40 protein-coding genes (1 of these 40 only partly in view) are annotated in these 57671 nt (G+C 45.1%); 12 read left to right on the top strand and 28 right to left on the bottom strand.

Annotated elements, in window-relative coordinates; genetic code table 11:
- On the bottom strand, positions 1-741 hold the beginning of the coding sequence (locus tag A4R26_RS08110) for a phosphocholine-specific phospholipase C (RefSeq protein ID WP_081163290.1). Its footprint begins 1791 nt before the window's first position; only the first 741 of its 2532 coding nucleotides appear in the window; its start codon is at positions 739-741; the stop codon falls past the left edge of the window.
- Positions 742-1048: 307 nt separating this feature from the next.
- On the opposite strand from A4R26_RS08110, the gene A4R26_RS08105 reads away from it, so the two are divergent.
- The 4 genes from A4R26_RS08105 to A4R26_RS08090 all read left to right on the top strand — a co-directional run bounded on the left by A4R26_RS08105 (position 1049) and on the right by A4R26_RS08090 (position 11427).
- Positions 1049-3055 (top strand): T9SS type B sorting domain-containing protein, encoded by a 2007-nt coding sequence (locus A4R26_RS08105; RefSeq protein ID WP_081163289.1) that lies wholly within the window; start codon positions 1049-1051, stop codon positions 3053-3055.
- A gap of 82 nt (positions 3056-3137) precedes the next feature.
- Entirely contained in the window at positions 3138-4172 is a 1035-nt protein-coding gene (locus A4R26_RS08100; RefSeq protein ID WP_081163288.1) for a PorP/SprF family type IX secretion system membrane protein, read from the top strand.
- Between the two features lie 177 nt (positions 4173-4349).
- Entirely contained in the window at positions 4350-6878 is a 2529-nt protein-coding gene (locus A4R26_RS08095; protein WP_133054589.1) for a SusC/RagA family TonB-linked outer membrane protein, read from the top strand.
- A 4-nt stretch (positions 6879-6882) separates the two neighbouring features.
- Positions 6883-11427 (top strand): TonB-dependent receptor plug domain-containing protein, encoded by a 4545-nt coding sequence (locus A4R26_RS08090; RefSeq protein ID WP_081163286.1) that lies wholly within the window; start codon positions 6883-6885, stop codon positions 11425-11427.
- A 246-nt stretch (positions 11428-11673) separates the two neighbouring features.
- On the opposite strand, the gene A4R26_RS08085 is transcribed toward A4R26_RS08090, so the two are convergent.
- The 8 genes from A4R26_RS08085 to A4R26_RS08050 form a co-directional block, all read right to left on the bottom strand.
- Positions 11674-12423, bottom strand: a complete 750-nt coding sequence (locus tag A4R26_RS08085; RefSeq protein ID WP_081163285.1) for a hypothetical protein — start codon at positions 12421-12423, stop codon at positions 11674-11676.
- A gap of 302 nt (positions 12424-12725) precedes the next feature.
- On the bottom strand, positions 12726-14744 hold the full coding sequence (locus A4R26_RS08080) for a T9SS type B sorting domain-containing protein (protein WP_242674859.1): 2019 nt from the start codon (positions 14742-14744) through the stop codon (positions 12726-12728).
- A gap of 168 nt (positions 14745-14912) precedes the next feature.
- Positions 14913-15683, bottom strand: coding sequence for a helix-turn-helix transcriptional regulator (locus A4R26_RS08075; protein WP_081163283.1), 771 nt, complete (start codon positions 15681-15683; stop codon positions 14913-14915).
- Positions 15684-16013: 330 nt separating this feature from the next.
- A complete protein-coding gene (locus A4R26_RS08070; RefSeq protein WP_081163282.1) occupies positions 16014-16763 on the bottom strand; it encodes a GNAT family N-acetyltransferase in 750 nt (249 codons plus the stop codon).
- Positions 16764-16902: 139 nt separating this feature from the next.
- A complete protein-coding gene (locus A4R26_RS08065; RefSeq protein WP_081163281.1) occupies positions 16903-19023 on the bottom strand; it encodes a PAS domain-containing sensor histidine kinase in 2121 nt (706 codons plus the stop codon).
- Positions 19024-19073: 50 nt separating this feature from the next.
- Complete coding sequence (locus A4R26_RS08060) at positions 19074-19463, bottom strand: response regulator (protein ID WP_081163280.1); 390 nt, start codon at positions 19461-19463, stop codon at positions 19074-19076.
- Positions 19464-19695: 232 nt separating this feature from the next.
- The gene (locus A4R26_RS08055) at positions 19696-20325 is read right to left on the bottom strand and encodes a response regulator (protein ID WP_081163279.1); all 630 of its coding nucleotides are present in this window, start codon (positions 20323-20325) and stop codon (positions 19696-19698) included.
- A 114-nt stretch (positions 20326-20439) separates the two neighbouring features.
- Positions 20440-22287, bottom strand: coding sequence for a sensor histidine kinase (locus A4R26_RS08050; protein WP_081163278.1), 1848 nt, complete (start codon positions 22285-22287; stop codon positions 20440-20442).
- A 440-nt stretch (positions 22288-22727) separates the two neighbouring features.
- Between A4R26_RS08050 and A4R26_RS08045 the strand changes: the two genes are divergently transcribed.
- The 3 genes from A4R26_RS08045 (at position 22728) to A4R26_RS08035 (ending at position 30275) form a co-directional block, all read left to right on the top strand.
- On the top strand, positions 22728-23120 hold the full coding sequence (locus tag A4R26_RS08045; RefSeq protein ID WP_081163277.1) for a response regulator: 393 nt from the start codon (positions 22728-22730) through the stop codon (positions 23118-23120).
- Positions 23121-23499: 379 nt separating this feature from the next.
- Entirely contained in the window at positions 23500-24750 is a 1251-nt protein-coding gene (locus A4R26_RS08040; protein WP_081163276.1) for a M48 family metalloprotease, read from the top strand.
- Positions 24751-24788: 38 nt separating this feature from the next.
- Positions 24789-30275 (top strand): AAA domain-containing protein, encoded by a 5487-nt coding sequence (locus A4R26_RS08035; protein WP_081163275.1) that lies wholly within the window; start codon positions 24789-24791, stop codon positions 30273-30275.
- Between the two features lie 323 nt (positions 30276-30598).
- Here A4R26_RS08035 and A4R26_RS08030 read toward each other — a convergent pair whose 3' ends face one another.
- The 12 genes from A4R26_RS08030 to A4R26_RS07975 form a co-directional block, all read right to left on the bottom strand.
- Positions 30599-31729: a PAS domain-containing sensor histidine kinase gene (locus tag A4R26_RS08030; RefSeq protein WP_081163274.1), complete on the bottom strand. Its 1131-nt coding sequence runs from the start codon at positions 31727-31729 to the stop codon at positions 30599-30601.
- A gap of 447 nt (positions 31730-32176) precedes the next feature.
- A complete protein-coding gene (locus A4R26_RS08025) occupies positions 32177-32674 on the bottom strand; it encodes a DUF4251 domain-containing protein (protein WP_081163273.1) in 498 nt (165 codons plus the stop codon).
- Between the two features lie 104 nt (positions 32675-32778).
- Positions 32779-33498, bottom strand: a complete 720-nt coding sequence (locus tag A4R26_RS08020) for a DUF3307 domain-containing protein (protein WP_133054588.1) — start codon at positions 33496-33498, stop codon at positions 32779-32781.
- A 226-nt stretch (positions 33499-33724) separates the two neighbouring features.
- Positions 33725-34357 (bottom strand): hypothetical protein, encoded by a 633-nt coding sequence (locus A4R26_RS08015; protein ID WP_081163271.1) that lies wholly within the window; start codon positions 34355-34357, stop codon positions 33725-33727.
- Positions 34358-34596: 239 nt separating this feature from the next.
- A complete protein-coding gene (gene ahcY / locus A4R26_RS08010; protein ID WP_081163270.1) occupies positions 34597-35922 on the bottom strand; it encodes an adenosylhomocysteinase in 1326 nt (441 codons plus the stop codon).
- A 131-nt stretch (positions 35923-36053) separates the two neighbouring features.
- Positions 36054-36470: an RrF2 family transcriptional regulator gene (locus tag A4R26_RS08005; protein ID WP_081163269.1), complete on the bottom strand. Its 417-nt coding sequence runs from the start codon at positions 36468-36470 to the stop codon at positions 36054-36056.
- A gap of 303 nt (positions 36471-36773) precedes the next feature.
- Complete coding sequence (locus tag A4R26_RS08000; RefSeq protein ID WP_165760188.1) at positions 36774-37427, bottom strand: response regulator transcription factor; 654 nt, start codon at positions 37425-37427, stop codon at positions 36774-36776.
- Between the two features lie 612 nt (positions 37428-38039).
- Positions 38040-38756: a 4-hydroxy-tetrahydrodipicolinate reductase gene (dapB, locus tag A4R26_RS07995; RefSeq protein ID WP_081163267.1), complete on the bottom strand. Its 717-nt coding sequence runs from the start codon at positions 38754-38756 to the stop codon at positions 38040-38042.
- A gap of 175 nt (positions 38757-38931) precedes the next feature.
- Entirely contained in the window at positions 38932-39573 is a 642-nt protein-coding gene (locus A4R26_RS07990) for a DUF5683 domain-containing protein (protein ID WP_133054587.1), read from the bottom strand.
- Positions 39574-39583: 10 nt separating this feature from the next.
- Entirely contained in the window at positions 39584-40507 is a 924-nt protein-coding gene (locus tag A4R26_RS07985) for a ParB/RepB/Spo0J family partition protein (protein ID WP_081163265.1), read from the bottom strand.
- Between the two features lie 20 nt (positions 40508-40527).
- Entirely contained in the window at positions 40528-41328 is an 801-nt protein-coding gene (locus A4R26_RS07980) for a ParA family protein (protein WP_081163264.1), read from the bottom strand.
- A 438-nt stretch (positions 41329-41766) separates the two neighbouring features.
- On the bottom strand, positions 41767-42450 hold the full coding sequence (locus A4R26_RS07975; protein WP_081163263.1) for a metal-dependent hydrolase: 684 nt from the start codon (positions 42448-42450) through the stop codon (positions 41767-41769).
- Positions 42451-42525: 75 nt separating this feature from the next.
- On the opposite strand from A4R26_RS07975, the gene A4R26_RS07970 reads away from it, so the two are divergent.
- Entirely contained in the window at positions 42526-43035 is a 510-nt protein-coding gene (locus tag A4R26_RS07970; RefSeq protein WP_081163262.1) for an NADPH-dependent FMN reductase, read from the top strand.
- A gap of 193 nt (positions 43036-43228) precedes the next feature.
- Positions 43229-44473 carry a metallophosphoesterase gene (locus A4R26_RS07965; protein WP_081163261.1) on the top strand — a complete coding sequence of 415 codons (1245 nt, stop codon included), beginning with the start codon at positions 43229-43231 and terminating at the stop codon, positions 44471-44473.
- 876 nt (positions 44474-45349) lie between these two features.
- On the opposite strand, the gene A4R26_RS07960 is transcribed toward A4R26_RS07965, so the two are convergent.
- Both A4R26_RS07960 and A4R26_RS07955 read right to left on the bottom strand, forming a co-directional pair.
- On the bottom strand, positions 45350-47986 hold the full coding sequence (locus A4R26_RS07960; RefSeq protein WP_081163260.1) for a hybrid sensor histidine kinase/response regulator: 2637 nt from the start codon (positions 47984-47986) through the stop codon (positions 45350-45352).
- Between the two features lie 246 nt (positions 47987-48232).
- Positions 48233-48928, bottom strand: coding sequence for a LytR/AlgR family response regulator transcription factor (locus A4R26_RS07955; RefSeq protein WP_242674858.1), 696 nt, complete (start codon positions 48926-48928; stop codon positions 48233-48235).
- Positions 48929-49072: 144 nt separating this feature from the next.
- Here A4R26_RS07955 and A4R26_RS07950 point away from each other — a divergent pair, with 144 nt between their 5' ends.
- Both A4R26_RS07950 and A4R26_RS07945 read left to right on the top strand, forming a co-directional pair.
- Positions 49073-50074: a hypothetical protein gene (locus A4R26_RS07950; RefSeq protein ID WP_081163259.1), complete on the top strand. Its 1002-nt coding sequence runs from the start codon at positions 49073-49075 to the stop codon at positions 50072-50074.
- Positions 50075-50184: 110 nt separating this feature from the next.
- Complete coding sequence (locus A4R26_RS07945) at positions 50185-50784, top strand: porin family protein (protein WP_081163258.1); 600 nt, start codon at positions 50185-50187, stop codon at positions 50782-50784.
- 171 nt (positions 50785-50955) lie between these two features.
- Here A4R26_RS07945 and A4R26_RS07940 read toward each other — a convergent pair whose 3' ends face one another.
- The 4 genes from A4R26_RS07940 to A4R26_RS07925 form a co-directional block, all read right to left on the bottom strand.
- Positions 50956-51459, bottom strand: a complete 504-nt coding sequence (locus A4R26_RS07940) for a hypothetical protein (RefSeq protein WP_081163257.1) — start codon at positions 51457-51459, stop codon at positions 50956-50958.
- A 178-nt stretch (positions 51460-51637) separates the two neighbouring features.
- Positions 51638-53296, bottom strand: coding sequence for a glucose-6-phosphate isomerase (gene pgi, locus A4R26_RS07935; RefSeq protein WP_081163256.1), 1659 nt, complete (start codon positions 53294-53296; stop codon positions 51638-51640).
- Positions 53297-53497: 201 nt separating this feature from the next.
- Positions 53498-54349 (bottom strand): phosphodiester glycosidase family protein, encoded by an 852-nt coding sequence (locus A4R26_RS07930; RefSeq protein ID WP_081163255.1) that lies wholly within the window; start codon positions 54347-54349, stop codon positions 53498-53500.
- A 110-nt stretch (positions 54350-54459) separates the two neighbouring features.
- Positions 54460-55482, bottom strand: a complete 1023-nt coding sequence (locus A4R26_RS07925) for a threonine aldolase family protein (protein ID WP_081163254.1) — start codon at positions 55480-55482, stop codon at positions 54460-54462.
- Between the two features lie 339 nt (positions 55483-55821).
- Here A4R26_RS07925 and A4R26_RS07920 point away from each other — a divergent pair, with 339 nt between their 5' ends.
- Complete coding sequence (locus A4R26_RS07920; protein ID WP_081163253.1) at positions 55822-56712, top strand: hypothetical protein; 891 nt, start codon at positions 55822-55824, stop codon at positions 56710-56712.
- A 224-nt stretch (positions 56713-56936) separates the two neighbouring features.
- Here A4R26_RS07920 and A4R26_RS35395 read toward each other — a convergent pair whose 3' ends face one another.
- The gene (locus tag A4R26_RS35395) at positions 56937-57401 is read right to left on the bottom strand and encodes a YqaE/Pmp3 family membrane protein (RefSeq protein WP_081163252.1); all 465 of its coding nucleotides are present in this window, start codon (positions 57399-57401) and stop codon (positions 56937-56939) included.
- Positions 57402-57671: the final 270 nt, after the last annotated feature.

Here is a 57671-nt window from a genome sequence, read left to right as displayed (position 1 = left end):
AAACCCAACGCCAACGCTAATTTCGTTCTGGTACACCTTCCATGAAACGCCGGCTTCTTCGAGCCGCTCGGGAAAGGTACCCCAGCTTACCATGGTATCATAATCCGCATCATTATTCCAAACGTTGGCCTGTACGTTTGCATCAGGTTTTTCGCGAATGGTACCGCTCCAGAAGTACAAACGGTTGGGGGTGGTGCCGGTAAGGGATGAACAAAAGTGCTGATCGCAAACGGTAAAGGCGTCGGCCAGTGCATAATAAAACGGGATGTCTTCGCGGTTATGAAAACCGAGGGTCAGCGGCATGGCGCGGTAATCTTTATTCCCTGAATGTTTGGCATCGAGCCATTTATCGTAATGGCCGTTGTTGCGGGCGTCAACCTGGTCGGCCCAGGAGTGGGGGAGGGAGCTCATCCAGGTAGCCTTTGTATTGTGAATATCGAGGCGGAAGGGCGCATAAGTTTCGCCTTCTTTATTTGTTTGCAGCCAAACGAGGTTGTTGTTGGGCTGGCGGATTGCCCGCGGATCATTAAAACCCCGCACACCCTGCAGGGCGCCAAAGGCATGATCGAACGACCGGTTCTCCTGCATCAGGAATACCACATGTTCAGCATCTTTCCAGGTGGTTCCGGCATCGGGGTCAATGGCCAGCGCTTTGGCAATAGCGGGTGGTAATAACTGCATTAAACCGGCGGCGCCCGAAAGCACGGTGGCTTTTTTGAGAAATTCTCTACGTGTATCCATGATGTGGTATTATATTAAAAAGTCGCGATAAAAGTAACGGATTAACCTTTCTGATCTTTTGAATGTATGAAAAATTAAACAGATGTTAATAAAGGGTAACGGTGAGAAAGAATTGTTGCACAGTATTTGTAAAATATAAACTCAGCAGTCACTTATAAGATATTTTTGAAAAACACATCCAGGAACACCAGGACTATACAATCTTTTAAAACTGCTTAACCTGCATACCCTTCTCCGCATTTATTCAGTATCGAATAATCCCCTCCCGCCGGCCTGATAGCCTGGTCTTCCGCAAATTCGTTAGCCTATGAAAGGGATTTTTACCTTATTCGTATCAGTCTTCCTATTGCCATATCCCTGGGCACAACCGGTGAATGGTCAATGGTCAATGGTGAATTCCAAAACGGGAACCACCAACCATCAGCAACAAACCACAAACTACAAACAAGCCGCAGGCTCCTGTCCCGCCAATATTGATTTTGAAGCCGGCGCATTGGATAACTGGAAATGTTATGTTGGTTCCACTTCGGTGGAGAACAACGATAATGCGATAACTGTAACTCCTTCCAGCCCGGTCACAGGCAGGCATACCCTATATGCAAAGGGTGCCGCTACCGACGTCGATCCTTACGGTTTATTCCCTGTGAACCCGCCCGATGGCAGTGGTTTTGCCATGCGGCTGGGTAATAATGTAAAAGGGGGTGAAGCGGAACGCATCACCTATCAGTTCACCGTACCGGCCGATGCGAAAAATGCGTCATTTACGTATCGGTACGCCGTGGTTTTCCAGGATCCCGGCCACAATAAGAATGAACAACCGCGCTTCATTGCCCGCATGAAAGATGTGCAAACCAGTCAATACCTTCCCTGCGCTTCCAACGAATATATTGCCACCGCGGCCTTACCGGGATTTAAGATATCTCCGGTTGATGGTTCGGTTAAGTACAAGAGCTGGTCATCGGTTTTCATTAATGTAGGGGCCTATGCCGGAAGAACCCTGGAACTGGAGTTCACGACTGCCGATTGTACCCTGGGCGGGCATTGGGGCTACGCCTACGTTGATGTGGGTGACTGCGATGTGACGGCCATGGCGCATTATGAATGTAATCCCAATATCGCCAGCTTTACAGGTCCGCCGGGTTTCCAGGAATACCGGTGGTACGATGGCAATTTCAGTACGTTGCTGGGCTCGGGTGAAAACCTGGTGCTCGATCCCGCACCAAAGATCAATACTATAAATGTGATCGTTATCCCATACAGCGGTTTTGGTTGCAGCGATACCTTACAGGCATTTATTTATCCCATTCTGCCGCTGGCCAATGCCGGTCCCGATACGGTGATCTGTCCTGAACATCCCATAACCATTGGCACGCCTGCCGCCAGCGGTTTTACCTACAAATGGTTTCCCGCCGATTTTTTGTCAGACTCCCAGGTGGCCCAGCCGGTGGGTACGCCACCCAAACCAGCTACCTATGTGGTTACGGTTACCAGCATCGAAAGCGGGTGTATTGACAAAGACACCATGAACATCACCGTTTTTCAACCGATAGATGTAACGGTTTCACCCGATCAAAGTATGTGTGAGGGACAAACTGTGAACCTGCAGGCGGGGGGAACGGCGAGGCTATATACCTGGTCGCCGGCGCAGGGGTTGAACCGCGCCAATATTGCTAACCCGGTAGCAGCACCGAAAACAACCACTACCTACCAGGTGGTGGGGTTCGACGGGCATTCATGTTTTACAGATACAGCTTTGATAAAAGTGGTGGTAAATCCCAAACCGCGGGTTGATGTAGGGCCTGATGTAACCATGGCAACCGGCAGCACCTATAATTTCGCGCCTTCCACGCAGAACGGGCCCATCGTTACATGGCAATGGTCGCCATCAAATGATCTCAGCTGCACCAATTGTTCAACGCCTGTTGCTGCAGTTACAAGGAACACAACGTATCGTGCTACGGTTACCAATGAATTTGGGTGTGTGGGCGCCGACTCCATGAACATAAAGACCTTTTGTTTGAATACGCAGGTGTTTATCCCGAATGCCTTTTCGCCCGATGCCGATGGCGTGAATGATGTTTTTATGGTTCGCGGTAAAGGCATTGCACAGGTTCGTTCGTTCAGGGTATTTTCACGCTGGGGCGAACTGGTGTTTGAGAAGAAAAACTTTCAGCCTAATGATCCTGCCTTTGGCTGGGATGGGCGCGTACGCGGTAAAACAGGACCTTCGGAAGTATATGTGTATATAGCCGATGTGATCTGTGAGAATGATCTTATAAATACCTATAAAGGAAATGTTACCCTGCTGAAATAATGCGGAACGCTCAACGCGGAACGCGGAAGGCAGTGCAGCCTGGCAAGTCGGAAAAAACCAATGAACTGAACAATTCATTTGTATGTACCCATATTTACGCCGTTGTATTTTTATATACCTGGTCTTTCATGTATCTGTAGCGAAAGGCCAGGATATTCACTTTTCGCAATTCTATGAATTCCCGTTGATGCGCAACCCGGCGCTGGCAGGCATCTTTAATGGGAATATGCGGTTTACGGGCGCCTACCGCAATCAATGGCAAAGCGTAACGGTTCCATACCGGACAATGGGCTTGAGCGCAGAATGTAAAATGCTGCGCGGGTTTTCGACAGGCGATTTTATAACCACCGGTTTACAGGTAACCAATGACGTGGCGGGTGATTCAAAACTGCAACGCACGCAGGTATTTCCCGTTGTTAATTATCATAAATTACTGAATGACGATAAAACTACCTTTCTTTCGCTGGCATTTATGGGCGGGGCCGTCAACGAACATTTTGATGTTTCGAAGTTGCGCTTCGATGATCAGTATGTGAATGGCGCCTACAGTGTTTCGAACCCTACCCGGCAGCAATTCGGCAGTACGGGTTTTACCTATTGGGATGCATCGGTTGGCGTAAGTTTCAAAACGAATGTAACCAATAATGTAAGCATGTATGTAGGCGGCGGGTTGTTTCATATTACGGAACCGCAGATCGCCTTTACAAAAGACTACGATGTTCGGCTGAACCGGAAATGGGGATTGAATGGCGGGCTGTCTGCATGGATCAACAATATGGATAAGATCGTTTTTTATACCGACCTGTTCATCCAGGGCGGCAACCAGCTGTTGCAGGGTGGGGGACTGTATACCCATTGTTTTGATGAGAATGGTGAAGAAGGAAGTTTATCTGTTGCGGTGGGCGGTGCATTCCGTTGGAAAGATGCGTTTATTCCTATAATAAAGTTGTACACCCATCAGTTGAGCATCGGGCTTAGTTATGATGTCAATATCAGCAAACTCACTACCGCATCACAGTTCAGGGGCGGTTTTGAATTATCGCTCTCCTATACAGGCTTATGGAAAAGACTGGCAGAGAGCCTCGAGAAAGTGGAGTGCCCTTTGAAGATATGGTGATCAGTTGACGAGTTGACGAGTTGACTGGTTAACAAGCTATAAGGCTTGAATGGCTAAGCTCCGGTCACCGGTAAAAACCTCTTCTGATTAATTTTTTATTCCCATTTTATGTAATCCCCGAAACGGTCGCATCCAGTTATTGAAATGCCAGAATAATTGACCATAAAATAACTGTACGTGAAACGACTGCTATTGGTACTCCTGTTCCCTGTGATCGCTTATTCGCAGGAAGTGACCCCCGTTTTATCGAAAGATTACCTGGAACTGATACAGGCAGATACCTTGCCTGTAATGAAGTTCATGCCCGATACCATGAATAATTTTTCGCAAGCGCATTTGTTATTGAATAAAGCGTATTACGGCTTCACGGTAGGCCGCATCAGAATAAAACAGGGCGTGCTCACCATTCAGCCTGAGTATCAAAAGGTGCTGTACCTGACCGGACAATTCAATACGCGGGTTGAAGTTAAACGCATCAACCGGTTGCCGGCCGTACAAAACCAATACGTACAGGGTAGGTCAGAAAATGGCGCCCTTGTATGGCGTGGCGCTGAAACAGGCGAACCGTTCAGTTATGGGCCGGCAGCGCAGTCCCTGGAATACGATGGCGGCAATTATGCTTACGATGCCAACGGAAAACTGGTGGCGGCCGGTACGGGAAATGGCCGTTCGGCTAATAATTATAACAACCCTGTTTTCAGAACGGCATCTATGTTGTTGCAATCATTACGGTTGAACGCACGAATAAGATCTGCCGGTAATGTTTTGTACAGTACAACATTCAGGCTGGGGCATTCCACAGAAAACACCTTTATCAAATACAATAAAAATACTTCACGTAATGCATCGGCTACGTTGGATGCTAACCTTAAAAAGCTGAGTATTACCGCAGGTTATAGTTTTTTGCGGGATGAATTATCTAATACTAACCGGAACGGGTTTTTGAACCGCGTTTATCAGAATGCGATGCTGACGCCGGTAAGTTTTGATAATGTTCACAACGCCCGCCAACCCAATGTGCCGCAAACTTACAGTCCGGTTGCCGATAATGCTATTTACCTGCTATTGAATAACGGCAACCGGTTTGTACAAACACATCAAACCGGTAGTTTGATAGTGGAAAAGAAAACCGACCTGTTCAAATTCAAGCTTACCCAGTCTGTTGAACACCTGTATCAACTAAGCCGCGAAGGGTATAAGCCGGGCAGCGTATATTTTCCAACCGGTATTACTGTTGACCGTAACCTAAAAGACGTTTCGTATTTGCTTGACGCCACCGCCTCTTACGATATTCACTTCGATGATTACAGACTGATCAATACGGCAGGTACGCATTATAAATTTGCAAACAACCGGTCGGTCATCAGGTACAGCCTGCCCGCTGCATGGCGTTACCAGCGTTCTGCACAGGAAGCTTCGCTTTTTTATGATATTTCGTACAAGCCATATAATTGGGACCTTGTACTGAAGCTTGCCAATAAAATGTATGTTTCCAACACCGTCAGCAACAATAATTATTTTCTTCCCCATGTAAGCGGGGCTGTACGATGGGGGAATAATTCAGGCCGCGATTATTATTTCTTCAAATTAAGCGGTTCCTGGAACCGGTTCAATAGCGAGCTTCCCGTTGGGCGGTCTTATTCGACAAACAGTTTACTACAACTTAATATCCAACAGGCTTTTCAGTTCTTTCCTGTAACCGAAGTAAAAGGCTTTGATGGGTTGAAGGCGATACAACACAATGAATGGAATGGGCGTGTTGAGCTGGGATATAAAGGGCATGTGCTGTATGGGAATATATTTAGCCGTACAACCGCCAACGATGTTTTTCCGGTAATGGAAAACAATCAACTTGTGCTCAGGAATATAGCCGCCCACCGCAATAGCGGCGTAGAGGTGGGGTTCACCGGCAGGACCAGCAACCGGTACTTCAATACGGAAAATACCATCTCTTATTTCGTTAATAGAAGTAAAGTAACAGCTGTAAATACCGGCTACGACTATACTCCCCTTGCCGGGTTCAGCAATATACATACCGCTATTGTAAAAGGCGCAGCACTGGGCAGTATCGTTGGCACCGCTTATCAACGCGATGCAAATAATAATATCCTTATTGGCAACGACGGATTCCCGCTGGTGAACAATACACCTACCGTGATCGGTAACCCTATCCCTGATTTTGTAATGAAGATGATTAATGACGCCACCTGGAAAATGTTCTCGATCGGTCTTTGCTGGGAGTGGCGTAAAGGGGGGCAGATCTGGAATGGTACGCAGGCCATGCTCGACTATTACGGCCGCTCGGCTTCTTCTGCCGAATCGAGAAATACAACAGGTTATATTTTCGCCGGTGTATTGCAGGATAAACAACCCAATACCCAACCGGTAAGTTTTTATGATGTAAACAAACCGGTTGAGCAAAGCCGCTGGACGCGCTACGGTCACAGTGGCATAGGGGAAGAATATATACAGGAAGCCAATGTGCTGCGGTTGAACAATATCAATGTAGGTTATAAACTAAAGCTTGGAAAGTATGAGCGGCAACTGGTAATAAACCTGTACGCACAAAACCTTGTTCTTTACTCTTCCTACAAAGGCGCCGATCCCAATCAACTGCTGTATGATCTGCCGGGCGCCGCCGGTCTCGACTTTTTCAATCTTCCTTCTGTAAAATCATTTGGTTGTAGCATCTCCATTCAATTCTAACGTTATGAAAAAAACGATAAATATTTGTTTGCTGTTACTGAGCATGGCCTCTTTACATCCGGTATTGTGTATGGCGCAAAAGATACAGTATGCCGACACGAAGGAAAAAGTATATGTGCAAACCAGCCATGTTTTTTTTAACCCCGGCGAAACCATGTATTTCAAAATATATGTGGTTAATGCCAACAGCCAGCGACCAACGTTCCTTAGCAATGTAGTTTATACAGAAATACTGGGTCCTTCGGGAAATGTAGTGCAGAAGATGAATTATGGAATAGAGAACGGTTACGCCGAAGGTTCTTTTGATTTTAGCGAAGAGGCGCCCGGCGGTATGTATAAAATTAAAGCCTATACCACCTGGATGCGTAATGAAAATGAAAATACCATTTTTGTAAAGGAGATCACGTTGATGAAAGTGATAGCGCCGCGGGTATTGATGAAACTCGACTTTCCCGAAAAAGGTTATGGCGCTGGTGATGAGGTAAAAGCCGATTTCTCCATGCGCAATCTCGATAACCTGCCCATACGTAATCAAGTGGCCAGCTTTAAGGTATCAATTGGTGGTGAAGTAGTACGATCAGATATTTTTCAAACCGATGACCGGGGAAAGGCCCTGCTGCGTTTTTCACTTCCAAAAACACTAAACACTACCGATGGGTTGTTGAACATCACCGTTCATTACGATGCCTATACCGAATCGGTTTCAAGAAGTATTCCCATTGTGCTTAATAAGATCGATCTGCAGTTTATGCCCGAAGGCGGAACCCTGGTACAGGGAATTACCGGTAATATGGCGTTCAGGGCAGTAAACGAACATGGAAAACCGGTTGATGTAAAAGGGGCGGTACTTGACAGCCGGGGTAATAAAGTAGCCGCTTTTGAAAGCCTGCGTTTTGGGATGGGAAAGTTTACTTTTACGCCGCAAAAGAACGAAATCTATAGCGCCGCTATTACCACGCCGGCGAATATTAAACAACCATTCCCCCTGCCGCCGGCATCGGCACATGGTATGGTCATGAAGATTACCAATGCCGATAGTAAAGAGTTGACGGTTAAAATAGCTTCTACCCAAATAAGAGAGGTGTTGCTGGTAGCGCAAACCAAGAATACCCCTTGTTATACTGAGAAGATAACCGTGCAGGCTGGTGAAAATACGATCGCCATCGATAATAATAAGTTCCCGGCCGGAATTGCGCGGTTCACATTATTTACCGATGATAATTTACCGGTAGCGGAGCGGCTGATCTTTCTGAACGGTCAAAAGAACCTGCAAGTAGGCATTAGCACGGATAAACCCAAATATTTGCCCCGCGAAAAAGTTACCCTAACATTGAAAACGTTTGATGAAATGGGGAACCCGGTGCCGGCTAATTTATCACTCGCCGTGCTGGATGACAAATTATGGACCCTCGCCGATGACCGGCAGGATAATATCCTTTCCTGGTTATTGATGAGCTCAGAATTGAAAGGGAAGATAGAAGAACCGAATTTCTATTTCAAAAAAGAAGAGCCGCTTGCGGCTGCAGCGCTTGATCTCGTTATGCTTACGCACGGTTACCGGTATTTCGATTATACTACCGCGGTGGAAGAAAACGGCGACCTGGTTTTTCAACCCGATCAGCCGCATGTGCTAAGCGGGGTTGTCGTAAATACTAAACAAAAACCGGTTAAGGCTTCCGTATTCCTCGTGCATCATGTCACTGGCGGCAGGGCCATCCTGTATAAGACCGGCGACGACGGCGTGTTCTTTTTTTCACAGCTTTACCCGAAAAGTGATTATTATGTAATTGCCCAATCATACAATAAAAGAGAAAAAATAAATATCAAAATAACGCAAAATGGCATTGGTTATAATCCCATCAAAAAAGGCGATGGCAGCCAACTCCTGTATACAAAAGGCAATGGAGATGCCGTTGTGCCACTATCGCCTACTACACGGGTAAGGCAATTAATGGCGCCGCAGGCGGCTGATAAAGAGAAACAGCCAATGACGGGTTTGTTTGATAATATAAAACCTGGCAAGCTCGATGAGGTTGTTGTTATCGCTTATGGAACTTCAACAAAAGGCCTGAGCACAGGAAATATAGGCATATTTAAGGGTGCCGGTATTGCACCCAACGTTTTAACAGCGCTGCAGGGCCGGGTGGCTGGTTTGAATATAACCCCGGTAAATGGAATTGCAGGAACAGCCGAAAATGTAAAGATCCGTGGCGTCAATTCAATAGCATCAGGCAAGGAACCCCTTATTATAATTGACGGCGTACCGGCCGCACATTATCGCCTCACCGCGCTGGAAGCAGGTGATATAGACAACATAGAAATTTTGAAAGACGCTACGGCCACAGCTATATATGGAAGCCGCGCCGCTTTTGGCGTTATTATCGTATCTACTAAAAAGACAAAATATGGCGGGTTCCGCATCGATCTGCCTGCAACGGAATATTTTGCTTCACAGGTGGTACGTACAGCCGATGGGCCTGCATTTAAAGCTGCCCGGCGGTTTTATGCACCCAAATATCTTTCTATCTATCCGCAGGCGCGCACCGATTTCAGAGAAACCATTTACTGGAACCCGGTTATACAAACTGATAAGACGGGCACAGCCCGGGTGGAGTTTTATAATTCGGATGCCAATACTACTTTCAGAGCCATTGCCGAAGGCATCGGTTATAATGGAAAGGCCGGCCGGGCAGAACATACCTATATTACAAAGAACGCATTACAGGTAGATGCCAAAATTCCGCCTTATTTATCAGTTGGCGATCATGCGCTGATACCGCTGGTCATAAAAAATAACAGTATACAGGACGCTACCGTTCGCGTGACTGTAACGTTGCCTCCGGGGTTGAAAACGGGCTCATTTCCCGGTACTATCCGGTTACCGGCCGACAGTTCGCAGCAATTGCTGATACCCATAAAAGCAATGGCTGCCGATACCGGTATTATTGAGTTTGTGGTTGAAACCGGTCAAAGAACAGAAACGGTAAAGCTGCCTGTAACGGTTGCCGAAAAAGGATTTCCGGTAATAGAAACCCTGTCGGGCAACAGAACGGGGCTGCATGAGTTTACAATCAATAATGCAATGGCCGGCAGTATACGCACCGAACTGAAGTTGTTTAAAACACTGGAAGGACAACTGCTCGATGGTATAGAGTCTATGCTGCGGGAGCCTTATGGTTGTTTTGAGCAAACATCTTCTTCCACCTATCCGAATGTTTTTATTCTGAAATACCTGCGTGAATCGAAAATAGTAAACCCCGCCGTAGAAAAAAAAGCGCTTGATTACATTGAGAAAGGCTACCGGCGATTGATTGGTTTTGAAACGGCTATGGATGGTTTTGAATGGTTTGGCAAAACGCCGCCGCATGAAGCGCTAACCGCTTATGGGTTGCTCGAGTTCACCGATATGCAGGAGTTTGTCGATGTAAATAAAAAGATGCTCGAAAGAACAAAGGCATTTCTGTTAAGGCGCCGCGATGGCAATGGTTCCTTTAAATTATCATCAGGCGGGTACGACCGTTTTGCTTCTGTGCCTGACAAGATTGCCAACATTTACATTGTATATGCATTGACGCAGGCCGGTATTGGCAAAGAGATCGTACCCGAATACGAGGCGGCTTTTAAACATGCATTGGAATGTAGCGATGGTTACAAGATGGCCATGATGGCACTGGCCGCTTCGAATATGAAAAGAACCGGTGATTACCGGCTGCTGATGGATGCGCTGCAAACGGCTTATCAAAAGAATGGCCTTGCTTCGCAAACCAGTGTGGTGAATTCGCGCGACGCCTCATTGCGGGTCGAAACCGCTGCGCTCTATGCGCTTGCATTGATGCGTGAACCCCCGGCAGAGATAGGTATAATAGCCAACCTGATAACGAAGGTACTTACCGAAAAATCTTATTATGGCTATGGATCAACACAGGCCACGGTGCTGGCGTTAAAAGCGATCGTTGAATATTCAAAGCTTATAAGTAAAGTAAGCGAGAACCCGCAAATTACATTTACAATGAACGAAACCACTGTTGGTACCGACAGTACTTTTAATGCGGTTGTTAATGAAGGTAAGAACGTATTCGGTATTCAATTCCAGGAACAGGCTTCCGCTGTGCCCTATAGTCTGCAGGTAGCGTACAACACGTTTACACCGCCAAACAGCGAAAAAGCGGAGCTTAAGCTTACGACCAGGCTGGCGGCTGCTCAAACAAAAGTGGGTGAAACCATGCGGATGGATATCGGGGTCACCAACACCAAAAACCTGTTGCAGCCAATGGCCATTGCCAAAATAGGCATACCTGCGGGTTTATCGGTACAACCCTGGCAGTTGAAAGAACTGATGGAAAAAGACCAGGTGGCCTATTATGAAATTTTCGATAATTACCTGGTGTTGTACTGGATGGGATTTGCGCCCGATGAAACAAAAACCATCCGGCTCGATCTTAAAGCGGAAATAGCGGGTACCTACAAAGCAAAAGCCAGCAATGCCTACCTGTATTATACGCCCGAATACAAATACTGGAACGATGGGGTAGAGGTAGAAATAAGGTAAATGCAGAACGTTGAACGCTAAATTCTGTAACAAGGGTGCGATTGCTGGAATGACAGGTTCAAAAGGGAATTACAACCTGCCGGCGGATATGCATACAGGATAAAGCCGTTACCCGGTGCGGAATTATCAACAGATCAAACATGGTTCTCTTGATAAGATAAAAATGACTATAAATAAAAGAAGAGAGCCATTCCGCAAACCGGAATGGCTCTTCTGATTAATTATGTTCACCGGTTTACCGGGTGCTTATAATAACTTGGTTGAGAACTTCCATTCTTCCTCGGTATACCCGCTTATCAAAATAAGATTGGTGGGACTGATCGCTTTGATATTCCAGATCCGTTGCTGATTTTCGATGGTTACGATAATGGACTTATTACCGGGACCGAAAACCCATTTGCCGTTTTCTGTAACCTTCATCGACTGGGCCTCGTAATCGCCATTCGTTTTAAAATAGGCATAGGCGCCCTTGATGAGTTTACTGGCCATTTTAAGCTGGGCCTCACTTCTGCCCGGAACTACCCGGCGGGTCAGGTACCATTTTTTGCTTATCTGGCTTTTAGAAGCTTTTACAGTTTTTATGTTTGGAAGTGGTTGCTCAATATCGTCAGATTCAGTGATGTCGGTGCGCGTCATGATGAAAGCGCCTTCCCCCATACTAAGAATGAGCTGATCCTGTTTCAGGCCTATGATCCTGGATTCGTTCGAGTGCCCTTTGTAAGAAGTAAGCCTCACCCTGCTGCAGGAATCATTGGTGCTCCAGATGCCCTCATCGATATTGTTCATCACAAAAGCCTTGTAATGATTGTTGGGCTTGAAATAAAGGGTCATAGCCCCAAAATACTCTTTGGCTATCTTCAGGGTGTTAGTATCGTATCGTTGTTTGTTGTAAACATCGTAATATTTCCATTTACCAACCAGTGAGTCAGTTTTCTGGGCATGTACGGACACGGATAAACCAATAGGAATTAGGAATAGGAATCTAAGTTTTGTCATGTTTGTGGTTTGTACGGTACCTTGCACTTCAATCCATTACATGGATATCTACCATAACGCCAGGTAGGGGCAGGTAATTGCACTTTTAGGGTAAATTTTGCAAGCGGAAGATAATAACTTTGCATCACCAGTGCAAGGGAATAGTAAAACCTTTTGCATTTCAGCCCACAGGTGCGCCGCCGGCTTTGATATTCAGCAAATAAATGCCGCGTGAATAATTTTTTTCGGGGTTTTACACAATAAATAAAAATAACTTTCTTTATACGAAGATTGTCCTTTGTACACTTATATTTACCCCCCCGCTACCGGATAAGCACGGTTGTTCCCCTTTTGAACACTTTTTCTCCCGTATCGATCAATGTGTACCTAAGCATCCAAACATATACGCCGGTTGATTGAAGCTGTCCGTTTATGCGCCCATCCCATTGCCGCGTCCAGTCGGTTGTACGAAATACAACTTGTCCGTACCGGTTATAAATGAAGAATTCGAGGTTGATGGCCTTCCATGCATTAAGCGGGTACAAAAAGTCATTCTTTCCATCGCCATTAGGCGTAAAACCATTAGGAACCGCAATGAAACAACTGTTCACCACTTTCATCTGATGGGCAACCGTATCGTGGCAGTTGAGATTGTTTTGAACGATGAGCCTGATGGTATACATTTTCGACCTTCCGGATGTAACAATCGGATAGGTTTCGGGCAACGGGTTCTGCAATGAACTGTAATTGCCGTTGCCGAAGTCCCAGTTCCACGAAACTATTTTTCCTATACTGCTATCAGTGAATACGGCTTTGTCTTCCGGGCATAGGATCTCAGGAAATTTAAAGTTTGCTTTCAGTTCATTATCGAGTAAAACGGTAGTGGCAATACTGTCTTTACAAACCCCGTTCGATACGGTGAGTTTTATCAGTTTCGGGCCAAATTTGGTGAAGATCCAGGTGGGGTTCTGCAAGGTGCTGTTGCCAATGCCATCAAAATCCCAGTTCCACTGGTTTACGCTATTGGCGCCGGGGTGAGCGAAGTGAAGCGTATCGGCTTTACAGCCATAGTGAAGTTGATAAGTGAAACCGGCATTTACGGTATCGGCGGTTGCAAAGGGCAGGGCAGCGCCGGCAGGTGTTTGCTGGCCGCATTCATCGATGATGGTATTGCCATCAGTGCCGGGTTGTAAAACGATCTGGTAATTACCTGCCGATTGTATAGGCGCCGAAAGCTGAACCACGATGGAAGTAGTTGCGCCATTTACGCAATTGCCGCTGGCGCCGGTTACGGTGATGGGGGTAGAACCGGTTACCCGGAAATCGCTGCCATTGGCGGCGATCGAATTACAGTTGATGGGCCTGCTGAAAACAAGTTCCAGTTTATCGGGCGCACAGCCAACCGGTTTAATGCTGTCCATGGGCGTTGGCTGCACCGGCGTTACAACGAATGCAAAGTTATTGCCAACAGGTACGCTGTTGTTACAATGATCGAGCAGCGTATTCCCGTCTGATCCGTTCTTCACACTCACTGTATAACCACCCGGCGGTAATGCATTGCTCATGGTAAGCACTATGGTATCCATATCGAAACTGTTGCTGCAGCCAACACCGGTAGCAGCAACAATAGATGCCGCTGTGGATGATAAAGTAAAGTCGCTGCCGTTGCCGGCAAGACTGTTACATTTTATTTTTTTGTTCATCACCAGCGTTACCGTAACGCCGCCGCAACCGGCCCAGCCGTTTTTTATACCGGGTTGCAACGGATCGGTAATAACACCGGTACCGCCGCCAAATGATAATTTGTAACCGCTTTGTGAATTGGTGAAATGGCTTATCAGCAACAGATATTGATGTCCCTGCTGAATGGTGGGCATGGCACTGAACGAGTTGAGGTTTTGTGCCGGGTCGGAAGCGCATTGGATGTGATTTACACCCGATGCAGAGGCCCCGGTTGCGCCAAAAGTGCCCGCCCAGTTACCGGTAACGATAAGTGATTTATTGGTAAAAACTTCTTCGGCATTGCGACCGGTGATGTCGTATAACATCCAGTCGTAATCGTCGCCCATGTCGTTGGGCGTTATCAGAAAACCCAAGGTGCCGGTTTGGTAACAGGTAAAGCGGTACCAGAATGGATTTTTATCGGCATAGGCAGCGCCATCATTTTCGCAGCCGGGAACTGAAAGAATATGACTCTGGCAAATGGGTACATTTGACTGGGTGAAGGTTTGCAAACCACAAACAGGAAAAGCCGTACCAGGCGTTTGACCGAGTGTAGTGCAGTTTTGCGCCGTAAGGCGGGTACACAATAAGATAAGTAAAGCCAAACCAGGGAATCTCATAAGCATAAGGCAATTGACCCCAAATAGGTTGGTAACGTTGCTTAATTCAATGTGATAATGTGATAATTAGCTAATATGCTAATGCTTTAATGGCCGACTCACGCAATTTGTTAAACCTCACACATTTCGAGAGGTATTCCATTATCAAAGTATCACATTATCGAATTATCACATTGGTATTTGGGGCGTTTTAAAAAAATCATGCGGCGTTTGTCCGGTAAACGACCTGAAATCCTTTATAAAGTGTGCCTGATCGTAATAGCCGGCCGAATAGGCAGCTTCAGTTAAACTCACCGCGCCGCTGTAATTTTCGATCATGTTCTTCAACCGAACGATAGCGGCAAAATGTTTTGGTGTAGTGCCGGTAATTTTTCTGAAGCGTTTCTCAAACGGATCGCGGCTGATTGGCAAACTGGTAAGCAACTCTTTTATTTTAATATCTCCCTTCAACAATTTTATCTGCTGAATAGCTTCCCGCACCAGGTGATCGGGTTCTTTTCTTTTCAATTCCGAAAGCAGGAAACGCTCTATGATGAATATGCGCTGGTTGTTATTGCCGGCTGCCGCCAGTTCTTCTTCAATGGCGTTCACTTTAGAACGGGCAATAAGATGATCGAGCGAAATGCTGATGCTGCCGAGTTCATGCATCGGTTCCCTGAAAAAAGCGGCCGCCCCGCCTTCATTAAAAACAACCAGCAGGTTGCTTGCGCCCTGCTCATAATCTACAATGCGGCTGCAATCCCTGATGCCCGAAATGGTGGTTTGCGGAAACTCCCGTGTAAGGCCATTTTCCGAATAAGAAACATTTCCCCGCAGCCTGAAGGCTATTATAATGGAGGTATCGGGCAGGATCCGGTTGACCATGCCGTGTTCACTTTCAATGAACCGGAAACATTTTATATATGGCTGCAATACAGGCGAGGGAAGGAACTGTTCCATATTGACCCGGATTTTCGTTACAAATCTACAAATCAGTTCATTTTAAGTTCGGGAACAAAGTACACATTTTTCACGCCGGAACGGCGGAAAGACCGGAGGCAGAGAAAAGTTCAAAAATAATTTTGAGTACCAGCAGGTTACGTATATATTTTCAACCAGTTGGTTACATGACCGGGATGTAACCATGGTAACCACCCGGCTTAAGTTAACACACGAAGGCCTCGAAACTTTCCCGATGAGTAATCCCGACTTCGATAAAAAGAATTTCGAACAGGGCTCTACGAGCATCATTGGCACTTCGTTAAAGAAGTATGCTGAAAACGTAAGTGTTTAAAGGGCGCCGCTATTTTTTATTTCGCCTTTCAGCCGGAAGCCGCAGGGTTGCAGCCCCGCTTTTATTAAAGTGGCTTTTGAAGCGTTGTTATTGATGCCGCAGCGGGCTGCAGGCACCCGCCCCATGCGGTAGATCTCTTTTTTCAGTTCCTGAACCATTAAACTGCCGAGCCCCTGCTGCCGGCAGTCTTCTTTTACATCCATATAAATATCTGCATATGGAAAATTATAATTGATAAGAAAACCGCCATTGGCAACCAATTCTCCGTTTTGCATCAGGTAGTATCCTTCAAAATGAACGGGGTTGTCGTCCTGCGGGGGCCTTTTACCAAACTGTACACCGGGTATATGCAAACTGGTTTTAACATGTTCTTCGAATAAAATGGCTTCGGCATAGATGTTCTTTCCAAATTCATACAACATGCCGGTCAGCTGTTTGTCGTTACTCTGGCATTCGATAAGTTTTGGTCCGGAAGCTGTAATGAACTGGTGAAAGATGGAACTGTTGTGTTTTCTGTATGGCGGTAATAGATAAAACTCAAAAATGGTATCGCGGTCTTCTCTTTTATCGGTTCCCCACACCGCTCCATAACCGATAGTTGTGCCGTCGGCCATGAAGATATAGGCATCGGCCCAGCCATAATAATGACATTTATCGAATACGAACTGAAAGTTGTTCTCATGCAGGAACAACTTGCGAAAGTCTTTAATGTCTGCTGAAGTTGTTTTAATGATCTGTAATTGCATAAGCAAAGAGTTAATGGTCGCGGGTGCATTGTTTCCGGTAACTTAAGTTAACTATTTTAAGTGAACCGGTATAAAAAAGTAAAAGCCACCATCAGGCAGCTTGAACTATAAAACAGGGGAGGATTAAAATGCGCTTACATCAACATTTGGGAATGATTATTTTTAACTGGCAGCCGTTACCTGGCGCGGAATTTAATTCTACCCTGCCATTGTACAGTAATGTTCTGTCGTAAATATTTCGTAAACCAATTCCTTTTGTTCTCTTCAATGGGTCGAAGCCGGCGCCGTCGTCCTGCACGGTAAGCTCAACGGTATCGGCATTGTATTGTAGCTGAATAAGAACATTGGTGGCCTTACTGTATTGAATGATATTCTTTAATTGTTCCTGAGCGATCCTGTACAGGGCTATTTTTTTTCCTTCGGAAATACCTTCGCATTCCTGTTTATCGTACAGGAATTTAACCTTGAACTTACAGGTCATTTTTATGTCTTTCACCATTTGCCTGATGCTATCGGCCAGTGTTTTTTCTTTTAGTTTCGGCAGCACCATTTCGCGTGAGATGGCCTGAATATCTGCAATGGCCATGTCGAGCGAATCAACCACTTTTTTCGCTATTACTTTATTCCCTGCTTCGGAAGGTTTCAACAGTCCCATATACAGTTTGGCAACCAGCAACAGCTGGTTTATATTGTCGTGCAGCTCCTGTCCAAGCCGGGTGCGTTCTTTTTCCCGGGTATCGATGATCGACTTTGCGATCTCCTTCTGGTGTTTGATCTTTTCCTGTATCAACTGGTTTTCCAGTTCCTTTATTTCGGTAAGATCGAGCAGGGAACCGATGATCTTTACCGGTTTGTCGTTCTCGTAAACGACAATACCGCGGTCGCGCACGGTGCGGTAAGAACCGTTGATGTATTTGAACCGGTATTCCCACTGCCAGCTGGAGAGTTTGTTATGCATCACGTTATTTACATGTAACTCTACCCGCTCGCGGTCGTCGGGATGAATGCGGTTACGCCACCACGAAAAGCCTTTGGTTTCTTTCTCGTTGCTGCCAATAAGTTCTATCAGCGCTTTGCTGCGAAAGAACTGATCGGTTTGCAGGTCCCATTCCCATACGGCTTCGGTGCTTACCTGGGTTAAGCGAATGAGGCGTTCATTGGCATTGGCAATTTCCTCATGTATATTATAGCCATGGGTAATGTCGGTAGCTTCACCACCGAGCAATGGTTTATTGGAGCTGTTGGGAACCGGAAAAATATTCACCAGGAAATACAGCGTGGTGCCGTCGGCCAGTGCATGTTTATGCACCTTTTTATGCGCAACGCCTGTTTCAAGCACCTTGCGGTGCTCTTTCTCAAATATGGCGGTAAAGAAGGGCGGTATTGCCTCCACCGCTTTTTTGTTGATGTCGCTTTCTTTCAACCCAAGGAACCGCATAAAGGCCGGGTTGGCGAAGATCAGATTCTCCTGGTCATCTATCAGCCAGGTCATGGCTGACGTGTTGTTCAGAAATTCTTTCCGGAACAGGTTGTTGTCCGGTGTTTCTGTTACTTTTTGCCAGGGCAGCTCTTTTATAAGCGTAACAAAAGAAAAGGGTACGGAACGGGTGTCATCAAAGAGAGGATAAAAAATAAAGTGTAACCATTTGCTTTCAGGGCATCCTGCCTGCATTTCAATCACCTGCTCATATGCCTTACCTGAAAGCAGGGTTTTCATAGGTGGGGTGTTTTCAAATGAGATTGGATCTGTAAATATTTTTAAGGGACTGCAAAAGTCGGCCAGTTGTGCGTTGTTCAGCAGACTTTCGGGATCGGTGTTTAATAATGCGGCAGCCTTTTCGTTAGCGTCTACTACATTTCCTACGCCATCCATTACAAGAATGCCTGTGACTGTGGCGCTTTCTGGTTTTTCATTTCCCGTTTCATGTCCTATGCAGATGAACAGGTTCTGCATATCGCCGTTGGTTTTCAGTTTGGCAATTTGCCAGTTTGCCTTGTGTACTGAACTGTTCAGCAGGTTCATATTGAGCCGCGATGGATTGGCTGCGAACCCGGCTTTCTGCAAGGCGGCTTTTAACTGCCCCGAGCCTAATGGCGAAATATATTTAAAGAACAGGTTTTTGGCGGTGGAATCATTTTCAATATGAAGACAGTTCACCAACTGTTCGTTGGCAAAATGAATTAAACCGTTTTCGTTGATAACGGCAAAATAACAGTCTTCAAAAGAATCTACAATTGCTGGTTGGTCTTCTTTAGTCATACGGGCGACGGGTTTAAGTTTTCACCTTGTAACCAATGAAGGGTTTTTGATTAGTTCTGATTTTGTATTTCGTTACATATCATACTCGTCCTGTTTTCGATTTCTTCAAAATCAAGAGATTTATCAAAAAAGTAATCGGCGCCGGTCGACAGGCAAAGCTGTTTATAATATTCATCGGCGTGATTACTGATCATCCATACTTTGGTACCGGGATACCTGCATCGGATCAGTTTCAATAACTCGATACCATTTTTGCCGGGCATACTGATATCGAGTAATGCTAAATGTACTTCTGTTTGCAGAAGCCAGTTAACGGCTTCCTCGTAATTGCAGGCTTGTAAAACAGGATTAAGGTTACGATCGTTAAGTAAGCAAATAACCCGTTGTCTGAACATGACTGAATCGTCAACTACCAGCACAGTTAATTTACTTCCAGGCATAGCCAGCAACTTTCTATCAAATTTAACATATTAGCATACTTCTAATAAATAGTGGTATATATGTTTATTTTGTAATCGTTAATCAGGATGCCTTGTAGTATAAAGTCGACAACGACCGCAACGATGGAACTTATTGTAAGCGTGTTAGGTAAACATTTATTTCAATAAGCGTCTGTTTTATTTTTTATCTATTTTGATTATCATTCCATTGCAACACTAACAACCGGTAGTTTTATTCGATGAGCTTTTTTTCCAGCGCATACCTTATGAGGTCGGCATTTGTTTTAAAGCTCATTTTAGCCAGTATTCGCGCCCGGTAAGTACTGATGGTGGTAGTGCTCAATGATAGGGTATCTGCTATTTCCGAAACCGATTTACCCCTGGCAAGTAACCTGAATACATCAAATTCCCTGTCGGAAAGACGTTTATATGGTTCAGGCTGGCTTTCATCTTCAAGTTGTGTGGCCAGGGTTTCAGCCAGTGAGGGAGTGATATATTTCTTGCCGGTTAACACCCTTCTTACCGCATTCACCAGTTCTTCATGCGCCAGGTCTTTACTGCAGTAACCGCTTGCACCGGCTTTCAATGCGCGAATAGCATATTGCTCTTCAGGATGCATGCTTAAAATAAGTACCGGCAGGCGGGGGTGCGTGATCCTGATCTGGTGTAATGCTTCCAGCCCGCTACGGCCGGGCATTGAAATATCACTGATGATTACATCCCATTTGCCATCATTGGCTTTCTGCACCAATTCTTCCGCACTGGCGCATTCTTCAATTTCGCCAAACGGATATTCATCCAATAAGATCTGTTTTAATCCCTTGCGAACTATGGCATGATCATCGGCAACGAGCACTTTCATGGTTGGGGTTATTTCTCAATCTTTTTATGCCCCTGGTTTTTTTAGCGGGCGGTTAAAAATTAAAATTTCGTTGATTAATAGGTTACTGTTATCATAAACGGATTATCTGTTCATTTATTGATCGGGTTGCAATTTTGGCGGCTCTTCGGGTTGAACCGCGGTAGTTACCACTATGGTTGTGCCTTCGCCGGGTTGGCTGTTTATATTGAACCGGCCGCCGATCATCAGGGTGCGTTCCTTCATGCCCAGCAGGCCAAGGGTTTGTTTTTTGCCAAGCGCATTCAGATCAAAACCGATCCCATCGTCGAGTATTGTTAGAATTACCTCGTTATTATCGAGTTGCAGTTTGCTAAAAACATTTTTAGCATTGGCGTGCCGCGCAATATTGGTCAGCGCCTCCTGGTAGATCCTGAACAAAGAAGTGGCTATGGCATTGGATACAGGTAGATGCGCGATCGTGTGCTCGAAGGTGATCTTTATGCCCGATCTTTTTTCAAACTCCTTGCTTTGCCACTCAATAGCTTCAATAAGGCCCAGATCGTCGAGCATACTGGGGCGCAATTCCGTTGCAATACGGCGTACCGTTTTAATGGTTTCGTTCAGCATCTTCAGCGTATCGCCCGATTTTTGCAGCAGGAGAACGTCATCGTACTTTTGCAGTTTCTGATGCAGCCACGAAACATCCATTTTTAATATGGTCAACTGCTGGCCCAGTTCATCATGAATTTCCCGCGCAATATTGGTACGTTCTGTTTCTCTTATATTCAAAAGGTGGTCCGACAGGTCGCGCAGTTGCGCCGTATGTTTGCGAAATTCCCTCGTGGCTTCCAGTTTATCGGTAATATCGATGGCCAATACCAGCCGGGCTTTCTTTTCATTGTAAAGGAAATCGTGCGAATACACTTCCACATCTATAACGGTACCGTCTTTTTTCATATGCCTGAATAAACCCATGCTTACAAAGCCTGAACTTATAGTAGGTGCTTTGGAATAGAATTTTTCAAATTCTTCGGCCGGGCGGATATCGAGGGCGCGTAAGGCAAGGAACTCTTTTTTTGAATAGCCGTATGAGATCAGCGCCGCTTCATTTACATCGAGAAAATGAAAAGTTTCAAGGTCCACTATAAACATCGGTAATGGACTTTGCTGAAAAAGCAACCGGTGTCTTTCTTCACTTTGCTGTAATGCCAGTTCGGTTCTTTTTTGCCTGGTAATGTCGTTTACAAATGAAATTATACGGCCGTCGGGCATCGGTTGCAGGGTGAATGCCGCGTACCAGGCAGCACCATCCTTCGCGCGCATCTTTCTTTCCCAAATGAGGCTGTCGCCCGTCTTCAACCGGGCGGTTGCCGGCATTGGTTGTTGTACCTCATCTATATGTATCAGATCGGCAAGGGACATAGTGAGCAATTCCTTTTTGTTATACCCTGTTAACCGGCAGGCGCCGGCATTGGCATCGAGGCAGGTAAGTTCATTGTCGAAAATAAGCATGGCATCACCGTGCTGGTCGTGGAGCCGGAAATAATTTCCGTTACCTGATGTGAATGCTGCTGTATTATTTAGGGAGCTGAAACTTTTTGCAGTGCCGGTTCCCTTATTTACATGATCTATATCAAGTGGTTTGTAAATAAACAGATAACCGCCGGCAGATGTATCAGGCGCAATGGCATGCCTGGTAATTTGCAATGCTAACTTTTGTTTGTCATTGTTTATAAAGTCTATAACTCCCTGGGTAAAATCGCCGTTTGTAATGGAAGCGAACTGGCTATTTGAAGAAGAGGCGTTGATTGACAGTGTGGAAATGTTCAGGCCTGAGGTATCTTTCAGTCTGAAACCGAACAGGTTAGTCGCTGCAATATTGCAGGCAACGATCAGGAAGCTGGTATTGGTGAATACGGCAGCTTCATTGATATGCTGTATAAGCAGCTCGATGGTTGATTTGGTCGGGATCTCGTTTTCCATGCGAATAACGGAATGCAAATACACTCAAATTCAGGTACACTTTTCATAGGAAAACGATTCATCGCAAGATTACCTCATATTTTTTAATTAGCAATAACTTAATGTATAATTGTGGGTAACTATTGGCGCTTTTTTAATTATTAAAAAAGTGTCGCAATGACATTACTCGCATTGATAAATAGAAACCTGTATTTTTCGAAAGTGATAACATTGGTTCGTTAGTTTATGATACCTGCTTTCTTTTGATGGCTTGTGAACTAAGTTACCTTTGTAGCAGAAAGTTTCTTACCATTTAGCCGACAATAACCTCACCTTCAAAATTATCTGGTTAAACCCGTAAAAACGTCAACCTTATTGTAATTCGTACTTTTTATTCCTTGTTGCCATTGACCGGATCCCGATCCGCTCAGCGACAAAGAAGCAACTCAAATTTATTTATTATGAACAATTATGGCATCAAGGTAGCATTGGTTGATGATTCATCAGTTATCAGGAACAGCATTTATGAGATCATTACATTGTGGGGTTACGATGTAATGCTGAGAGCGGTAAACGGAAAGGATCTTTTAAAACAATTGTCGGCCGGCAATGTACCTGATATATGTATTACCGACCTGAACATGCCGGTGATGGACGGTTATGAAACCATTGCGGCCCTAAAAGAAAAATGGCCCGATATAAAGATCATCGCTTTTTCAATTACCAATAATAAAAAAGAAGAAGAACGTGCCATTGAAGCAGGTGCGCACGCATTTGTTTCGAAATTAAGTTCCATAACAGAACTGCAAAAAGTTTTGCAGGATATGCAGCTGCCTGCCGGCAGTGGATACTGATAAAATATTTCGGTCATACGCATACCGGGTTTTTACCAACCGGATAATTATTCACATCTTTTTGACTTCAGCCGGGAAATGGATCCGGCCTCATTAAACTTTTACTTCCAACAACCTTCTATTACGTTTATACCTGTTTGAGTCATGGTTAATTCAAACAGGTTGTCGTTTTTCCAAAAGAAATCATAATTTATCGGACTGTGCAAATAAATCATATTACAGCACGTTTCGTAAAAAAGGCATAGTATTTGAAATTAGTACAAGTTCATCTGTAGGAATGTAAGAATATTGCTGTTGTATCTCCCTTTCTGATATCCTTGCCGTAAAAGACGGTTTTATTCCCAAAATATTTATTCTTTTATACTATATATATCAATATATGTTACAAGCGCTTCCATATCACCTGAAAGTTCGGGATCATTTTGTTCGGCAGGAGAAAACCTGGAATTATTTTGCTGCAGTAAAAACAAAAGAGGAACAGCTCGCTCAATACAAAACGGAATTGTTAAAAAATACTTACAAGTTCGATGAGCAGGCGGATGCCGGTATATATGAAAAAGTCAATAAAGCAAAGGAAAAACTGGGACTGGAGCAATTACCCGTTACTGTTTACCAGGCACAGTACACCGATGAAATAAACGCAAGCATCGTTTTTCTTAACAATGAAGCGCATATTGTTTTCAGCGGCCGCATTACCCAACTGCTCGATGAAGATGAACTGCAGGCCATACTGGCGCATGAACTTACACATATAAAACTGTATAGCTCGCTGCAGGGCGAACTGGAGATTGCCGAGCGCATCATTATGGCAATTGCGGGTAATTATAACAGTGACGCCGCCTATTCTGAAACCGCACGTTTGTACAGGTTATATACCGAAATATTTTGCGATCGCGGCGCCTATACCGTTGTGGGAGATACGAAACCGGTAATTACTTCACTGGTCAAGATAGCAACGGGGTTGGATAAGGTTAGTGCGGAAAGTTATACCAAACAGGCTGATGAAATATTTTCAACCGCCAGCGGCGTAAAAGCCACCACCATTTCGCACCCTGAAAACTTTATCAGGGCAAGGGCCATTCAGCTTTGGCACGAAAAAAAGGAAGCGGCAGAACCTGAGATCATCAGGATGATAGAAGGAATGACCGACCTCGATCAGCTCGATGTGTTCAAACAGGAGGAACTGTTGCAACTCACCCGGAAGTTCATGCAGTTGTTGTTGAAACCAAACTGGTTTCGCAGTACGCTGGTGACCAGCCTTGCCAAACAATATTTTGTTAATTTCTCCTATGATGATTCGGTAATGCCCGATGAAGCGTTTACCCAAACGATCGGCGAAGCGCATACCAGCATAAAAGATTATCTCGGGTATATTATGCTCGATTTTGCACTGGTCGATGGCGAACTGGAACAAATACCCTTTGGCTGGGCTTTCCAGTTTTCCGAAGCCATTCAGTTGAAAGATGTTTTTGATGCTATCGTGAAAAAGGAACTGCAACTGAGCGACAAAAAGCTTCAGCAACACAAGCAAAAAACAATGTCTGCCTGGTATAAAATAAAAGAAGGGGAGAAGGAGCAGATTTACGAGGGAGATGAAAAACTTACTACAGCCGTACCGACCGGCAATTAATATCGCATTATTACTATACTGATCTCAATCTATTGATTATGTCAATACAGGTTCAATCCTTCAGGCAATTTTTGAAAACAGCATTCGATAACGGAGATTATGCCACAGATGATGTAATTGCATTTGTGCTGCCTTTGTGCAAAGAGGTGATCGGCTTTCATGAAGCCGGGCTCGTTGCCCCGTTTGAAAATGAAAATGCATTGTTCATAACCGAAAACCGGCTCGATGTGGATGAACGGGCAGCGCATAAGCCAATGAATGCCATTGGCAAAGTAGTGGCCCTGTTCGAACGGCATAAAGCCCGGCATTTTGATCTCACAGGTAGTGCAAAATCCGAAATAGATATAGATGACAGCGCCGTTTCAGTAGAGAATATACAAATTCACCTGAATGGCAATGAAACGCTTACCTCGCCGGCCTATATTCCCGGTTACCGTTGTTTTGAAATGAACCTCGGGCACCACGATGAGCTCACCGATATATTTTGTCTTGGCTGCGTATTAGGCAGTATGGCGCTGGGCCTGAATTTAAATGAAGAGAAAGACCTTGCGTTATTTGCAAAATACCGCGGCAACCCGATCTTATACAATCACCGCATACATCCTACCATCAGCTCACTGATCGCTGAAATGACCGAGCTGAGCCGGCAAAAGCGGGTGCAGGATCTGTACGATATCGTGAACCGCCTGCAGCATTACCGCGATTACGATCCCGAAAAACAAACCGATCTCAGTAACATAGCCGGCTGGATTAATAAATCACTGACGAACCGAAACCAGCTTATCTTAAATAAACTGCGTAACCGGTTGTTCGATACCAGCAGGCGCAACCGCTTATTGTATTACAAACCGAATATGCGGTTTGTGAATTTAACGGTAAGCAGCGTGCCTATGGTGCTGCATTATCAAAGCATCAGGCCCGAGTTGTTGTTTACCTGGAATAAGGATATTTCTGAACGGGTGATAGGTATGAAGGAAATTGTGCTGAACAAATACCTGCGGTTCGAAGATCATTTGTACCTGCCGTCCTCGCTCGATAAAATACGCATCGAAGCGCAACGCGATATTCAGGAATATGGTTTCAGCCAGTTGAAACTGGTAATTGTATATCTTAACTGGCATAACCTGAAAGAAGATCCTGATGAAAGGATCCAAAGCCCGTTGTTGCTGGTGCCGGCTGAACTTAAGAAGAACAAAAAATTAAAGGAAGACCATTTCATATTGAAGATTACCGATAACGTGGCCGAAGTAAACCCGGTGCTGGCCAGTTATCTGAAAGAATTATATGGTATCGAACTGCCCGATTTCGTTGATCTCGATGAAATGACCCCCGAGCAGTTCTATCAATTGCTGAAAAGCCAGATAGATGCCGCCAACCAGGGGATCGTGCTTAACTATATTCAAAAGCCTCGCATCAGGCTGGTGCATAACGTGGCCAAACAAACCGTCACCAATTTCAAAAAACGCCTGCAGCGCACCGGCAAACAACTTGATAGCTATAAAGATGTGGGTTATAGTTATCAGCAGGAACAATATAAACCGCTGGGACTTGAAATATTCAGGCAAAAGGTAGAACCCAGGACCGGGTTCCTCGAAACGCTGGGACACGAAGATGCGCATATTATGCCTTCCCGGTTAACGGAAAGCAACGCCGATAGAAGAAAACCGTTGTTTGAGCTTTCTGAAAGCGAAGGCAATCCGTACAGCTGGGATTTTGATATGTGTAATATTGTATTGGGCAATTTCAACTATAAAAAGATGAGCCTGGTGCGTGATTACAATTTTGTAATTGACAACCAGGTGCCCAATGAAGTGTTTGAACAGTTGTTCAGCAGCAAGCCAAAACCAACCGCCGCAACTCCGCAGGAGCTGAACAATACCGATGACTGGTATCACGTGATCACGGCCGACCCAACGCAAACAAGGGCCATCCTTAAAAGCCGCGATAAAGAAAGTTATATTATTCAGGGGCCGCCGGGAACGGGCAAAAGCCAGACGATCACCAACCTTATTGCCGATTTTGCGGCCCGGGGCCACAGCATCCTGTTCGTTTGTGAAAAACGCGCGGCGCTCGATGTTGTATATCATCGCCTGAAACAACAGGGGCTCGATGAATTGTGCTGTTATATTCACGACAGCCTGGGTGATAAAAAAGAATTCATCAGGAACCTGAAGGAGACCTATGAAGATTTTACCAAAAATAAAATGGATCTCGAAAGGATCCAGTTGAGCCGCGAGGCATTGTTGAAACAAACCAATGACCAGTTGGAACTGTTGAAACAATTTCATGCCACCCATACCGCTGTACCCGAACAGGCCGGTATCGAATTCAGAAAGTTACTCGAAAGGGTAGTGGAATTGAAAGAGCACCTGGTAACCCGCTCGGTAAAGGATGCGGATGCATTACCGCATTATAAAGAATGGCTTGAGTTCGGTAATGTTATTCAGCAGTTAAGCAATGCGCTGGAAGAAACAGGCGCCGAACCTACTTTTGCCGAACACCCCTTCAGTAAGATCAACGAGCATATCTTCAGCAATGAGAATCCGCAAACGGTACTGGAGAACCTCCTGTTGCACAGCCGCAATTTGCTTACCGATATAACTTCTGTAGTACGGGATAACAATATTCCGCCCGAACATACCAACCGGTTAGAGCAGATCAAAAACCTGGTTCAGGTAGCCATTGTATTGAACCCATTGGCCGAATCAGATAACCTGTCGCTGGTAGATGAAGGCAACGAAGCCGCCAGAAAATTCGATAAGGGGGTTCATTTATACAAACAGCAGCAACAGTTATATGAGCAAATAAAAGAGCGCAATAAGAACTGGAAGAGCAGGCTGAGCGAACAGGATATGCTGGCTGCCATTCCGCTGGCTGCCAAATACGAGCAGTCGTTCTTTAAATTCCTGAACAGCAAATGGAACCGGTTGAAGAACAAGATCGATGAAAGCTACGATTTCTCGCAGCACGCCGTACATCCCGGTTATGGCACCGTTTTGCAACAATTGAAAGAAGAATATGACGCCGCCAATATGGTGGCTATGGAAAGGCACTACCTGCAACAACAGTATAAAGTCGATAATGTCGACCTCACTCATTTAAGCATCGAGCGCATCAGGGCGCGGAAGGGCGATAAGGAGATCGATTATTTACTGCATCATGCCGAAGCAAATGAACTGGTAACGAAGCTGAGCAAGTTGAACCAGAACATGCAAAAGCTGCAGGCCCAGTTACAGCAGTGTTTGAATGAGTATGATACCAAACCGGTAAGCGATATTTACGACGAGCTGGAAAGCATCAGCATGAATGCTGAAAGCCTGCGCGACCTGTTACCGGCTTTACGCGAATATTCCGAGTTGCCAGAACCGGTAAAAGAGGTGTTAAGAAAGGTGCCGGTTACGCCTTTACAGGCTGAAGCAGGTATGGCCAGCAAAACCCTGTCGCATATTTACCAGCAGAATAAAAGCTTTGCCAATACCGATATGCAGGCTATTGAAAAAGCGGTAAGGCAAATTCAGCATTGTTACAAACAATTGCTGAAAGTAAATGCCGACTTTATCAGGGCGGCGGTGCGCCAGCGCTTCCTCAATAACGTAGAGTTAAGCAATATCGCCAGCAGCCAGTTATCGCCCGAACAACGCGAGTTCAAAAAGAATTATACCGAAGGCCGGAAGATCCTGGAGAATGAATTCAATAAAAGCATTCGGTTCAAAAGCATCCGGGAGCTGTCGGCCAAGGAAAGCGGCCTGGTGCTGAAAGACCTGAAATCGGTATGGCTCATGAGCCCGCTGAGTGTGAGTGACAGCTTGCCGGTCGATATCGGCTTCTTTGATGTGGTGATCTTCGATGAAGCCAGCCAGATCACGCTGGAAGAGGGCATACCGGCCTTGTACCGCGCCAAACAAACCATCATTGTGGGCGATGATAAACAAATGCCGCCAACCAATTTCTTTACCGTTCGCACAGAAGATCCCGATGACCTTGAAGTATATAGTAACGGTGACGATGATGAGCTGCTGAGCAATGATGCCGACAGCCTGTTGGTACAGGGCGCCCGCAAACTGAACAATGTAATGCTGGGCTGGCATTACCGCAGCCGCTTCGAAACGCTGATCAGTTTCAGCAACCACGCTTTTTATGAAGCGAACCTGCTTACCATCCCCGATAAGACCATTCATCACACAGAAAAGAAATCGATAGAGGTTGCCAGTGCACAGGATGCGGCCACACACGCCGATGCCCTGTTCGACCGCAGTATCAGTTTCCATTTTCTGCCCAACAGTGTTTACGAAAAACGTATCAATACCGATGAAGCGGATTATATCGCCTTCCTCGTAAAAACATTACTGCAACGGAAGATAAAAGAAAGTATAGGCATCGTTGCCTTTAGCCAGGAGCAGCAGGAAGCCATTGAAAATGCATTGACAAAACTGGCGTCAAAAGACAAGGCTTTTGAACAGGCGCTTGAAGATGCCTGGAGCCGTACGGAAGAAGATCAGTTCACCGGTTTATTTGTCAAGAACCTCGAGAATGTACAGGGTGATGAGCGCGACATTATCATCATGAGCGTATGTTACGGCTTCGACTCGCGCAAAAAGATGATCATGAATTTTGGTCCCATCAATAAAAAAGGTGGTGAAAAACGGTTGAACGTAATATTCAGCCGCGCCAAAAAGCATATGGCGGTTGTAAGCAGCATACGGCACCACCATATCACCAATGAGTATAACGAAGGCGCCAACTATTTTAAACGCTTTTTACAGTACGCTGAGCTGGTAAGCTGTGGCGATATGAGATCGGCCCGTACCATTCTTGACAGCCTGGTGCTGCATAAAAAAGAAAGATCGAAATCAAAGGCCGATAGCATCATTCTGCAGCAGATAAAAGAGCAGCTGGAAAAGAAAGGGTATGAAGTGGCCGAGCAGGTAGGTCAGTCTGACTTTAAATGTTCGCTGGCGGTAAAAGCAAAACAAACCGATACAACCTATAGCCTGAGTATTTTGCTCGATGATGACCGGCATTACAGGAACGAGAACCTGCTGGAGCAGTATTATCAGCGCCCGGCCATTCTGCAAACATTCAACTGGCGTACCATCAACGTATTTGCAAAAGACTGGTTAAGCCAGCCCGACAGGGTACTGGAGCAAATAATAAAACGCCTGCACCAGGAAACCGGCCAGGAAGAAGAAGAAAAAGTACCAGAAGGGGAAGCGGCTGCCGAACCGGTAATGGCTGCCACTGATCTGGTTGAACCAGTTACCGGTATTGCTAAACCGGAAGCGCCTGCAGCGGCTACGCCGTACGATCATTTAACATTCCACCGGCTTATCAATAACGAAGGTGAATCGGGCCGGTTCTGGGAAGCTGCCCTCGATGGCTGTAAACTGATCGTTCGGTATGGCAGGGTAGGAACAAAAGGGCAGGTGCATGTAAAAACCTTTGCGAAGGAAACTACGGCCCAGCTTGAAAAAGATAAACTGATCAAAGAAAAAGCTAATAAAGGATATAAGCCCACCTGGCTTTAAAGGCTGAAGGCTGAAGGCTAAAGGCTGAAGGCTGAAGGCTGAACGCTCAATGCTCAACGCTGAAGGCTGAACGCTCAATGCTCAACGCTAAAGGCTGAAGGCTGAACGCTCAATGCTCAACGCTGAAGGCTGAAGGCTCAATGCTCAACGCTAAAGGCTGAAGGCTGAAGGTAGAACGGTCAATGCTCAACGCTGAAGCTGAAGGCAGACCACTGAATGCTGAACGGTCAACGTACCCCTGGCTTTCAGGAGAGCCCTGCCTGTTGAAGCCTCGCGGGATGCCTCAGAAGTTAAGCCCGGATTTCGCGGGCAGGCATTAAGCCTTAAGCATTTTTCAGCGGTATCGTTACTTCCAAACGGCAGCCTTTGCCGGGGGAAGAAAAGATATGGGCTTTGCCATTGTATGTTTCAACCCGGTTCAGGATATTGGTAATGCCCACGCCCTTGCGCGACAGGGCAGTGTTGAAGCCTATGCCATCATCTTCTATAGAAAGAAAAACCGCCCTGGCTGTATTGTGGAGTTTAATGTTGGCTTTGCGCGCCCTTGCATGCCTGATAATGTTGGTGAGCTGTTCCTGAATAATGCGGTAGATGGTTTCTTTGATGTTGTCGGGCAGCAATTGCTCGTTCAGGCCATGCAGATCGAGGTAAACGGGTTGCTGCTGCACAATGTTATCGATTGTTTTTTGAATCTCGGCCATCAGGGTGGTTTCTGCAAACCTGGGTAACACCAGCCGGTGCGAAAGGTTGCGGATCTCTTTGATCACCTGTTCAATATTATTCTTGCATCTTTCAATTGTGCTTTTTTCTTCGTCATAATTTTCAAGCCCGTATTCGAGTTGCAGTTTTACCGCGGCCAAGATCTGGTTGATATTGTCGTGCAGTTCGCGGCCCAGTTCGTTCCGTTCATTTTCCTGGGTCTTTAACATTATACGGTTGATCTCTTTCTGCTGCTCGAGTTTGGTTTTACGTGCAGATTCATTGATCAGTTCTTCGGCGGTAATATCTTTAAGCGTGGCTATTAAGCCAACGGGTTGCTTTTTTTCATCGCGGGCAAAGGTAACGGTAGCCAGAAGCTGAAATACCTGTTTGTCTTTCCTGGTATATACAACCTTGCCCTGCCATTTACCTGTTTGTTGCAGGATCTGCAATGCCTGCTCGCGCGAATCATCCATGTAATCGTATTGTATAATATCACGGAACAGGTTGCCGGTTGCGTTTTTTGCTTTGATGCCATATACCTGTTCGGCTCTTTTGTTGATGTAAATGATACGCAGATCCATGTCGGTAAAGATCACCGCATCACTGATATGATCGAGGAGAAAATCCTTATAAGTGGGTAAGGGCTTATTACTAGTGACACCGGTTTGAGTTGCAGCCTCACGGAGTTGAACGGCAGTGTCAGGTACTTCAGGGCCATAGAAGTGCTGGGTTAAACGGTTAGTTTGGCGCATAGGGATGTTGAGATTTTAATTGAATTGCTTACAGGATCAGGTAAGAGTGTACATGTAAAGTAAACGCAGAAATTTCATCTATAATATGATTATTATCACCTAGGGGTATGTTTCTGGCAATAAGTTGTCCCGGATCAACTAACAAGTAAGGATATCTGTTATCTTTTTTATAGGGAAGTTCTGTTAGGGGTAAACGAAGCGTTATTAGTGAGGGTAAGTATGGGGTAACGGGTAAGGGTTTGTGTGTACGTTTTTGTCGCAATGTGCGTCATTGACCTAAAGTAAATTAACCCGGTAATTCAAAACAGTTGTAATTGCGCTGCGTATTGCTCAAACGTTTATCTTTTGCAATTCATTTTGTTTACAGTACATTTTTTTTTAGGTGCAAACTCTTATTGAAAAAAGGCGGTCGGTTCGCCAACTGGCGAACCGACCGCCCTGAAGGTTTTATTTCCTGGTCGTAACGTAACCATTGAATGAGATCGGCTGCCGGTTATAACTGGTAACACTAACAGATGCGGAGCCATTGTCAAAGATGCTCAGGTTAAGCTGACGCGGATCATGTACATCTTTAGGGGTAATAACAACATCCCAGCCGCCCTTTTTTCGGTTCGTTACAGCGTATTGAAAATCGGTTGAGGTAAAACGAAGCGGTCCTTCAGCAGGATTAAGCGGTGCCGTGAACGCCCGGCCGAAATAGGGCAGGTCGCTGACGATGGTATCCCTGGAGATCTGCAGATCGAAATCGGAGGTCAGTTGCCTCGTGCTGCCCGACTGCGGCAATGCCGTTTGCGCTTTGAAAACATAATTCTGAGCCTCTACAATGCGTTGTATTTGCGCTTTTTTATCTTTTTTATGCTGCGCCTGCAAAGCTGCGGGCAGCAGCGCAAATGCGATTACAGCAAGCCCGAACCAGCGGCTGAATTTTATAATATTATTTTTCATATAACTCCCTGTTTTTGTTCTATATACAAAACGGCAGGGGGCTACAAATTGTTTGTTAAAAGCAGCGGGGCAACAGGCTGCAAAACTGCCAGGAAAACAGGGTTTTATATAAAACTTCTAACGATCAGTCCGATCAGGATCGAGAGCGAAAAGCTCATCAGGGTGCCAATGAGGATATATTCGGCCTCTTTCCGCGCTTCAGTGCCTTTGATATCGTTGAACCGCAGGATCGATTTGGCGGCGATCAAAAAGCCAATGCCTTCAAAATGGCTGCTGATAACAAAGGTGAATACGAGTACGCGTTCAAATATGCCGATCCATTTGCCGGCTTCATTCAGGCTTACAGAGGAACGCATGGTTTGTTCTTCGGCCTCGCGCCGCCAGCGTTGTGTGGCGCTGGCCAGCAATAGTGATAATGGAAAGGTGACCATCAGGTAACCGGCTGCTATGGCCCAGGCCGACTGGCTTTGCATTACCGATCCCCAGCTTTTGGGGATCCAGCCGGCAGGTGCAATGAACAGGCTCCATAATACAAACAGGATGATCAAATGTGCCACCTGGTCAATGATAAAATAAACCACTTTATCTGACTGATTCAGTTTCCACAGATCGATAACAAAGTGGGTAAGCATTACCAGCAGGGGAACGATCCATAAATTCCAGCCGGGAGCAAAAAGATAAACCAGGATGCCATGTATGGCGCAGTGCAGGTACAGCATCCATGACCGTGCTTTCAATCGTTGCTTGTGGCGTACCATAGCGCGCGATTGTAATAAAAAGTCGCCAACGAGGTGAGCGAATATCCATTGAAATAAGGTTACCATTTTAGAATGCTTAATGCCGAATGCCAAAGGCTGAACGCTGGTTCCCGATCGTTCAGTTTATCCTGCAAATGGCGATCAGATTTAAAAATATGGTTACAACTCAAGCTAAAGGCTGAACGCTTAATGCCGCTCTCCGGCATTCGATCTTCCCGCAATAATCCAAACACTTCGAAACACGGGCCGGGCCTTCCGGGTTAAGCCTTCGGCGTTCAGCGCTAAATATAATTTAAAGGGTTGGTATAACCGATTCGAAGCGGGTTAGAATTTTATGCACAACGTGCCAGCCGGCTGCCTGTAAACGATAATAAACCGAGGGTTGCTTAATTTTTAATTTTTGGGCTATTTCTTCCTGTGTCATTTCGCGTAATTGCATGTATACTGCTTCTGCCTGCTGAATTGACCAGTGCTGAATGTGATAGTTTAAAGAAGAGCTATGCACCTGCCACTCGCTGGTGAAATCGTCGTTATCGCCTGCAATGCTTATGATTTCACCGCTTTTTACAAGGGCATCGAGAAACGGGCCCGATGCCTGGAATGCGGAACCATCGGAGGTGATCACCTGTTTGGTTTTATAGCTGATGTCGCCTACGCCAACAGCCAACCGCATTTTATAGGCATATTGTATCAAAAAGCTATGCAGTAATAATGTTAATCTTAATACCGACATGCGGTTAGTGGTGAGTATACCCTGTATACTATCGCCCCGGTATTGTTGTACCTGCAGATCGGGATATTCGTGAACGAACTCATTAATGAAAGCATCGAGCAAACCCTGCAGTTTTCTACGGGCTGCGGGTTTCAGAAAAGAAGAACCTACGATATCGCCACTGATAACTGCTGCTTTTTGATTAGTTGCCATAACCCGCTTTTATACAAATATAAGCCTATAAACTTATAATATCGTATTATAAGTTTATAGGCTTATAATATGGCATTATAAGTTACTGGACTTATTTATAATTGGCTGATAAGCATCATGTAATGGAGGAATGTGCCTTCCGGGGGCAATGTATTAAAAGTGAAAACCCTCCTTTCCGGCAGTTGCCGGAAGGGAGGGTTTTGTATATAAGATCGAATCGTTCGCAGTAACAAACGATATTAATACCTGTAATGTTCAGGTTTGTAAGGCCCTTCTTTGGGAATACCCAGGTAAGAAGCCTGTTCGCTGGTAAGTTCATCCAGTTCAACACCGATCTTTTTCAGGTGTAAACGGGCAACTTTTTCATCGAGGTGTTTAGGCAGAACGTATACTTTGTTCTCGTAGTTCTTGTTGTTGGTCCACAGTTCCAGCTGAGCCAGTGTTTGGTTTGTGAATGAGTTGCTCATTACAAAACTTGGGTGGCCTGTAGCGCAACCGAGGTTCACCAGGCGGCCTTCAGCCAGCAGGATGATCTCTTTACCGTCTATGTTATACAGGTCAACCTGAGGTTTAATGGTGTCTTTGGTATTTCCGTAGTTGTTGTTCAGCCAGGCTACGTCTATTTCGATATCGAAGTGGCCAATGTTACAAACGATGGCTTTATCTTTCATTGCCTTGAAGTGCGCAGCGGTGATGAGGTCGCGGCAGCCTGAAGCGGTAACGATGATATCGGCTTCCTTAACGGCGTCGATCATCTTCTTAACTTCAAAGCCGTCCATAGCAGCCTGTAAAGCGCAAATAGGATCAACTTCTGTAACGATCACACGGCAGCCTGAGCCGGCGAGTGAAGCGGCAGAACCTTTACCTACATCGCCGTAACCGCCTACAACGGCTACTTTACCGGCCAGCATTACATCGGTAGCGCGGCGGATAGCATCAACGAGGCTTTCTTTACAACCGTATTTATTATCGAATTTCGATTTGGTAACTGAATCGTTTACATTAATGGCAGGGATAGGTAAGGTACCTTTAGCCATTCTTTCATACAAACGGTGAACGCCGGTGGTAGTTTCTTCGCTCAATCCGCGGATGTGCTGAACCAGTTCAGGGTATTTGTCGAATACAATGTTGGTAAGATCGCCACCATCGTCAAGGATCATATTCAACGGGCGATCGGCGCCACCGAAGAACAATGTTTGTTCAATACACCAGTCGGCTTCTTCAATGGTCTGACCTTTCCAGGCATAAACACCGATACCGGCAGCGGCAATGGCAGCAGCGGCCTGGTCCTGGGTAGAGAAGATATTGCATGAGCTCCATTTAACCTCGGCGCCCAAAGCCACCAGGGTTTCGATAAGCACCGCAGTTTGAATGGTCATGTGTAAGCAGCCGGCAATACGGGCGCCTTTTAAAGGCTGCGAAGGACCGTACTCTGTACGTAACGCCATCAAACCCGGCATTTCAGCCTCTGCAAGGCGAATCTCTTTACGACCCCATTCTGCAAGACTGATATCTTTTACTTTATAGGGAAGTGTAAAATCAATGTTCTTGGTGATAGTAGACATATCTTTTTGAATATTTATTTCGGGCGCAAAGCTACAATTTATGTATGAAACTCAGCGCAATTCCCGCTACAGGAAGACAGGTTGTTATTTTATTCCCTTATTCGATAGCGGTTAAAGGTTAAACAATTGATTTATAATATCTTTTTGGTAAGATCGGCTACGGTTTTCTTCTCCAGGATCCGCAGGTTGGCGTCCCGTACCAGCACCATCATATCGTGCAGGCCGCATTGCTTTTCATCGCAGTTCTTGCATCGCTCATAGAAGTACAGGCTTACACAGGGAAGCATGGCTATGGGGCCATCTATCAGCCGCACTATCTTGGCCAGGGATACCTCCTTTGGGGATACTTTGAAGAAATATCCGCCGCCTTTTCCTTTTTTACTTTCCAGAATACCGGCTTTTTTTAGTTCCAGCAATATGTTTTCCAGGAACTTAAGGGGGATACGTTTCTTTTTCGAAATCTCTGCAATAAGAATGGGCTCATTTTCTTTCTTTTCAGCCATATACATCAGGGCCTTAAAGGCGTACTGGGCTTTCTTGGATAGCATGTATTTTCTTTTTAAACACGTAAAGTACCCTCCGGTGACGCAGGGCTATAAGGGCGTAAGATAAAATAATTTATTTATCATCCGGTAAGAAAGCTGAACGTAAAACGACTAACGCTTAACGCTTAACGCGGAATGCCCTACGCCCAACGCCAAAGGCGGAAGGCATAAGGCAAAAAGCCCGGCCCGAACTCGTGGTGTATGGGTTATTGCCGGAAGATCGATTTCCGGAAGGCAGCGTTAAGCTCTGACGGAGTCTGACACTCATCAGTGTCGTCAGACCTTCAGCGTTTAGCGTTTGGCATTTTATCTTATGCTTACCAGCTTGTTCATATAGGCGTATTTGATAAGCCCTATGACGCTATTTGTTTTGGTTTTGCGGAAGATATTCTTGCGATGCGTTTCAACAGTACGTTCGCTTATAAACAGCCTTTCTGCTATCTGTTTATTGCTGTACTCCTGCTCTATGAGGCGGATGACTTCGAGCTCCCGGTCGGTAAGATGAGTTGTTTCGGGTGCTACTTTTCGGAGGCGGACAGTAGGATTAGGCATTTCCTGTAAGGTTTTGTCGTTAGTGTAAATATGCTCGATCATGTTTTCCAGTGCTTTGGTTATATTATGTTTATCAGTGCTTTTTAACACATACCCCGATATATTTCCTTCTTCGATCATTGTATTCACGATAGTGGTTTGCTCTTGCTTATAAAGGGCTACCATTTTTACCCGCGGAAACAGCCCTTTTACTTTGTTGGCCAGTTCATGCCCATCCCTGTATAGCATAGCGATGTCGGCGAATAAAATATCAACGGGTGTGCAGGCCATCTGCCGAAGCAGTTCCTGGGGGTTGGTGGTTATTATAACAGCCTTGAAGTATTCATGTTTATGAAGTAGCGACAGCACCCCATCGATTACCGTCTGGTGATCTTCTGCAATAGCCATTCGAATCTTTTTACGTTTCATGTTTGGCGGGTTAAACATTCAACCGACAAAGGTTATGGGTTATATGGCTTTAGTTTACACGAAGACCTTTTTACTACCGGCCCTTAGGCTGATAGTATCAAATCTTCTGCCACTGCCGCACATATGCGGTCTGAAATGCTTTTTCATACCCTTTGCCAAAAAGGGTTTGCCGAAGTAAAAGCCATAAAAAGAAGTAAAAGGGACGAACGAGGCTAAAATAGTATGTGTTAATGGTGGGCCGGGTGAGGTTTTCCCATATTCAAGTATTGAAGCAGGAAAGGTATAAACACAACAAGGATGATCCGGTTTAAGACTGTTCATGCAGCAGTAGGTTTGGTAATTCCAACTATAATTTACTTAATTACCCGACAAAAACTTACATTTCGTATAAAAATTGAGTAATATCAAATCGCATGTAAGGCAACCGGTGATCATGTGCGTGTACCCGAATAAAAAACAGGCCCCTTTTTTCGTGTTATTTCTACTTGAGACAATCTATTTTATCATCTTTTGTAAAAAGAAGTAACTATTTATGTGCCCTGAAGTAAAATACCACGACATTGGCGTGGTATTTTAACTATATATTCTTTTTACTTATTTGTATGGTGTATACTACAGCCCCAGTACATCTTTCATTCCGTAAACACCTTTTTTATTCGCGAGGAATTCGGCAGCCAGCACGGCGCCGGTAGCAAATCCCTTGCGGTTATGAGCCGTATGTTTGATCTCTATATCATCGATCTCTGAAGAATAGGTTATCCAGTGGGTGCCGGGAGCGGGGTCAATACGCTCACTGATAATTTCCAGTTCTTCTTTATTGGCGGCAGGCTCATTCACCCATTTCTTCTTATGCTCCAGCGATTGTAAAATGCCTTCTGCTAGGGTAATGGCGGTACCGCTGGGCGCATCCTTCTTTTGGGTGTGATGCACTTCTGTAAGCTTTACATCGTATTCTTTATGGGGAGCCATCAGCTCAGCCAGTCTTTTATTGATGGCGAAGAATATATTCACCCCTACGCTGAAATTGCTTGCATACAACAGGGCGCCATTATTCTTTATGCAATGTGTTTTAGCTTCTTCAAAACGTTGTAACCAGCCGGTAGAACCGCTTACCACGGGAACCCCGGCATTGAGGCACCTGAGCACATTTTCAAAAGCCACATCGGGGCCGGTGAATTCAATAGCTACATCGGCCTTCTTTATGTTTTCGATGGTATTGTCCTGAATATTCTCTATTCCTACTTTTAAAACAATTTCGTGGCCACGTTGCAAGGCAATTTCTTCAATGGCATGACCCATTTTGCCGTAGCCGATCAATGCAATTTTCATTTTTGGAGTTTTAAGTTGTAAGTATTAAGTAGTAAGTGCCTGGTACCTGAACCTCAAAACTCACTACTTATGACTTATTACTTTTAGCGGCGCTAAGGTATTGCTTTTTTAGAGTATTAAGTTGTAAGTATTTAAGCAGTAGTTGCTTTCGTACAAACTTACAACTTACAACTTATCACTTATTACTTACTTTGAATACCAGGCTTACCCCAATGGTTTGATTGGATAGGAGGGCTGGCCTTACCTGCATGCTCAGGTTGTCGTTTACATTGAAACCTTTCAGGTGGGCGTCAACAGTGGCGTCTATAACATTCAGTCCCCAGAACAACAGGGTGAATAAAATAGAGTAGTCCATGTTTTTACGAAAATCGTTTCGGGCGTTCAACAGGGCCGGCGATCTGCCCTGGGTTACCCAGTTTTGCAGGCGTGGGTGCACCTTTGCGAACATATCGCCATAATTAGGGTCGTTTGGACCGGCTTCCACAACAGACAACGCATATCTGATACGGTTATACCAGGTACGGTTGTCGAAGAAGGTATAAATGGGTATACCTACCGCCGCATATACAATGGGAACTTTCCAGTATTTTTTATTGTAGATCTGGCCCAGACCGGGGAATATAGCAGAATAAATAGCCGCCTTGCGTGGTTCGAAAGTGCGGTTACCGGCTGAATCTCTCCATAGACCCTTTCTTACCGTTTTGCCGGGTACTACTTTACCAGTAGTATCCATTATAACGAGCGTGTCTTTTTGTTGTGACACGGCCAGCATGGGTAACGAAAGGATAATTGCAATTACAAAGAAAACATGCTTCATGCAGGCGAACTTAAGCCGAGACACCGATCTGATCTAATATCTTATTCAGTTCCTGGATTGAATAGTATTCAATCGAAATAGCTCCGTGCCCGTTTTTGTTATGATTTAATCGAACCTTGGTACTAAAATGAGTTGCTAAGTTATCTTCAATTTTCTTGTAAGCAGGTGGAAGTGTGCTTTTTACGGATTCTTTAACAGCAGCGCCGGGACCGCTTTTGTACATTTTACGAACCAGGTCTTCTGTTTGCCTTACCGAAAGGCTGCGGCTTCTGATCTCGTTAAATATGAACAACTGCTTATCCACGGTATCTACATTGATGAGGGCGCGGGCATGACCCATGCTGATCTCATTCTTACGCACGGCTACCTGAATGTCAGGCGGCAGTTTCAGCAACCGAATGTAGTTGGCTACAGTGCTTCTTTCCTTGCCCATGCGTTCGGCCACCTGCTCCTGTGTGTAGTTCAGCTCTTCCATCATGCGTTTATAGCTCAGGGCTATTTCCACGGCATTCAGGTCTTCGCGTTGCAGGTTTTCGAGCAGGGCCAGCTCAAGCAGTTCCTGGTCATTGGCCTGGCGAATATATGCCGGCACGTCTTTTAAACCGGCTATTTTGGATGCGCGCCAGCGGCGTTCACCCGAAATAAGGCGGTATTTACCATTGGCCGTCTGGTGCGAAACGGTAATAGGTTGCACAATGTCGTGCAACTTTATAGAAGAAGCCAGTTCCTGCAGCGCCTGCTCGTCGAAATCGTGACGGGGCTGGCGTGGGTTAGGCTCAATTTGATCGATGGGAATTCGCAATATGGCAGTAACCGTTTGGGCAACTTCCTGTTTCAGGTTGCCGGCTGAGTTTTTCAGATCAGAATCTATATTCTGCAACAGGGAACGAATTCCCTTACCAAGCGCGTCTTTATTTTGTTTGGGGTTGGTCATTGATTGTATATGATGATTTATTATTCTAATATACGCTCTTCCTGCTTAATTTTCGTCATATCGTTCTTTTGCAGGATCTCTTTGGCCAGGTTCAGATAGTTGACAGCCCCTTTACTTTGACCATCATATAAAATCACCGGTTTTCCAACGCTGGGCGCCTCGCTGATGCGGGCATTGCGGTGGATAATTGTATCAAACACCATTTCATCAAAATGTTTGCGCACCTCGTTCACTACCTGGTTACACAGGCGCAAACGGCCGTCGTACATGGTCATCAATATGCCTTCAATGACCAGGTCGGGATTCAAACGGCTCTGCACGATCTTAATTGTGTTCAATAATTTGCCAAGACCTTCCAAAGCAAAAAATTCTGCCTGTACCGGAACCATTACCGAATCTGCGGCGGTAAGCGCATTTACGGTAATTAAACCCAGTGAAGGAGAACAATCGATGATGATAAAATCATACAGTTCTTTCACCGGTTCAAGCAACCCTTTTAATACACTTTCCCGGTTAGGGTAGTTGATCATTTCAATTTCAGCACCTACCAGGTCAATGTGCGACGGAATGATATCCAGATTGGGGATCTCCGATTTTAAGATCACATCTTTCATCGGGGTACTGCTTACCATACAATCGTACAAACTGGTTTGAACATTGTGCAGATCGAAACCCACACCGCTGGTGCTATTGGCCTGCGGATCGGCATCTACCAATAATGTTCTGAACTCCAGAACGGCCAGGCTGGCCGCCAGGTTGATGGCGGAAGTAGTTTTTCCAACTCCCCCTTTTTGATTGGCTACTCCAATTACTCGGGCCATAGTGATTAATTACATTCCTGCCTGCTTTGCCTTCCCGTTGTACGGACTGCCAGGCAGGTCGTTGGATTTTTTTTAATTGGTTTCACTTGCGTCGGCTTCATGTTTTGGTAAAAACACGAAAAATCAGCATATCTAATTCGTCTTTTCCGGTTGTTAAACCGTAGAAAGGGCAAAATTCGGCGACAATATACTTATTTACCGCATTTAATACAGGGCATAAGGCCGATAGTGAATAAAATTGTATCAAACTCAACAATAAAAAGCATCCCCCAAAAAAGGAGGATGCCCTTACTGGAATGCAAAATTATTACATTAGGCTTATTATCAGCATTTAATGTTTTAATATTTTAAAAGCCGTTATTTTTCGCCTTTTTGAAAAAAAATAACCCCGGAAAACTACCGCCCCAACATCGTTAATGTCCCAGCCATCGCCGGCGGTTACAGTTTTATCGTTTCTCCAATATTCAGCAAATGCAGCGTACAACTGGTATCGGCAAAAGCCTTTTTTGCTTTTTCATGGTCGATCTTTATAAACCCGAACGTATCGTAGTGAACGCCGATCACCTGCTGGCATTTGACCATCCGGGCGCATTGAACGGCATCGGCCACATCCATGGTAAAGTTGTCGCCAATAGGCAGTACGGCAAAGCTCAGCTCGGCCCAGCCGGGTATCAGCTGCATATCGAGCGTAAGCGCCGTATCGCCGCTATAATAGAAATTTCCTTCGGCTGTGTAGATGATAAAACCAAAAGGATTGCCGCCGTAGGTACCATCGGGCAAACCCGATGAATGCTGCGCCACCACCACTTTCACGGTGAAATCGCCAAAATTCCACTTGCCGCCGGTGTTCATCGGGTGTGCATTCGAAACCCCCTGTTTACCCAGCCATTCGTAAATTTCCCAACTGCAGATCACTTTGGCGCCGGTTCGGCCTGCTATGCGCACGCAATCGGCAATATGATCGGCATGGCCGTGCGATACCAGTATGTAATCGGCTGCAATGGTATCTACATCAATTACTTTATTGGCCAGTTCGTTGGGGGTTATAAATGGATCGAACAACAGTTTTGTACCTTTGACCTCTACTGAAAAGCAGGAATGACCGTAATACGTAAAATTCATGTAGTTTGATTTGTGTGCTAAGAAAAATAAAAATATACAACCAGGAACAAAGTTCTTCGTTATTTAAATAATACAATGAGTGAAATTTATACCATCGTTTCCGGCACCAACCGGCCGGGAAGCAATACTGAAAAGGTAGCGCGGCACTATCAGCAGGTTTTAAAATCAAAGAACATTACTCCTAATTTCATTTCTCTCGAAGGCTGGAAATACGTTGATAAAACCCCTGAGTTCGTACAACTGGAAAGCGATATGCTGGTACCTGCCACTAAATTTATATTTATTTGCCCCGAATACAATGGCAGTATCCCCGGCGTATTGAAACTCATGTTCGATATTTCAGACTACAAAAAAGTATGGTGGGGCAAGAAGGCCCTGCTAACCGGCGTGGCTACCGGCCGCGGCGGCAATTTGCGCGGGTTAGAGCATTTAACAAGTATTTTACATTACCTGCGGGTGGTGGTACATCCCAATAAACTGCCTATTTCATTGGTTCATAACCTTATGCATGGCTCCGGCGATTTTCATGACGCCGGAACCGTAAAGGCCATCGAAATGCAGGTGGAAGAATTTATACAATTTTAGTGAATGTGGTTCGTCTACCTGATTAAATGCAATTTCTGATTGTGAGATTCAGGGATTTTGAGATTTCCCGGAGTTCGGCATAATAACAAATCTCAAAATCCCGAAATCCATAAATCAGCAATAATTAGAATCAAACAGGTTTCACATTACAGGAATGCTCTAAAAGAAACGAACACATTCAACACAAGAAACAATGCGTAATTCAGGTTTTTTCTTTTTTTTGCTGGGCCTTATGGCCCTGCTTGATTTTTACATTTTCCAGGCCCTGCAGGTAGTACTGCCCGCTTCATCAAAAGCCCGCCTGGCTATTATCATTACATATTGGGCGATGTCGGCGGCAGGCCTGATCGTTATCTTTTCGATCCCTTACGTAAATTTCGACTCCCTGCCGCGTTGGGTAGTTACTTACGGACGCGCGATCATATTCGGCCTGTTCATAGCCAAACTGGTAGCTTCAGTTTTTTTCGCTATCGACGATATCCGCCGGGGCGGAACCTGGCTGTTTTCCCGCTTCTCGCAAAAGCCGGCAATAAGTGTTGCCCACGATGGGGCGGGAATTACCCGTTCTGTTTTCCTGAGCTGGATGGGGCTGGCAGTGGGCGGAACCGTTTTCGGCACCCTGGTGTACGGCTTTGGCAATAAATACCGCTACCAGGTGAACCGGCTTAAAATGAACTTTAAAAACCTCCCCGTTGCATTTAAGGGAATGAAGATCGTTCACATTTCAGACATACATTCGGGCAGTTTTATGGATAAGGAAGCCGTTGAAAAAGGCGTACAAAAGATCCTGAAAGAAAAACCCGATATGATCCTGTTTACCGGTGACCTGGTGAATGACCGCGCTTCAGAAATGAAGGAGTATATAGACGTGTTCAGTAAGCTCAATGCGCCATTGGGGGTGTATTCAACCCTGGGTAACCACGATTACGGCGATTATGTTCGCTGGGACAGCCATGAAGCCAAAATGCATAACCTCGAGCAGTTGAAACTGGTGCATAAACAAATGGGCTGGCGTTTATTGATGAATGAACACGTGGTGCTGGAAAAAGACAGCGATCGTATTGCCCTGCTGGGTATAGAAAACTGGAGCGCCAAAGGCAATTTCGGGCGCTATGGAAAAATGGAAGATGCGTATCCGGGTGCTGAACAATATCCGTTTAAGATCCTCATGAGCCACGACCCCAGCCATTGGGATGCGGAAGTACGCACGAAGTATAACGATATCGATCTAACGTTATCGGGCCATACCCATGGAATGCAGTTCGGGGTTGAAATGCCCGGTTTCCGCTGGAGCCCGGTGCAATACATGTATAAGCAATGGGCCGGTTTATATGAATCGGGCCAACAGAAATTATATGTGAACAGGGGATATGGGTTTATCGGTTACCCGGGAAGGGTAGGGATACTGCCCGAGATCACGGTTATTGAACTGTCGTAGGAAATTAAAAATGAAGAATTAGAAATGTGGAATAAAAAAGGCAAATACAAAATGCCGAATATCAAATGTTCAATATAGAACATTGAAGTAAATACAAACAAAAAAAAGGACTGTCAAACATACGTGGGTTGACAGTCCTTTTTTTTTAAGGAGGTTTTCTTAAGGGCTTCAGAAGTAATACTAACAGATAGAATCTGTGTTCAGGCCTCACCCGGTAGAAGCACATGTACGGATTAAAAGGTACAGGTTACGGATCCGAAAGATTTCAGAAAGTAAGAGGGTAATTCTACGGGCAGGGAAAAGGTAAAGTAAGGAGGACCGGCTAAAATGCTATTTGCTACTTACGGTTTGGGTTGTTATAGATGAAAAGTTGTTTATGCGCGATGGGCCTTCATAAACCATCTTAGCCAGTCCTCTGTGATTACTAAATCAAGCCTTAACCATGAACTCATTAGGGTTATTTATTTTGCCAGAGGCATTTCTACGGTAAAGGGACAAGGGCGTGTTCTACGATGTTAGGGATTAGGGGAAAAACTATATAAAATAACTTATTGCTAATTTATTTCATGCGTTAGTTTCAGTGGGTTTTTTCGTATTGACATCACAAAAATACGTTGTGAAAACCCCCTTTTGCCGGTACATTCGATGAATCGGGTAAATGTATAGCCGAATGGATTTAATTGCCCGGTGAACACGGAAAGCAATTGGCAACCGGCAGTGGGCAATAGACAAAAAATTACAACAAATCAATTGATAATAAGCAGCTTACAAATTAATACCCCATTCCCCTGCGGGGTGTTAATCCTGCCAAAACGAAAGCCCGCTGCAATTCCCCTAATGAAAGCAGCTGCAGTTCGCGTTTGATTTGTCAATTGCCTATTGCCTATTGGAATAAGCGTTCAACAGCTGGTTAACTTCCTGTAGTAACTGATGCTTGTAGTCGTGAAGTTTATCGAACTCAGTAGAGAGGGCGGCTGCAGCCGTATTCTTTTGGGCTAGTTTCTCCAGTTTTTCCAGTTGTTGAAAAAAGGGCGTGTTCTTGCCAAGGATAGAAACGGTACTTTGAATGTGATGTGAAAGCGAGGCTACCTTCGCTGCGTCTTTTTGGTCAACAGCCTGCTCCAGGGCTTCCATTTCACCGGGGAACTGTTTAAGGAACTGCTTTATGATGGTTCTCAAAAAATCACCGCTGCCCATCACCATATCATCCAAAAAGTTCAGGTCAATATAGTGCAGGTCGTTCTTCAGCGATTCAATATTGCTGTTGCGGTCGTCGGCCAGGTATGTTGTAAGCAAACCGAATAATTCCTTTTCGTGAATGGGTTTCGAAATGTAATCGTTCATGCCAAAGCTTAAACATTTCTCCCGTTCGCCCGCCAGTGCATGGGCTGTCATGGCAATGATGGGAATATCGATTTTTAGGTCTTTTCGAATAGCCTGGGCGGTTGCATAACCGTCCATGAGGGGCATCTGAATATCCAGCAACACCAGGTGAAAGGTAGCGCGTTGCAACCATTCAATGGCTTTTGAACCATTATCAGCCAGTTCATAATTCACCTTCCAGCTTTGGAAAGTGAATTTTATCAACAACTGGTTCATGGCATTGTCTTCTACTACCAGCACCCGGGCATTGGGAAATGCGCCGGCGCTGATCTCCGTTCTTTCTGAAAGCGATGAGGGCATGGCCTGGCCAACCGGCATCAGTGAATATGCTATTTCAAAAATAAATTCAGTGCCTTTGCCGGGGGCGCTGTCAACGGTAATATTACCGCCCTGCAGTTGCACCAGGTTACGTACAATGGAAAGCCCCAGGCCGGTGCCGCCGTATTTACGGGTAGTATCGGTTTCTCCCTGTTCGAAGCGTTCGAATATGGTATCCAGTTTATCGGGCGGAATACCAATGCCGCTGTCTTTCACCGAGAACCGCAGGTTTACATGATCGGTGTTTTGCGAAAGGGTAATGATGTTGATGGCGATACCGCCTTTTTGCGTGAACTTGATCGCATTGCTGATAAGGTTCACGAGTATTTGCGTAAGCCGCACTGCATCACCGGTGAGTGTGTCGGGAATATTATCCTGAATGAATAATGAGAAGGAAAGGTTTTTTTCGCGGGCCTTGTGATAGAACATGGTTTCAATGGAACTGCAAAGGCCGCGCAGGCTGAACGGATTTTTTTCTATCCGGAGCATGCCCGCTTCTATTTTTGAAATATCAAGAATGTCGTTGATAATGGTAAGCAGGTTTTCACTGGCCGATTGTATCAGGTTCACGAACTGTTGCTGCTCACCGGTCATGCTTGTTTTTTGCAACAGGTTGGTGAACCCTATAACCGAATTGATAGGCGTACGTATTTCATGGCTCATGTTGGCCAGGAACTGTTCCTTTACATTGGCCGATTCAATAGCCTGCTGCCGTGCTTCTTTCAAAGCGGTTTCGGCTTTTTGTTGTTGGGTGATATCATAAATGGTAGAACGGCTTGAAACGTAATTGCCGTTGTCGTCATAAATGGCAACGGAGTTCAGCACAACCGGAAAAGTGCGGCCTGTTTTGGTGCGCATGGTAAGCCGGCGTTCTTTTACCGAACCGTTCTTTTTGAATGTGGGAAAATTCTCCCGAACGCTTTTGGCGGTTTCCTCATCGAGGATATCGTATATGTATAGTCTTCCAACCACTTCATCGCGGGTATAACCCAGCCAGTTCAGTTCGGTATCGTTAATGGCCACTATACATGCGTTTTCGTCGAGGGAGTGATAACCACAGGGCGCATTGTTATACAGGTCCTGGGTTTCTGCAGAGATCCTTTCTATGTTAAGGCGGGCTTCTGTTTCATTATCATTGGCCTGTTTCAGTTCTTTTATCAGCTCGTGCTGCCGCAATAAATGCCTTATCACCAGCGTACAAAGTATTACTATGCCCGATAAGCCAAGTATGGTTAGAAAGCGGCTGATGAACAATACGTAAATGGTGCGCCGCCTGTTCTCCTTGATGCCTGCCTGCAACTGCTCGTATAATTCTTTTTCCAGTTGCATGGAAAGGTCGGTAATACTGTCGCGTAGAATGATACCGGTTTTGCTTGATATCCGTTGTTCGGCATACACTTTTCCCAGGCGGGTATATGCATCGATAATTTCGTTATTGAGCTGTATTCTCTTTTCAATAAGGGAGGCGAGGCGGGTGAAGGAGGCCTGGTTATACTGGTTAACGGAGGCCTTTTGCAAACCGGCCAGTTCATATTTTAGAAAATTGAGCGTATCCTCAACGCCTATGATAAAATTGCTGTCGCCGGTAATAACAAAACCACGCACCAGGCTTTCGGTGAGGATCACATTTTTGACAATGTTCTGAAGTTTATTGTGCAGGTGAAACGACTCGATGGCTTCGCTGCTGGCAGAGCGGGATTTACTAATGATGCGTTCGGTGTTGAATTGGAGAATAATGCCCGCTGCAATAAAGGCCACCGAAAAGGCAACACTATAGAGAATAAGTTTGTTAGGTTTGATTTGTTTTTTCATGGTAACAGATGCTACCTTAGTAACCTAACCTTAACCGGAATATCAATATGCAATAGAAAATATGCAATAAGCAATTGTGTTCGCGAATTGCGGAGTGCTTGAATACCGACAAACTGATACCGGTTAGGGAATAATTTGCCAATTGCTTATTGTCAATTGCATAGCGTGGTGCAGGTTACAATAGCCGTAAAATACGTTAATACCGTTGATTACTGCACACAAATACAGTGCAATTTAATATAATCTTTACAATAACTTTATCTTCTGAATTAATTTACTCCGGTAGCTTTCGGCTACGGGAATAGCGGTATTTATGATGTTGACGGCGCCATCTTCAATAGAATCGATCTTATCGAGGGAAATGATATAACTCCGGTGAACACGCATCAGTTTTGCAGAATTGATCTTTTCTTCAACCGCTTTAAGTGTGGTGTGTACAATATGCCATTGGGTTTCAGTGCGTATTTTAACGTAATCACCCATGGCTTCTATCCATAATATTTCACCCAGCTTTAATTTTTTCAATATGTTGTTATCCCTGATGAACAGGTAATCATCTACGGCGGCGGTAACTTCCGAATCGTTGCGGCTCAGGATATCACTCACTTTGTCAATAGCCTGCATCAGGCGGGGCAGGTTTACCGGCTTTATAAGGTAATCTACCACGTTCAGGTCAAAGGCTTCAGCCGCATATTGTTTCCGGGAGGTGGTGAGAATGGCAAGTGTTTGTTTGGGCAATATTTTCAACAATTCAAGGCCGGTCATGCCCGGCATTTCTATGTCTAAAAGAACCAAATCAGGCGGATTGGCCGTAATATTGCGGTGAGCCTCAATAGCGTCTTTACATTCGCCGGTGATCTGCAACCTTCCGGTTTGCAGCGCCAACTGATGCAAAGTGAGCCTCGACAGATCGTTATCATCAACTATTAAACAGGTTATCATAGCGTAATGGTCGTAATAGTTAAGGTAATATAAGTTAGCAAAAAAATAGTAATGATTAAACCGGCTACAATTTTTTTTATCTCATCTTCGTTGTGCTCTGATCTAAGCACCCGGTATACCCCTGTACGGATAATTAGCAAACGTATGAAGAAATTGCTCGTTCTGCTTGTTTTTACCCTTGCTATGCAATCAGGTTTTTCCCAAAACGGGGGAAAACTCGATTCGTTATTTCTAAAAGGCGATACCACGGCCATTATGGATTCATTGCTAAAAGATTTTGATTCCTATTTGGACAGCCTTATTGGCCGTAAAAGCTTCTTTACCCTCAATGCAGGCATCGGTACCGGTTTCTTCAGTTTTAATGAAAAAAATTCCGTTACCATCAATACCGAAAAGAAACTCATTTTTTCACCATCGGCCGGGTACTTTCATAAGTCAGGCTTCGGTATTTCCGCTTCAGCCTATGCGCTGTTGAATAACGGGATGAATTTTTATCAATATTCATTTAGTCCGTCATACGACTGTATAAAAAAGAGCTTTTCAACTGGTATCGCATATACGAGATATATCACCAAAGATTCGCTCGACTTTTATACAACGCCTATTCAAAATGAACTGTTCGCCTATTTCTCATACAAGAAATGGTGGGTGCGGCCCACGCTAAGCCTGAGCTACGGTTGGGGAAGTAAGGAAGAATATGAGAAGAGAGAAGCCGACCGCCTGTTGCGTTTGCTCCGCAACCGCTATTATGTGATCATAAAGAACGAGCTCTCGGTACGCGACTTTTCAGCAACCATATCTGTACGCAAAGATATAGACTGGTACGGTGTGCTGAGCAAATCGGATAATATAACGTTAACGCCCATTGCCATGTTGAATGCCGGTACGCAGAACTATGGCTTCAATACATCTTATTCGTATAACTTTTCACCGGTACGGGCCAATTCATTGCCCAGTAATTCTGAGATCTCAGATAATACACAATTTGCGTTACAATCGGCCTGCCTGGCGCTCAGGGGCAGTTATCTGAAAGGCAGGTTCCTGTTACAGTCGCAGGTACTGTTCGATTATTTTCTTCAGGACCTCGATGACGCCGGTTCAAAACTCAGCACCGTTTATTCCATTACCGCCGGAATCAGTTTCTGACACCTGATTTTTAGGCATCTCTTCACGCAGCTGTTAAGACAAATTAACAGGCATTGCTGAACCTTGGCATATAAGTTGAAATTCTATAGTTGAACCATAAATAACAGAATATGAAACTAAAATCCCTGGCGTTATTAACAATTGCTTCAACTCTGACTTCGCTTTCATTTGCACAAAGAGGTGGGGGCGGATTTCACATCGGTGCAAAAGCTGGTGCCAATATCTTTAAAGTTGACGGCACATCGATGAAAGATGAATTTATTTTTGGATACAACGTGGGCGCATTTGCCGAAATCAACTTTACCAAGGAAATAGGCATTCAACCCGAAGTAATGTGGAACCAGACGAATTTCCGCACCAGTACAAGATTCAATGATATTTATCCGGAAGGCGTCAATGATGTAAAAGGTAAACTGAATTACTTAAGTATTCCTATCCTGTTCAGTTACTCCCCGGCCAAGATCATTTCATTTCAGCTCGGACCCCAGTTTGGCGTGCTGCTTAACCAGGATAAGAGCCTTATAAAGAACGGAGAAGAGGCCTTCAAGAAGGGCGATTTTTCGGCACTGGGTGGTGTGCAGCTGAACATCGGCGGCGTTAAAATTGGCGGCCGTTACGTAATAGGGCTAACCAATATCAATGATATCGATGATAGAGAAAAATGGAAAAACCAGGGATTTCAGGTGTATTTAGGAACCAGATTTTTATAAAAGATTCCTCAAAAACGTAAAGAGAACGTATCAGAAATAAACGTAGGGCTTTTTAAGCATATAAGGCAACCCGGTTTAACCAGGTTCCCGAATAAAAAGAGGGTGTTTCGTTGAAGAAACACCCTCTTTTTTATACTTAAAGTCTGATTCAATTTTAGCTTTAATCGCTTGTTATTTGTACGAATAAGCAAAGCCTTTTTTGATGGACTGGGTAGACCATCTGCTGTCTTTTTCGCTTGTAAGCAATACGAATGGGGCGCCTAATTCAGCAGCTTCTTTTTTCAGTCTTTCCATTGATTTCCTGTCTGCATTGCCTGCTGTGCGGTAAGAAAGCATACCAGCGGTTTTACCTCTGATCTCGCCTTGTTTTTTAAGACCTACAGAGTTAGCTACATCTTCCAGGATAACTACTTTTTCCCAGTCGTCTTTGCCAGTAATAACAATTTTTTCAGTGATGTCTTCCTTACGGCCACTTGCATACTCAATTTTAGCAACAGCGTATTTGCCAATAGTTTGCTCAGCTGTTTCGTTGGGGTAAGTGTAGGTAATTACAAATTCGCCAACTTTGAGGATCTTAACATCCAGTTTTTCTCCTGTATGTTTGTGCATTTTATCTTGTGCAAAGGTGGCGATAGTTGCAAGCAGAGCAACCACTAAAATAATAGGTTTGCGCATTTTAAGGGTTTTTAAGCTACAAATTGTTGTTTTGATTAATAAGTGCCAAATATAACGTTCTTGCTAATATTTTATTACAAACCCCGGGTCAATTTTATCGACATTCAGTGGATATATTTAGCCTGAACCAGCGCTTATTAGTTCCGGTTAACATAATAGCTGTCAAGATGACTTTTTATTATACTTCCGACCGCATTCTTTTCCAGGCGTTAATAAGGCCATTGGTGCTTGAATCGTGTTTGCTTACCGGGTTGTCGTTCTGCAGCTCGGGCAGAATGTTATTGGCCAGTTGTTTGCCCAGTTCAACACCCCATTGGTCAAAGCTGAAGATATTCCAGATAACGCCCTGTACAAAGATCTTATGCTCATATAAGGCAATGAGCTGACCCAATGTATATGGTGTTATCTTTTTGATCAGGATCGAATTGGTAGGCCGGTTGCCGGTAAATACTTTGAATGGCAACAGGGCTTTTATTTCCTCCGGCGTTTTGCCCGCTTTTATCAGTTCCGCTTCAGCTTCCACTTCGGTCTTTCCGTTCATCAGCGCTTCTGTTTGCGCAAAGAAGTTGGATAACAGTTTGGCATGATGGTCGCCAATAGGGTTGTGGCTGATAGCCGGCGCAATGAAATCGCAGGGGATCAGTACGGTGCCCTGGTGTATCAGTTGGTAAAACGCGTGCTGGCCATTGGTGCCGGGTTCGCCCCAGATTACCGGACCGGTATTGTACCGAACGGTTTTGCCTTTGCGATCGACGCTTTTACCATTGCTTTCCATATTGCCCTGTTGAAAATAGGCGGCAAAGCGATGCAGGTATTGATCGTATGGCAGAATGGCTTCTGTTTGGCTATCGAAAAAGTTGGTATACCACAGGCCTATAAGCGCCATTATTACCGGAATGTTATTTTCCAAAGCCGTGGTGCGAAAATGATTATCGGCTGAATTAGCGCCTTTTAAAAGCGACTCAAAATGTTCGTAGCCGATGGTAAGCGCAATGGATAAACCAATGGCGCTCCACAGGGAATAACGGCCGCCAACCCAGTCCCAGAATTCGAACATATTGGCTTTGTCGATTCCGAACTTCACCACTTCTTTTTCATTGGTGCTTAGCGCCACGAAATGTTTGGCAACATAACTTTCGTCACCGGCTGCTTCAAGGAACCAGTTACGCGCCGTATGGGCGTTGGTCATGGTTTCCTGGGTAGTGAATGTTTTTGATGCAATGAGGAAGAGTGTTTCCTGCGGTGTTACCTTCCGTAAGGTTTCGGCAATATGGGTGGCATCGACATTCGAAACAAAGAAAACCTGGATGTCTTTTTTCCAGTAAGGCTTCAGGGCTTCGGTAACCATGTACGGACCGAGATCGCTGCCACCGATACCGATGTTGACGATGTATTTTATTTTATTGCCGGTGTAACCAGTCCATTCACCGCTGTGAATACGGTTACAGAATTGTTTCATTTGTTGTAATACCTGGTGAACCTGCGGCATTACGTTTTTCTCCTGCGCGTAAATGGGGTCGTTGTCGAAGTTGCGCAGGGCGGTATGCAGTACAGATCTGCCTTCCGTTTCATTGATGGCAGCGCCGGTGAACATGGCCTCTATGGCTTCGGGCAGTTTGCATTCATTGGCGAGGTCGGTAAGCAATGAAAGCGTTTTTTGTGTGATGCGATTCTTGGAGAAATCGAACAGAATGTCTTCAAACGAAATGGAAAAGTTTTTGAATCTTTCCGGGTCGTCGGCAAACAGTTCGCGCAAATGGGTGTCGGCAATTTTTTTATAATGGCGTTCGAGTTTATCCCACGCTTCGGTATGGTGCGGCTTGATCTTTGGTAACATACGTCTTTAAATTAGGCCTCAAAAGTAAATGTTTCTTCGTACTATGTTGAAAGTTCCTGATGGCAGGAGGTAGTTGCAGGTTACCGGTTTCCTGTTATAAGGGAAAAGCCGTTAACCAGCTTCTGTTTTTCCTGTACCGGCACCCGGTAACCGGTACCCAGATGCCCGGCTGCCTAACAGGGCAGGGAAACATTTCTTTCATTACTTTACGATAATCGCATTTGCCACTTTTCGTTCCCCCGCATGGTCCCATTTCTTATTATCGGAAGGGTAATTAACCACCCCATTACCGGCCTGGTTGCCGATCCACATGGTAGTGGAACCGCCGCCGTCCATATTGATGCCGTCCTTTGCCTTTAACCATTTGATGATACTGGCCAGTTCGGGCAGCGACATCCCGGCCGACTGTTCATTACGGCCATCGACGGTAATGAACAATACGTGTTTTTTGCCGCGGCAGGCAACGGCTGTGCGGGGGTGGCGTGCCCGGTTGAATTCGCCGGTATCGAGCGCCTGGCGTTCACCCTGCCATAGCAGTAATGGACCGGAATTCATGATGTCGGCTGCTTTCAGCTTCGATTCCCAGTCGGCCGACCCGTCCCATTTTTCAATTTGCAGCCTGCCTTTTTTTATAGCCACCGCGGCCTGCTGGTGCCGCGCCCTTGTATTATTCGCCCACAGGCGGTTATTGCTCACCACCGAATCGTTCAGTTTTATATAATCTACCGAACCGCCGTTCTTTATATCGAAAAAATTGCCATTGATGGCGGCAATGGCGCCGGCCAATCTTCCAAATTCACTTACGGGTTTAAGCGTTTTGGCTTCACAGGCAAGTGCAATTGCCCGTTTTTTCTTTTTAAGTTTTATTTCAATGATATTGACGTTCTGGTTCGAATTGAACAGGTCTTTTTTAAAATGATAATGTTTCCAAACGATGCCCGGTGCAACGTCTTTGGTTTCCCATTGGGCGGAAGTAAATACCAGGGAATCCTGTTGAGAAAATGATGCCGCTGCATTTACAAAGAGAATAAATGCTATGAGTAAGTGTTTCATGTTGCAGGTTTAAAGTTTCTGTTTTCAGGGAGATAAAGTTGATTGCCTCTGTGAATAGAAGTATGTTGCCGCTTACCGGGCAACATGCCGATGCTATTCATGAAGCCAGGTTACACCTGCAGGTTTAGGATCGTATTGACAACATACTCTACCATCTCCTGCGTTATTCCCAAATGCAGCACCATCCTTATCTGGGTAGGGGAGATGGGGATCACCAGGATATTCTTTTCTTTTAGTGCCGCTGCTATTTGTGCCGGCTGATAGGGTGGTTGAATTTCAAAGATGATGATATTCGTTTCTACCGGTAAAAGCCCGGTGGTAAATGTTGTTTTAATAAGATTGCTTGCAATTTCTTTGGCATTCTCATGGTCCTGTTGCAGACCGATGATGTTATTTTTAAGCGCATAAACACCACAGGCGGCCATATAACCGGCCTGTCGCATACCACCGCCAAATACCTTACGAATCCGCCGCGCTTTTTTAATAAAAGGCTGGCTGCCCATAAGAATACTTCCAATAGGACAACCCAATCCTTTATTCAAACAAACCGAAATGCTGTGAAACAGGGCGCCGTATTGTTTTGGCGATTCGTTACGTGCAACAATGGCGTTGAATAGACGCGCGCCGTCGAGATGTAATGAAAGGTTGTTTTTATCGCACACGGTGCGTATATGTTGTATCTCCTCTATATCATAACAACTGCCGCCTCCGCGGTTGGAGGTGTTTTCAAGACAAACAAGCGAAGTATGTGCTTTATGTACATCATCGGGATTGATGGCTGCTGCCACCTGTTCGGCGGTGATGCGCCCGCGGTTGCCCGGTAATAATCTCGATTGCACGCCGGCGTTGAATGCCATGCCGCCGCCTTCATACTGGTACACATGCGCTGTTTGATCACAGATCACTTCATCGCCTGGCTGGGTATGTACTTTAATGGCGATCTGGTTGCTCATGGTGCCCGTGGGACAATACAAGGCGGCTTCCATGCCAAACAATTCCGCTGCCATCGATTCCAGCATATTCACTGTAGCATCTTCTCCAAATACATCATCGCCTACGGGCGCTCTTAACATCGTTTCCAGCATACCTGCTGTTGGTTGGGTTACTGTATCTGATCGCAAATCGACTGTCATAATTGGTGTTATGATAATGAATGATAAATGTAATCACCAATAAGGAATTTGCAAAAAAAGCACCGGCGAGAAAGCGGTAAGGTTACAGCAAAAAGCAAAAAGCCGAAAGCCGAAAGCAAAAAGCGGAAAGCCAACAGCCCAAAGCAAAATGCTGAAAATACAAAGCTGTATTGGCTTTAAGCTGCAGGCCTTTAACTTTTAGCCCGGTTCAGGTGGCCATTAATATAGCATAACATGCCGGTAGATTTTTTTAACATGTAATTAAACTTTGATTATAATCCTCCATCAAAAACCCGCACTTCACCAATAAGCAAATTTTTACACTTTAAAAGAATACACATGAAATGTAGAATTTCAGCAGCTATTGCTATGCTCTTTCTGATCGCTTTATCGGTAGTTTCCTGTAAAAAGGATAACAGTACACAAACACCTGTAAGCGATACAGAAGCCCAAACGATCAGCCAGGAAGATGCAGCCGCCGAAACCGAATATGACGACATCACCGAACTGGGCCTGGCTGCAGGCGCCGATATGGAAAGCGGCGCTATTGATAATGGCCGTATAGCAACCGATGACAACACCGCACGTATTCGCATCGACCTGTTTGTAAACCTCGCACTGAAATTAGGTCCCTGTGTTACGATCACTGCTGAACCTAACGACACCACATTTCCGAAAAAAGTTACTGTAGATTATGGCGACGGCTGTATTTGCCGTGATGGCAAACTCAGAAAAGGTAAAGTTATCTTACACTTCTCTGCACCACCCCGCAAACCGGGCGCTGTATTGACGATCACCTTACAGAATTTTTATGTTAACCGCGCACATATCGAAGGCGTAAAAACAATTACCAATCTCAGTGCCAATGGCGCCGTAAAGTATTCCGTTAAAATTGAAGGCGGTAAAGTAAGCTGGCCCAATGGAAGAGGATTTACTTATGAAGGCACCAAAACGGTTACTCAAATTGAAGGCGCTTCAACCATTGCCTGTGCCGATGATGTGTATTCGATAGAAGTACGTACGCAGATCAAATATGCCAATGGCATTACTGTAACAAAGAATACCGAATCGCCGCTTATTAAACCGGTGGCCTGTCATTGGATCACAAAAGGCGTGTTGAAAATTACTATCAATGACCGCGTGTTGTACCTTGATTTTGGTGCCGGTGGCGATTGCGATAAAAGAGCTTTGCTCACCTGGGCAAACGGCAGCGTTGAAATTAATTTGTAAGTAATAGCTGAAACACAAAAACGTAGAAAGGGTGGGCATCTGGCAACTGCGGATGGCTCACCCTTTAAAATGTTAGGTATTGCCTGTTGATCTTTGCACTTCCATCCACGTACGGTCGGCCGGCAGTATAACCATGGCCACAAAACGTTTATAAGGCCCGGCGGCGCCGCCCAATAAAAAAGCCCCGACGGAACCGTCGGGGCTCTTAAATTAATAGTAATTAATTATAGTACATCGAATACTACCAATAATGCGTATAATACTGGAATGAGCCACCAGGCAAAAGAAAAAATTGCCAGTAAACAGAGCAACAGGGCCAGCACTGTTTTATAGTTGAGCTCTTCTTCTTTCAGAAATACTGCCAAAGGTGGTAAAAGAATAGCAAGAATAACCAGTAAGATAAGACGGGCGTCTTCATCCATCATACCCTCTTTTTTCTTTTTCTTGTACTCCTTAAACGCTTTTTTTGCTTCTTTAAGCCGGCTCTTCTTTTCAGCTTTCGATAGATTATTGAGCTCATCAACCGCCGATTTTACTGTTTCATGCGATGGTTCGGCTTTTGCTGCAGCGGGTACGGGTTCACTTGTTGTCACAGGTTCGGTAGCAGGAACGGAGGCCGCAGGTACAGATGTAGCCGAAACAGATACCATCAACAATAATAACAGGAATCGGGTAGTGATCTTTTTCATATTAGATAATTTGGGTGAACAAAGATAATGCGGAAATTTTCAGAATCATAGCTGCATACAATTAAACACATACAAAATGTTCACACGACAGTTTAATGCAAAAAGCGCTTAGTATTGAATGTGTACATTGCTTTATTTCAAACAATATTGTTACTAAGCATGGGGTATAAAAACGGTTGACATTATCAAATGAGGGCGGTGATCGGGTGATTGTGTATGACGGTTATAAGTGGCAGTGTAAACGGAATGAAATGAAAAGGTTGGTAAGGC

Source organism: Niastella populi, assembly GCF_002078015.1.
In the GTDB taxonomy this organism is placed as follows: Bacteria; Bacteroidota; Bacteroidia; order Chitinophagales; family Chitinophagaceae; genus Niastella; species Niastella populi.
This window is presented reverse-complemented; position numbering and strand designations above follow the sequence as displayed.

Excerpts from the sequence above, each read along its gene's own strand:
- A4R26_RS08105 (WP_081163289.1), top strand. The coding sequence starts at position 1,049 with ATGAAAGGGATTTTTACCTTATTCGTATCAGTCTTCCTATTGCCATAT.
- A4R26_RS08100 (WP_081163288.1), top strand. The coding sequence starts at position 3,138 with ATGTACCCATATTTACGCCGTTGTATTTTTATATACCTGGTCTTTCAT.
- A4R26_RS08090 (WP_081163286.1), top strand. The coding sequence starts at position 6,883 with ATGAAAAAAACGATAAATATTTGTTTGCTGTTACTGAGCATGGCCTCT.
- A4R26_RS08085 (WP_081163285.1), bottom strand. The coding sequence starts at position 12,423 with ATGACAAAACTTAGATTCCTATTCCTAATTCCTATTGGTTTATCCGTG.
- A4R26_RS08080 (WP_242674859.1), bottom strand. The coding sequence starts at position 14,744 with ATGAGATTCCCTGGTTTGGCTTTACTTATCTTATTGTGTACCCGCCTT.
- A4R26_RS08075 (WP_081163283.1), bottom strand. The coding sequence starts at position 15,683 with ATGGAACAGTTCCTTCCCTCGCCTGTATTGCAGCCATATATAAAATGT.
- A4R26_RS08070 (WP_081163282.1), bottom strand. The coding sequence starts at position 16,763 with ATGCAATTACAGATCATTAAAACAACTTCAGCAGACATTAAAGACTTT.
- A4R26_RS08065 (WP_081163281.1), bottom strand. The coding sequence starts at position 19,023 with ATGACTAAAGAAGACCAACCAGCAATTGTAGATTCTTTTGAAGACTGT.
- A4R26_RS08060 (WP_081163280.1), bottom strand. The coding sequence starts at position 19,463 with ATGCCTGGAAGTAAATTAACTGTGCTGGTAGTTGACGATTCAGTCATG.
- A4R26_RS08055 (WP_081163279.1), bottom strand. The coding sequence starts at position 20,325 with ATGAAAGTGCTCGTTGCCGATGATCATGCCATAGTTCGCAAGGGATTA.
- A4R26_RS08050 (WP_081163278.1), bottom strand. The coding sequence starts at position 22,287 with ATGGAAAACGAGATCCCGACCAAATCAACCATCGAGCTGCTTATACAG.
- A4R26_RS08045 (WP_081163277.1), top strand. The coding sequence starts at position 22,728 with ATGAACAATTATGGCATCAAGGTAGCATTGGTTGATGATTCATCAGTT.
- A4R26_RS08040 (WP_081163276.1), top strand. The coding sequence starts at position 23,500 with ATGTTACAAGCGCTTCCATATCACCTGAAAGTTCGGGATCATTTTGTT.
- A4R26_RS08035 (WP_081163275.1), top strand. The coding sequence starts at position 24,789 with ATGTCAATACAGGTTCAATCCTTCAGGCAATTTTTGAAAACAGCATTC.
- A4R26_RS08030 (WP_081163274.1), bottom strand. The coding sequence starts at position 31,729 with ATGCGCCAAACTAACCGTTTAACCCAGCACTTCTATGGCCCTGAAGTA.
- A4R26_RS08025 (WP_081163273.1), bottom strand. The coding sequence starts at position 32,674 with ATGAAAAATAATATTATAAAATTCAGCCGCTGGTTCGGGCTTGCTGTA.
- A4R26_RS08020 (WP_133054588.1), bottom strand. The coding sequence starts at position 33,498 with ATGGTAACCTTATTTCAATGGATATTCGCTCACCTCGTTGGCGACTTT.
- A4R26_RS08015 (WP_081163271.1), bottom strand. The coding sequence starts at position 34,357 with ATGGCAACTAATCAAAAAGCAGCAGTTATCAGTGGCGATATCGTAGGT.
- ahcY (WP_081163270.1), bottom strand. The coding sequence starts at position 35,922 with ATGTCTACTATCACCAAGAACATTGATTTTACACTTCCCTATAAAGTA.
- A4R26_RS08005 (WP_081163269.1), bottom strand. The coding sequence starts at position 36,470 with ATGCTATCCAAGAAAGCCCAGTACGCCTTTAAGGCCCTGATGTATATG.
- A4R26_RS08000 (WP_165760188.1), bottom strand. The coding sequence starts at position 37,427 with ATGAAACGTAAAAAGATTCGAATGGCTATTGCAGAAGATCACCAGACG.
- dapB (WP_081163267.1), bottom strand. The coding sequence starts at position 38,756 with ATGAAAATTGCATTGATCGGCTACGGCAAAATGGGTCATGCCATTGAA.
- A4R26_RS07990 (WP_133054587.1), bottom strand. The coding sequence starts at position 39,573 with ATGAAGCATGTTTTCTTTGTAATTGCAATTATCCTTTCGTTACCCATG.
- A4R26_RS07985 (WP_081163265.1), bottom strand. The coding sequence starts at position 40,507 with ATGACCAACCCCAAACAAAATAAAGACGCGCTTGGTAAGGGAATTCGT.
- A4R26_RS07980 (WP_081163264.1), bottom strand. The coding sequence starts at position 41,328 with ATGGCCCGAGTAATTGGAGTAGCCAATCAAAAAGGGGGAGTTGGAAAA.
- A4R26_RS07975 (WP_081163263.1), bottom strand. The coding sequence starts at position 42,450 with ATGAATTTTACGTATTACGGTCATTCCTGCTTTTCAGTAGAGGTCAAA.
- A4R26_RS07970 (WP_081163262.1), top strand. The coding sequence starts at position 42,526 with ATGAGTGAAATTTATACCATCGTTTCCGGCACCAACCGGCCGGGAAGC.
- A4R26_RS07965 (WP_081163261.1), top strand. The coding sequence starts at position 43,229 with ATGCGTAATTCAGGTTTTTTCTTTTTTTTGCTGGGCCTTATGGCCCTG.
- A4R26_RS07960 (WP_081163260.1), bottom strand. The coding sequence starts at position 47,986 with ATGAAAAAACAAATCAAACCTAACAAACTTATTCTCTATAGTGTTGCC.
- A4R26_RS07955 (WP_242674858.1), bottom strand. The coding sequence starts at position 48,928 with ATGATAACCTGTTTAATAGTTGATGATAACGATCTGTCGAGGCTCACT.
- A4R26_RS07950 (WP_081163259.1), top strand. The coding sequence starts at position 49,073 with ATGAAGAAATTGCTCGTTCTGCTTGTTTTTACCCTTGCTATGCAATCA.
- A4R26_RS07945 (WP_081163258.1), top strand. The coding sequence starts at position 50,185 with ATGAAACTAAAATCCCTGGCGTTATTAACAATTGCTTCAACTCTGACT.
- A4R26_RS07940 (WP_081163257.1), bottom strand. The coding sequence starts at position 51,459 with ATGCGCAAACCTATTATTTTAGTGGTTGCTCTGCTTGCAACTATCGCC.
- pgi (WP_081163256.1), bottom strand. The coding sequence starts at position 53,296 with ATGTTACCAAAGATCAAGCCGCACCATACCGAAGCGTGGGATAAACTC.
- A4R26_RS07930 (WP_081163255.1), bottom strand. The coding sequence starts at position 54,349 with ATGAAACACTTACTCATAGCATTTATTCTCTTTGTAAATGCAGCGGCA.
- A4R26_RS07925 (WP_081163254.1), bottom strand. The coding sequence starts at position 55,482 with ATGACAGTCGATTTGCGATCAGATACAGTAACCCAACCAACAGCAGGT.
- A4R26_RS07920 (WP_081163253.1), top strand. The coding sequence starts at position 55,822 with ATGAAATGTAGAATTTCAGCAGCTATTGCTATGCTCTTTCTGATCGCT.
- A4R26_RS35395 (WP_081163252.1), bottom strand. The coding sequence starts at position 57,401 with ATGAAAAAGATCACTACCCGATTCCTGTTATTATTGTTGATGGTATCT.